The following is a 54,858-nucleotide window of genomic DNA, read 5'->3' as shown; positions in this document are numbered from 1 at the left end:
CCCAGCCACATCGCAATCAACGGCACGCACACTAGGATCAGCCCGCCTTCAAACATCAGCGCGTGCAGTACGCGGGTCCAGCTGTTGGTGGGCAGTTGCAGGCGCACCTTGAGGCGGTCGAACAGGCTGTTGAAAATGATGTTCCAGGTCAGCGCCAGCACACTGATACCCAGGGTCACCGCGCCCATTTCCAAGGCCGGCCGACCGGTGATCCAGACCAGCAGCGGCGTACAGATCAACAAGGCCAGGCCTTCAAAACCCAGGGCTTGGCAAACGCGTTCAGTCATCGATTTGGTGGGGTTCATGACCCGGCTCCGTGAGTGGCGACGGTTGCCATCATTACTCCCCTGCTCGATACTTCATAACTAATAACCATCGATCAAGGCGATAGTCATGGCCTCCAACGAAGTGCTGCAGGCGTTTGTACAGGCGGCCACCCAAGGCTCGTTTTCGGCGGCGGCGCGCAAGCTGGGCAAGAGCCAGTCCACCGTCAGCGCGGCGGTGGCGAGCCTGGAGATTGACCTGGATGTGGAGCTGTTCGACCGCAGCAGCCGCAAGCCGACGCTGACCCCGGCCGGCCATGTGCTGTTGCTGCGTGCCGAGCAGGTGCTGGAAGCCAGCAGCCGCCTGGAACTGGCTGCCAGCCAGTTGTCCCAGGGGTTGGAGCCGAAGCTGACGATTGCGATGTCCGACACCTACCAATCGGACCGTTTCGAGATTGCCCTCAAAGCCTTTGAACAGCGCTACCCGGACCTTGAGCTCGAATGCCTGATCGCCGAATGCGAAGACTTGATCGCCCTGGTGCAAAGCGGCCGGGCTCACGTTGCGTTTATTGAAAAGCAGGACGTCTACCCGCCCGACCTCACCGGTGCACCGGTCGAGGAACGTACAGAAATCGCGCTGTACGTGGCGCCCAAACACCCGCTGGCGAGCCTGGACAATATTTGCGCCGACACCCTGCAACAACACCGCGAATTGCGCCTGGCCAGCATCATCAACCCGACCGAGACCCGCCCCAGTGGTCGCGTATGGTCGGCACCCAGTTACTTGATGTTGATGGAAATGGCCCAGTTGGGGTTTGGCTGGGCGCCTTTGCCGCGCTGGCTGGTGGAGCGTTTTGATGGCGGCCAGTTGGTGGAGCTCAAGGCGCGCAGCTGGCCGCGCTCGGTGGCGGTGGATGCGCTGTGGTCACGGCATCATCCGCCTGGGCCGGCGGGTGGATGGTTGCTCGGCAAGATGCTCGAATAACAAACACTCGCCAATAAACAATGAAGATCAACCTGTGGGAGCGGGCTTGCCCGCGAAGGCGGTGTGTCAGTCGAATCGTCGAATCAAATGCTAGCTGACACGCCGCTTTCGCAGGCAAGCCAGCTCCCACATTTGAGCTGTGTTGGCCTTTAGAACGGGGTCAGGCGGCAGAGCGTTGTGGCGGACGGTTGTTCTGGAAGTATTCGTGCAAGGCGCGCAAGGCAGGCAATTCCAGCGCCTGCGCGGCAAAGCACAGGCCCACGCGGCGTGTCGGGGCCGGCAGGTGCCACTCACGAATCACCACCCCGGCGCGCTCGGCCGCCAGCGACTGCGGCAACATCGCCACGCCCACTCCCGCCGCCACCATGTGCAACGCCTGCGTCAACGACCCGGCATGCCCGGCCACCGCCTGCGACGAGCGGCCGTACAGCGCCATCAAGCGCTGGTGGGAGTCGTGCTGTGGGCAGGTGATCCAGTCTTCAATCGGCGCCCACGCCTGTTCTTTGCCCGCTTGCGCCATGGGGTGAGCCGCCGGCAGCGCCATCACGTAGGACTCTTCCCAGATCGGCAGGAACAATTCGTCCTCGCAGCACATTTCTTCCACGGCCAGACGCCCTTCTCCCTCACAGCCTTCCTGCAGCGTCAGCAACAAACCCGGCAACCCCTGGTGCGCCATGCGCAGGAAGGTTTCGATCTGGCTGTCGGCAATGTCGCCTTCCACGCCCAACTCCAGGGCGATGCGGTTTTCGCGCCCGCGAAACAGTCGGCTCAAGGCATCGGCTTCGGCCACCATGCGCCGCGCCTGCGGGTACAGCACCCGCGCTTCGGCGCTGACCTCCACGCCCCGTGGCTGGCGCACGAACAACGCCACGCCCAGCTCGTCTTCCAACTGCTTGATGGTCACCGACAGCGTCGGCTGGCTGATGAACAAACGTTGGGCAGCCGCGGTGATATTGCGTTCTTCGAACACCGCGAGAAAGGCCTTGAGGTGACGCACATCCATAGCTTTATCCGATGACAGACAGAGAAATAAGGCATTTTTCAGCCTCGCTGACGCTAAATATACTGCGCCCACGGTTCAGATATCGATTTTTCTTATTCCAGGAGTGCAATCATGAGCAAGCCATTGATCATCATCACCGGTGCCAGTTCCGGTATCGGCGAAGCCACTGCCCGCCTGCTGTCAGCCGCCGGTCACCCGCTGCTGCTGTTGGCGCGGCGCATCGACCGTCTGAATGACCTGGCCCTGCCTAACACCCTGGCGCGTGGCGTGGACATTACCGACCGCGCAGCCCTGGTAGCGGCCGTGAAGGAAGCCGAAGCGCAATTCGGCCCGGCTGACGCGCTGATCAACAATGCCGGTGTGATGCTGCTGGGCGCAGTCAGCGAACAGGACCCGGCGCAATGGGAGCAGATGCTCGACGTCAACGTGAAAGGCCTGCTCAATGGCATTCACGCCGTGGCCGGCAGCATGGTGGCGCGCAAGGGTGGCACCATCATCAACGTCAGTTCGGTGGCCGGGCGCAAGACCTTCCCGAACCATGTGGCTTACGTCGGCACCAAGTTCGCGGTGCACGGGATTTCGGAGAACCTGCGCGAAGAATTGTCGCCGAGCAATGTACGCGTGATCACCATCGCCCCGGGCGCGGTGGAAACCGAGCTGCTCAGCCACACCACTGACGAGGCGATCAAGACCGGCTACCAGGCCTGGAAACAGGACATGGGCGGCACCGTGCTCAGCGCCGATGACGTGGCCTCGGCGATTGCCTATGCCTACGGGCAACCGCAACACGTGTGCATTCGCGAGATCGTGTTGGCGGCCACGCGTCAGCAGCCGTAAGCCTATAGTCCCAAACAACGCAGACCCACTGTAGGAGCTGGCTTGCCAGCGATAGCGGCGTATCAGCCAACAGAGGTACAGGCTGACCCACCGCCATCGCCGGCAAGCCGGCTCCTACAGGTTTTGCAGGCGTTGCTGGAGGAAGTGTTTCTCTGGGGCTTGCTGGGTCAACGACAGGGCTTTTTCGTACGCCGTGCGCGCCTCTTCCACACGCCCCAGTTGTCGACAGAATTCCCCCCGCGCCGAATGCGCCAAGTGGTAATCCAGCAATTCACCACGCTGCAAAATCCCCTCCACCAACGCCAGACCCGCCAGCGGTCCCTGCCCCATCGCCACCGCCACGGCGCGGTTCAGTTCGATCACCGGCGAAGGCACTGCCCGCAGCAACACATCGTAGAGTCCGACGATCTGCAACCAGTCCGTGTCATCGGCACAACGCGCTTCGGCATGCACCGCCGCAATCGCAGCCTGCAGGCAATACGGGCCGAAACGCCGTGTGTGCAACGCCTGCTCCACCAGCGCGCAGCCTTCAGCAATCAGGGCGGTATCCCACACCCCTCGGTCCTGTTCATGCAACAACACCAACTCACCGCTTGCCGAGGTGCGCGCCGCTCGGCGGGATTCGTGCAGCAGCATCAGCGCCAGCAAGCCCATGACCTCCGGTTCGGGCAGTAACTCCATGAGTAAACGACCGAGCCGAATGGCTTCGCGGGTCAGGTCTTCACGGGTGAGATCAGCGCCCATGGACGCCGAATAGCCTTCGTTGAACACCAGGTAAATCACCCGCAACACACTGTCCAGCCGCTCAGGCAATTCGGCCAGGGACGGCACTTGATAGGGAATGCGAGCTTCACGGATCTTGCCCTTGGCACGCACGATACGCTGGGCGATGGTGGTGGGGGTGGCCAGGAACGCGCGGGCGATTTCCTCGGTGGTGAGGTCGCAGATCTCACGCAGGGTCAGCGCTGCCTGGGCGTCTGCCGCCAGCGCCGGGTGACAGCAGGTGAAGATCAAACGCAGGCGGTCGTCTTCCACGTCCTCGGCACTCCACTCAGCCGCTTCCAGTGCGTCGGCCTGCTCCTGCAAAAAGGGGGTAAACCGCGCCTGGCGGCGCAGGCGGTCGATGGCCTTGAAACGGCCGGTGGACACCAGCCAGGCGCGGGGGTTGTCCGGCACGCCGTCCTCGGGCCAGCGGTGCAAGGCGACAAAAAACGCCTCGTGCAAGGCCTCCTCGGCCAGGTCGAAATCACCCAGCAGGCGAATCAGCGTCGCGAGTACGCGGCGTGATTCGCTGCGGTAAATGGCCTCGACCTGCGCGGTCAATCGGGCATGCCCTGGGTCACCAGCGTCACCAGGCGGTCCAGGCTCTGGCCCCAGCCGTCGTGAAAGCCCATGGCTTCATGGGCCTGCTTGTCGGCCTCGCTCCAGTGCATGGCGCGGGCGGTGTAGAGGGTCTTGCCATTGACCTCTTCAAAGGTGACTTCGGCCGTCATGAACGGCTTGCCCGACGGGATCCAGCCCGGCGCATAGGCATCGGTGAACACCAGGCGGCTGGGCGCTTCGATCTCCAGGAACACGCCTTGAGTCGGGTATTCGGCGCCGTCCGGTGCGCGCATCAGGGTGCGAAACAGGCCACCGACCCACAGGTTCATTTCGCACTCGGGGGTGGTCATGCCGTGGGGCCCCCACCATTGTTGCAACAAAGCGGGTTCGGTCCAGGCGCGGAATACGCGGCTGCGTGGGGCGTCGATCAAGCGGCTGATGGACAGTTCAAATTCAGCGGGTTGGGTGGTCATGGGGCAAACCTCCTGAGTCTTGTGGTTGTTGTGTTCAGAGATTCAACTGGCGCACCGGGCGCACTTCCACACTGCCGACCCGCGCAGCCGGAATGCCGCCGGCCACCTGGATCGCTTCGTTCAAGTCCTTGGCCTCGATCAGGTAGAACCCGGCGAGTTGCTCCTTGGTTTCGGCAAACGGCCCGTCAGTAATCGACAACTTGCCATTGCGCATGCGCACCGTGGTGGCCGTGGTGACCGACTCCAGCGGCTCGGCGGCGAGCATCCGCCCGCTGGCCTGGATGGCCTGGGCGTAGGCAAGACACTCCGGGTCTGCGGGGCTGTCGGGCGAGGTGTGCAGCACCTGTTCGTTGCTGTAGATCAGGCAGAGGTATTTCATGGGTGCCTCCCTTTTCGGCTTATCCACTATAGTCCCCGGCGATCAGGGTTCCAGCTCGAACAGCGCGGTACCGCTTAGCATGTCGAAGGGCGCCGAGCAGTGTTCATGCACCACGCGCCACTGGCCGTTGATGCGCTGATAACCGGCCGTCACCCGCATCCAGCAGGCCTTCACCACGCCGTCCGGCCCGGCACCGCCGCAATGGGCCAGCCAGTGGGCAAAGGCGCTGTCCTGTGCCTCGACGATACGCAACTCATGAAACTCGAAAATACCCGGGCCGGGGCAATGCTTCATGCATTCCTCCCAATGGGCACGGTAGGCGGCCTTGCCCTTGAATTGCAGTGCGGTGACGGCGTCGAACGAGACGATATCGTCGGCGTAATAGCTGATAATTTTGTCGATATCCCGGGCAAGTACGGCTTGCTTCCATTGATCGATCAGGGTGGTGATGGCAGTGCTCATGGCGATACTCCTTCGGGTGGAAAATCACGGAAGACACCCTTAGTCGAACGGCCCCCGCTGCAATCGACAGTCCGCTGAAAAATAATTTCGCCCCAGGCAAACCCGCTAGAATCCACCCCTCTTTGCAGGATTTCGGATGCGCCCCCGATGGAAACCCGCCTCGTCCCCTATGAGACGCTGAGCCTCGTGCAAAAACAGCAGCTCGACGCCCTGCAAGTACACCCCGAGCAACTGGCGTACTCCGGGGACATCTACTGCGCGCTGAACAGCCTGCTGGTCAACCCAAACCCCGGCGCCATCAAAGGCTTTGCCCTGCTCGCCGACGAGTTGCCCGTTGCCTTCCTGCTGCTCAAACGCCCCCCGTGCCTGCCCCATTGGGCCGATGAACAGAGCGCCACGCTGCATGCACTGCAAGTGGACCGTGGGCAACAAGGGCGCGGGTTCGGCAAGGCGTGTTTGCAGGCACTGCCCGACGCCGCGCTGGCCGCGTGGCCCCAGGTGAAGAGCATCGAGCTGTCGGTGGACGCCGACAATGTGGCGGCGATGGGGTTGTACCTGAGCGCCGGGTGGGTGGACAGTGGCGAGGCGTATAAAGGGCGGATTGGCTATGAACGCAGGCTGGCATTAGTCTTTTGAACGATAAGGAGGTGGCGCAAATGCTGACAACGCTCGAACAACTCGAAACCCTCTACGGCCTCCCCCACGAGCGGGCGGTGCGCAAGGAGATCCCGTTTCTCAACGAGGATTACCAGGCCATGGTGCGCGCCTCGCCGCTGGTGGTGGTGAGTTCGTCCGGGCCGGACGGTGTGGACGGTTCGCCCCGTGGTGATGTGCCGGGGTTTGTGCGGATTGTGGATGAGCGCACCTTGGCGATACCTGATCGGCCCGGCAACAATCGCCTAGATACCTTGCGCAACCTGGTGCAGGACCCGCGCATTGCCTTGCTGTTCATCATCCCGGGGGTTGGCGAAACGTTGCGTGTGAATGGGCGTGCGCAGATTTCCATCGAACCTGGGTTGCTGGAGAGTTTTGCGGTGAATGGCAAGCCAGCGAAGTCGGTGATGCTGGTGCAGGTGGAAAGCGCGTATTTCCACTGTTCCAAGGCGTTTGTGCGTTCCGATTGCTGGAACCCTGAAAAACACCTGGACCGCTCGGCGCTGCCGTCGGCCGGCGCCTTTCACAAGCGGCTCAATGACGGGCAGTTTGATGCCGAGGCGTACGACCGCGAGATGCCGGAGCGGGTCAAGGCCACGTTGTACTGACACCTCATCTGTAGGAGCCCGGCTTGCCGGCGATGAGGCTCTTGGGCGCCATCGCCGGCAAGCCGGGCTCCTACAACGGGGTTGTGTCAGCCTCTTTCGCCGATCGGCAGCCAGATCTCCACGGTGCCGGTGCCTTTGCGCCCATCGAAATCGGCGCTGTAGCGCTCGAAATCCGCGCCCATCACCTTGTAGCCCGAGTGCGGCAGCCACTCGAACATGATGCGTTCGTAGGTTTGCTCAAGTGCCTGCACCGGCCCGTAATGCGGGAAGACGGCGTAGTTGAGCGGCGGAATTTCAATGGATTCGAAGTTGCCTGGCACGTCGCTCCGGGTCGGTACTTCAACGCCGGCCATGTAGTCGAATTCGCCATGCTTGGGGTTATGGCACACCCCATACGTCACGCCGCCCACGCGCTGTTTGATGTCTTTGACGCAGGTGTCGAACAATTCCCACAAGCGCGGAATGTCGCCGATGGTCGCCTTCGAATAACGCCCTTGCACCCCGGCAATCACCAGGGCTTTACCCGCTTCCATGCGTGGCTCCAACGGTTGTTTTGTCTGCTGATCCATACGAACAGTCTCCTTCTTATGAGGGTACAAACCCGTATCGAGTATAGGGGGATATCTGCGCAGCACTCCATGCAGAAAATTTTCCTACGCATCTGGACAACTGGCCATCATCGACCGTATTGTCTGCCCCGCAGGCCACCGCAGTGGCCAACGTCGCTCGGACGGTTCCGGGCGCTTACGTACTTCGAGGCAACAATGGCAGACCAAGGTTCGCCGCGCCGCTTTGCGCGCATCGATCGACTCCCCCCTTACGTATTCAATATCACTGCCGAGCTGAAGATGGCTGCGCGTCGGCGCGGCGAAGACATCATCGACTTGAGCATGGGTAACCCCGACGGCGCCACGCCGCCGCACATTGTCGAAAAACTCGTGCAGGTCGCCCAGCGCGAAGACACCCACGGCTACTCCACCTCCAAAGGCATTCCGCGTCTGCGCCGGGCGATTTCGCGTTGGTACAAAGACCGTTATGAAGTGGACATCGACCCTGAGTCCGAAGCCATCGTGACCATCGGTTCCAAGGAAGGCCTGGCGCACTTGATGCTGGCCACCCTGGACCAAGGCGACACCGTACTGGTGCCCAACCCGAGCTACCCGATTCACATCTACGGCGCGGTGATTGCCGGCGCCCAGGTACGCTCGGTGCCACTGGTGCCCGGCGTGGATTTCTTCGCCGAGCTGGAGCGCGCCATTCGTGGCTCGATCCCCAAGCCGAAGATGATGATCCTGGGCTTCCCGTCCAACCCCACCGCGCAGTGTGTGGAGTTGGATTTCTTTGAACGCGTGATCGCCCTGGCCAAGCAGTACGACGTGCTGGTGATCCATGACCTGGCCTACGCCGACATCGTCTACGACGGGTGGAAAGCCCCGTCGATCATGCAGGTGCCGGGCGCCAAGGACATTGCGGTGGAATTTTTCACCCTGTCCAAGAGCTACAACATGGCCGGCTGGCGCATCGGTTTCATGGTGGGCAACCCTGAACTGGTCAGCGCCCTGGCACGCATCAAGAGCTACCACGACTACGGCACCTTCACGCCGCTGCAAGTCGCCGCCATTGCTGCCTTGGAAGGTGACCAGCAGTGCGTGAAAGACATCGCCGAGCAGTACCGCCAACGCCGCAATGTGCTGGTCAAGGGCCTGCATGAGCTGGGTTGGATGGTGGAGAACCCGAAGGCGTCGATGTACGTCTGGGCGAAGATCCCCGAGCACTATGCCGCCATGGGTTCACTGGAATTTGCCAAGAAGCTGCTGCTGGAGGCGAAGGTGTGCGTGTCGCCGGGCATCGGGTTTGGTGAGTACGGGGATGATCACGTGCGCTTTGCGCTGATCGAGAACCAGGACCGGATTCGCCAGGCGGTGCGCGGGATTCGGACGATGTTCCGGGCCGATGGCCTGGGCCCTAAAGCCTGACGCGACCTATCTGTAAAAATGCGGTAACCCATGTGGGAGCGGGCTTGCTCGTGAATACGGTACATCAGTCAACACATTCGGTGACTGATACTGCGCATTCGCGAGCAAGCCCGCTCCCACATTTGGATTGGGTTTTCACCCCGCCCTCATGGTGTGGGGCTGCTAAACCACCAACGACAACAGCATGATGAAGATCAGCGCCACAATCGACAGGATGGTCTCCATCGCCGTCCACGTCTTGAACGTCTCGGCCACGGTCATATTGAAATACTGCTTCACCAGCCAGAACCCCGCATCGTTGACGTGAGACAGGATCAACGAACCCGCTCCCGTCGCCAGCACCAGCAGTTCCCGGTTAACCCCCGGAATCATCCCCACCACCGGCACCACGATGCCTGCGCCAGTAATGGTCGCCACGGTCGCCGAACCGGTCGCCACACGAATCACCGCCGCCACCAGCCATGCCAGCAAAATCGGGTTGATCTGCGCGTTCACTGCCATGTGGCCGATCACGTCGCCCACGCCGCTGGTGACCAGCATCTGCTTGAAGCCGCCACCGGCACCGATGATCAGGATGATCGCCGCCGTGGGCGCCAGGCTGGCGTCGAGCAGCTTGAGGATCTGTTTGGAACCGATGCCCTGGCGATGGCCAAAGGTGTACAGCGACAACAGCAACGCCAGCAGCAGCGCGGTGATCGGGTGGCCGATCATGTCCATCCAGTTGCGAATGGCGTGGCCGTCCGGCAGGGCGATGTCGGCGAAGGTCTTGAGCAGCATCAGGAACACCGGCAGCAACACGGTGATCAGGGTCACGCTGAAGCTCGGCAGGTTTTTGTTTTCTGGCTCACGGGCCAGTTGATCAACCAGTTCCTGGGACGGGTTGCCCGGGATGTACTTGGCGATGAACGTGCCGAAGATCGGGCCGGCGATGATAGCGGTCGGCAATGCGACGATCAGGCCGTAGAGGATGGTCTTGCCGATGTCCGCGCCAAACACGCCGATGGCCAGCAGTGGGCCCGGGTGCGGTGGCACCAGGCCGTGCACCGCCGACAGGCCGGCGAGCAACGGGATGCCGATTTTGATCAGCGACACACCGGTGCGGCGCGCCACGATAAACACCAGCGGAATCAGCAGCACAAAGCCGATCTCGAAGAACAGCGGGATGCCCACCAGGAACGCGGCGAACATCATCGCCCACTGCACCTTCTCTTTGCCGAAGGCGCGGATCAGGGTCTGGGCGATCTGATCGGCGCCGCCGGATTCAGCCATCATCTTGCCGAGCATCGTGCCCAGCGCAAGGATGATGCCGACAAAGCCGAGCACGCCGCCGAAACCGTCCTGGAACGCCTTGATGATCTTGTCCACGGGCATGCCCGAGGTCAGGCCCAGGAAGCCGGCCGCGATGATCAGTGCAATGAACGGGTGCACCTTGAATTTGGTGATCAGAACGATCAACCCGATGATAGTGACCACTGCATCAAGCAGTAGGTAAGACTCGTGGGACATACCAAACATGGGGGGTCTCTCCTGTTTGTTGTTGTTATTAAAGCGGGTGTTGAATCTTTCGCCGGGGATAGCGCTATCTTTTCCGGCAAAAAATTAATGAGTAGGTTCAAAGCCGTGTTGCAGCCACCAGGCATGGGTTTGCTCGGCCAGGTCCTCGACGCTGTCTTCGCTGGCGTTGAGGGCCAGGGTCAGCGGCTCGCCCACGGGCGATTCAAGGGTGGCGAACTGGCTGTCGATCAAGCTTGCCGGCATGAAATGGCCGGGGCGATGGGACACGCGGTCGGCGGCGACGGCGCGGGTCAGCTCCAGGAAGACGAACCCCAGGCCGGGTGCGGCTTCGCGCAGGTGGTCGCGGTATTTCTTTTTCAGGGCTGAACAGGTAAGCACCGGGTGCTCGCCCGCCTTGAGCGAACGGCGCAGTTCATCGCACAGGATGTCGAGCCAGCCGGCGCGGTCGTCGTCGTTGAGGGGGTGGCCCGCGCTCATCTTCTCGATGTTCGCGGCGGGGTGAAAGCTGTCGCCTTCGATGGCAGTGGCGCCGTTCAGGCGGCACAGGGCCTCGCTGACGCTGGACTTGCCACAGCCGGAAACACCCATGATGACCAGGGCGGTAACAGGTTGACTCATGAAACACCTCAGGACGCAGATAGCGCTACCTTTGCACGCTGTAAGGCTAGTGCAAAAACAGGCTTTTCCCGCGCCGTCTTGTCATTTTTATGGAGTGACGCGTGCATCCTCTCCAATCATTTGAACCGGATCAGGCAACCCTGCGTTCAAGAATTTGCAGCCATTTGGAGACAGCGCTACCTTAGTGCCTCGATTTTTGTTTGGCAAGCCGCCTGATGACCTCCAAGAACGATAAAAAATTGCGCACCACGGGTCGCCCGACCCTCAACGAAGTCGCCCGCCTGGCCGGCGTCAGCCCGATTACCGCGTCCCGCGCCTTGCGAGGCGTGAGCACCGTGGCCAAGGAGCTGGTGGAAAAAGTCCAGCAGGCCGCCAGCGAGCTGAACTACGTGGTCAACCCGGCCGCCCGTGCCCTGGCGTCGGCCCAGAGCCATTCGGTGGTGGTCATCGTGCCGTCGCTGTCCAACCTGCTGTTTATCGAAACCCTCGAAGCCATCCACCAGGTATTGCGGCCCAAGGGCTTTGAAGTGCTGATCGGCAACTCCCACTATTCCCGTGAAGAAGAAGAGAACCTGCTGCGCAACTACATGGCCTATCAGCCACGGGGCTTGCTGCTGACCGGCTTCGACCGCACCGAGAGCGCGCGACGGATGGTCGAGGCCAGCAATGTGCCCTGCATCTACATGATGGACCTGGACCCCAACGCCGGCGTGAACTGCGTGGGTTTCTCGCAACTGAGCGCGGGGGAAACGGCGGCGGCGCACCTGCTGTCCCGTGGGCGCAAGCGCCTGGCGTATATCGGTGCGCAGTTGGACCAGCGCACCTTGCTGAGGGGCGAGGGCTTTCGCCGCGCGTTGCAGCAGGCGGGCCTGTACGACCCGGCGCTGGAACTGCTGACCCCGCGCCCCTCCTCCGTTGGCCTGGGCGGCGAGCTGTTCTTGCAGATGCTGGCAGCCCATCCGGACGTGGACGCGATCTTCTTTGGCAACGACGACCTGGCCCAAGGCGCCCTGCTGGAAGCCCTGCGCCATGGTATCAAGGTGCCAGAGCGTGTGGCGGTGCTGGGTTTCAACGATTTGCCGGCGTCCTCCTTCATGGTGCCGCGCCTGAGCAGCATCAGCACCCCGCGAGAAGCCATCGGGCGACGTGCGGCGGAGCATTTGCTGACGGTCATGGCCGGCAACAAGATCGCCAAGCCGGTGGTCGACATGGGGTTTGAGTTGCAGGTGCGTGAAAGCACCTGAGCTGCGTGCCAAGCACATCCCTGGCGATGGCGGTGTGTCAGGCAATGCTGTGCCGGCTGATCTGCCGCTATCGCAGGCAAGCCAGCTCCCACATTTTTGACCGCGCCGGCTCCTACGGTGATGTGGGCGGGTCAGTCCGGATTGGCCAGCCGTTGTACCAGCGCCGAGGCGCCTTTGTGCAAGGGCTGGTGCTTCAACCACACCGCGTTCACCACCATCGCCAGCCCGTTCTCGATGTTCTTGAAGTCCAACCGCCGTAACCGGCCTGCCGCCAGCAGTGGCGCCACCGCCGATTGCGGGAAATTGCCCCAGCCCAGGCCCGCCTCGACCATGTCCAACGCCACGCCCAGGCTGTCGGTACGCCAATAGGATTGCCCCACGAGTGGGCGGCGATCGCTGAGAGGACTGTCCCGGCCCGCCACCAGAATCTGCCGTACCCGCACCAGGTCTTCCAGAAACGGCTCGCCCTGCGCCTGAGGATGGTGCGGGCTGATGCAGGCGATCAACTGCTCACTGGCGACAAACTGAAAACGCTCCAACACGTTCACGCTCAGCCCTGCAAACACCAGGCACACCTGCACGCGCCCGCTGTGCAGCAACTGCAACACGTCATCTTGTGGCGCTGTCAGCACTTCGATTTCCAACAGTGGAAATTGCTCGCTGATGTCGGCGATGGCCGCGAGCAAACGCCGAGTATTGATATCCACCCCCACACCTATCGACAACTTGCTTTCCAACCCCTGGGACAGCTGCAACGCGTGCACCTGCAACTGCTTGAGCTGTTCGGCCATCAACCGTGCATGGGGGATCAGCGCCAGCGCGAGGTCGGTGGGCACCGGCTCGCGGTGGCTGCGATCAAACAATAGGTAACCCAGTTCGGCCTCAAGGTTGGCGATGCCCATGCTCACCGCCGAAGGCACCTTGCCCAGCGCCCGCGCCGCCGCAGAAAAAGAGCCGCCCTCCACCACGGCCAGGAACACTTCAACGCTGTCGCTGGAAAAGCTCATTTCGCCACCTATCAATAAAACTGAAAGCTTCTGACTTTTTGTGTCAGCCATATTGACGCTATCTTCCGCGCCTTGTGACGTTCCTGTCACCCGAAAAAAGAGGAAGCGGTATGCAAGGCGTGAAACGCAAACTGGTGTATGTGTCGCTCTATGAGCTGATCGGCATGACCTTCTCGGCCCTCGGCCTGGCGCTGCTGTCCGGCACACACCCGTCCAGCACTGGGCCCCTGGCGGTGGTGATCACCACCGTTGCGGTCACCTGGAACTTCATCTACACCACCCTGTTCGAGCGTTGGGAAAGCCGCCAGCATGACCGCACGCGCACAGTCAAACGGCGCATCGCCCACGCCGTGGGGTTCCAGCTGACGCTGATCGTGTTCCTGATTCCGCTGATCGCCTGGTGGATGAACGTGAGCCTCGTGCAGGCGTTCCTGCTGGACCTGGCGCTGATCCTGTTCATCCCCTGCTACACCTTTGCCTTCAACTGGCTGTTCGACCGCACCTTCGGCCTGCCCGCATCGGCGCTACCCGCCACATCGACGTAGCTTCGAGCGTGCACCGCTGCTAGATTCCTTCAGGTCATTTTCAGCGACAGGGAAGCACCATGGGACACTCATTGAAAATCTTGGGCCGCACGTCCTCCATCAACGTGCGAAAAGTCCTGTGGACCTGCCAGGAACTGGGCATCGACTACCACCGTGAAGACTGGGGCATCGGCTACAGCCCTACCCAGTCCCCCGAGTTCCTCGCCCTGAACCCCAACGCCCAAGTGCCGGTGCTGATCGACGACCATGGCGTGCTGTGGGAATCGAACACCATCTGCCGTTACCTCGTAGGCCTCTACCAACGCCACGACCTGCTGCCTGCCAAACCCGCCCCACGGGCCCGGGTGGAGCAATGGATGGACTGGCAAGCCACCGAACTCAACCCATCATGGGGCTACGCGTTCCACGCCCTGGTGCGCCAGAACCCGGACTACCAGGACCCGCAACGCATCAGCGCGGGCGTGCAAGCCTGGAATGACAAGATGGGCCTGCTGGAGCAACAGTTGCTGAAAACGGGCGCCTATGTAGCCGGCGATGAGTTCAGCCTCGCCGACATCCTCGTCGGCCTGTCGGTACACCGCTGGCGCAATGCGCCACTGGAGCACCCGCCCTACCCGGCGGTCGAGGCGTATTACCAGCGGCTCAGCCAGCGCCCAGGTTTTCAGAAGTTCGCCCTGGACGGTCACAACTGAGCCCCGCGCCATAAAACCTGCAAACACAAGGCCTTGGCGCAATAAATCGGTGAATGTGAGGCCAAACACAGGCAACTTCACACACACCGATTTCCGTTAGCCGGCTAAGATTCCAGGCCACTGCTCCTGGAATCTCGCTCATGTCGACACTCACTGCCTCTGCCACTGACGGCATCGACCCGATCCGTGCCGCCCATATCAGCGCACGCATTGACCGCCTGCCCGCCGTCGCCACCGTCTGGCGCCTGGTGGCGCTGCTGTCGATAGGCGGCTTTTTCGAGCTGTATGACCTGTTCCAGACGGCCTATATCAGCCCTGGCCTGATCAGCGACGGGCTGTTCCACACCGGCAGCGAGGGTGTGTTCGGCTTCTCGGACCAGGCCGCGTTCGCCTCGGCGACCTTCCTCGGCCTGTTCCTTGGCGCCAGCCTGCTCAGCCCGATTGCCGACCGTTTCGGCCGCCGTGCAATCTTCACCTTCGCGCTGGTCTGGTACACCGTCGCCACAGTGTTGATGGGGATCCAGACCTCCGCCCTGGGCATTATTTGCATGCGTTTTTTGGTGGGCATTGGCCTGGGGATCGAGTTGGTGACCATCGATGCCTACTTGTCGGAACTGGTGCCCAAGCGCATGCGCAGCTCGGCGTTTGCCTTCGCGTTTTTCGTGCAATTCCTGTCGGTGCCGGCCGTGGCGCTGATGTCGTGGTGGCTGGTGCCCCAGGCACCGTTTGGCATTTCCGGCTGGCGCTGGGTGGTGTTGGCCAGTGCGGTGTTTGCGCTGTTTATCTGGTGGCTGCGCAAACGCCTGCCGGAATCACCGCGCTGGCTCGCACAGAAAGGCCGCTTCGAGGAAGCCAGTGCGATCCTCGACACTCTGGAAGCCCGCTGCCAGAAGGATCACGGCAAACCCCTGGATGCGCCGGAGCCCGAGCCCGTCAGCGTGCAAGGCAGCGGCCGCTTTGCCGATATCTGGCAACCGCCGTACCGCCGCCGCGCGTTGATGCTGATCGTGTTCCATGTGTTCCAGGCCATTGGTTTCTTCGGCTTCGGCAACTGGTTGCCGGCGCTGCTGTCGGGCCAGGGCGTCAGCGTGACCCACAGTTTGATGTACGCGTTCATCATCACCCTGGCCTACCCGCTGGGGCCGTTGCTGTTCGTGAAGGTGGCCAATCGCTTTGAGAACAAATGGCAGATCGTCGGCTCGGCCCTGGGCGCGATGATCTTCGGCAGCCTGTTCGCCCTGCAAACCACGGCGGTGGGCCTGGTGATCTGCGGGGTGATGATCACCTTCTGCAACGCCTGGCTCAGCTTCAGTTATCACTCGTACCAGAGCGAGCTGTTCCCCACCAACATCCGTGCGCGGGCGGTGGGGTTCTGCTATTCGTTCAGCCGCTTGTCCACGGTGTTCAGCAGCCTGTTGATCGGCCTGATCCTCGACCACCTGGGCACGCCCGGCGTGTTGGCGTTCATTGCCAGCAGCATGCTGATCGTGATGATCACCATCAGTTGGTTCGGCCCACGCACGCGCAACCTGGCGCTGGAGAACATCGCCCACTGACGGCAAGGATCGGCCGTCGACAGGACAATACTTGCCGCGACGGCCGCGCCAGCCCCAATAAATACGGGGCTATCGCCCCCGGCACGCTATTTGCTCCACCTGTGGCACCGAACACACCCCAGGTGAGCAATCATGCTGATCAACAACAACACCCAAGCCATTTCCACCGTGCAACAGCTCAAGCGTGCCGACATGGACCCGGCCAACGCCGCCGCCAGCACGCTGTACAGCGGCGCCCTGCAGGCTGCGCAGCAAAGCGTGACCGTACCGGCTGCGCAGAAGGACCTGGACAAGGCCAACGACCGTATCGACGAGGCCTTCGCCAAGACCCGCGTGCAGTTGCAAGCCACCACCGCAGCCCCTGCGGCGACCACTGATGTGCCCGCAGCCGGCTCCAGCACCAGCACCGCCCGCGCTGACTTCACCGACTACATGAACAAAACTCCGGCCGAGCGTATCCGTGAGCAACTGCTCAAGGAACAGGGTTTGACCGAGGAAGAAGTGCAGGCCATGCCGCAGGAAAAACAGGACGCGATCGCCAAGCAAGTGGCTGAGCGCGTGAAGGAGCAGCAGGATCAGCAAGTCGCAGCCAAAGCCACTGACCCGGCACAAGCCGTGAAAGAAACCCTGGCCGCGATCTGACACCACATTCTGTAGGAGCCCGGCTTGCCGGCGATGAGGCCCTTGAGTTCGATGTTGATCTCAGGGACGCTATCGCCGACAAGCCGGGCTCCTACAGGTTTGAGCTGCTTCAGTTATTGCAGTTGCAACGTCGAGTTGAACTGACTGATCGCATCCACCACATGCCGTGAGCCTTCCTGAATCTCCAGGATCACCTGCCCCGCCTCATTCGCCAGTTCCACCCCCAGCCCGGTGCGGCTCAAGCTCGACTGCATGCTCGACACCGCGCTCACCGACAGGTCGTGGTTTTTGCGTACCACATCCACAATCTCCACCGTCGCCTGGCTGGTCCGCGCCGCGAGGCTGCGCACTTCGTCGGCCACCACCGCAAACCCGCGCCCATGCTCACCGGCGCGTGCCGCTTCAATCGCCGCGTTGAGCGCCAGCATATTGGTTTGCTCGGCGATGCTGCGGATGGTCTGCACGATGGCACCGATGATGTCCGACTGCTTGCTCACAGCATCGATGCTTTGTGCAGCTTGGTTCAGGTCGTGGGAGATTTCTTCGATGATCTGCACCGTTTGCTGCACCACCTCCGAGCCCTTGCGTGCGCAGGCGTCGTTCTGCACCGAGGTGGCGTGGGCCGAATCCGCCGCGGTGCGCAGGGTGGTGACCTGGTCGGTGATGTCACTGGCGAACTTCACCACTTTGTACAAGCGGCCGTTGGTGTCGAAGATCGGGTTGTAGGACGCTTCCAGGAACAGCGTCTTGCCGTATTTGTTTTTGCGCTCGAAACGATGGGAGTGATATTCGCCGCGGTTGAGCGAGGCCCAGAACGCCTTGTACGAAGGCGACTCCACCTCGCTGCGATGGCAGAACATGCTGTGGTGCTGGCCGATGATTTCTTCGCGCGAGTACTGCACGGTGCGCAGGAAATTGTCGTTGGCGTTGATGATCTGGCCCTGGGGGGTGAACTCAATCACCGCCATCGAGCGACTGATGGCGTCGATCAGGCTCTGGTTTTCGTGTTCATGGTGGACCCGCGCGGAAATATCCGACGCCACCTTGATCACGCTCTGTACCTGGTTCTGGCTGTCGAGCACCGGCATGTAGCTGGCTTCCAGCCACACCTCCTGGCCGCGCTTGTTCAAGCGCATGAAGGTGCCGCTGAGGGCCTCGCCCCGCGCCAGGTCGCGCCACAACTTGGCGTAGGCCTCGGTGTGGGTGTAGGCCTCTTCGCAGAAGACCCGATGATGTTTGCCGCGAATCTCCTCCACGGTGTAGCCCATGGCTTTGCAGAAGTTATCGTTGGCATCGAGAATCACGCCATTGCGGTCAAACTCGATCATCGCCATGGAACGGCTGATGGCGGCGAGTTTGGCGTTGGCTTCGGTAAGGGCACAGGAGAAACGTTCGATTTCTTGCAGGTCGGATTTGTGATGGCGGTTGAACATGGTCAGATCACCCTTGATTCCCGGCGCCTGGAAGGCGCATTCCATTCATAAGTTGGATAGTGCTGGCAAACCTTTCATGGGGAACAAACCATCCGAATCGCTTTATATGGCAAGCGTCATCACGGTTCTGGGTGAGCATAGACAGGGCTTGGCGCTATGCAAGGTCACTAGTCAGCCAGCATTTTTAACAATGCGCTGACCGCCGCCGAAGCAGGCCGTGTTGGAGAACCCACCAAGGCAAATTCGCGGTGCATTGGTACCGTCAACGGCATGACACGCAGGCCATTTCGCTGGGCCGGCAAGGCCATTTCGGGCACCAGTGTCACGCCGACGCCTTCACGGACCAGGCTGAAGGCACTGTTGAACTCACGCACTTCCACACGGATATCACGCAGGCTCAGCCCGGCTGCGGCTCCCAGGCTACGGGCGTTGGCGGTGCAACCACCGGTGGCCAGCACGAACGGTTGCTCCAGCAACTCTTCCAGCGACACCGTCGCGTCTGCCGGGCGCAGCGCCAGCGGATGCTCGGCCGGCAGCACCGCCATCCAGAAATCACGCCCCAGTACCGTGGCCTTGCGCTCGGGCTTGGGGTTGAGCACCACGCCCAGGTCGATCAGGTCGGCCTCCAGCAGGGTGTGCACTTCGCTGTCGGTGACATCCAGGGTGGTGACCTCGATACCGGGGTTCAACTGACGGAAACGTTGCAGCAACGGTGTTAGAAACGTCGCCAGCACCATAGGGAAACTGGCAATACGAATGCTCCCACGCAGCAGCGGGCGCGCTTCATCGACGGTGGTCCGAATGGTCTGCAACGCTCCAAGCATCACCCGCGCCTGTTCGATCACACTCAAGCCTAGGGCGGTGGGCAAGGTCTTGCGCGGCTCACGGGTAAACAATTGCACCCCCAGGGTCGCCTCCATACCGGCCATGGCCTGGCTGGCAGCGGATTGGGTCATGCCCACGCGCTCGGCGGCGGCGGTGATGCTGCCGTGGTCGGCCACGGCCACCAGCAGGCGCCAGTGCATCAGGTTCATCATGGCAGTAGCTGTCCTTATGGCGGGGCTCTGAAGGTTTAATTTTACGCAAGGTGTCATGCCCGTGAGACTGGCGCAAACCCTAAGGAGTCGCCCTTGATGAAACTGTATTTCTTCCCCCACGCCTGCTCCCTCGCCCCGCATATCGTGCTGCGCGAACTGGCCCTGCCGTTCGAGCTGGTGCGGGTGGACAACCAGACCAAAACCACCGCCAACGGCGAGAACTTCCTGCAGATCAACCCCAAGGGCTACGTGGCGGCGCTGCAACTGGACAATGGCCAAGTGCTGACCGAAGCCAGCGCGATCCTGCAATACCTGGCCGACCAGAAAACCGAAGCAGGCCTGGCCCCGGCCAATGGCAGTTGGGAGCGCGTGCGCTTGCAGGAATGGCTGAACTTCATCGCCAGCGAAATCCACGGCGGCCTGGCGATCTTCTTCAATGGCGCGATCCAGGGCGACGTGCGCGCCATGTTCCTCGCCACGTTACACAAGCGTTTCGCGATTCTGGTGCAGACGCTTGAGCGCCAGGATTACCTGCTGGAGTCCGGGTATTCGGTGGCCGATGCCTACCTGTTCGTGGTGCTGCGCTGGGCGGCGTTTAACGACATCGACCTGCAGGAATGGCCGGCGCTGGCAGCGTTTCAACAGCGCATCAGTGAGCGGCCAGCGGTGATGACCGCACTGGCCATCGAAGCCGCCTGACCTCTCCCCGTAGGAGCCGGCTCCTACAGGGGGAAGGGGGTGGTTTGGAGGAAGGCACTCAGTGCCAGCACGTCCACTGAACCGGAGCGGTCCTGGTCCAGGTGCGCCACGTGGCGGCGCACCGCTTCATGGACCTGCCGCACGCCCTGCCCCTGCTGCAGCGGGCCACGCAGGTCCACGGCCTGCGCGGCGACGATCAGCTCGATACTCGCCAGCCACAGCACCCGTTCGGTCAAACGGCGGGTCTTGTCGACCACGGCCAGCGCTTGACCGGCGTAATCTTCCACGCGATCGGCCACTGGCACACTCACCGCCGGCAACGGGTTGGCCAAGTGCCCGATCTCGGCGACCAGTGCCGAGCTGGTACGTTGCAACGCCGCCATCCCGACATGCCCCGGCTGGGTAATCAAAAACCGTGGCAGCTCACTGGACGCAGGCGATAACAGTTTGGCGATGCGTTCGGCACTGCACGCCGCCACTCGGCTCAAGGCCAACCCCAGGCCTTCGGCCGCCAGTGCCAGGTGGGTACTGTCAAAATTCGCCGTGGCCAACACCCGCGCCTCTTCGCTGATCAACGCTGGGTTATCCGCACCGCTGCGCAGTTCCAACTCGATCAGTTCATGCAGCTGTTTCAACGCCTGCTGCGCAGCGCCCTGTACCACCGTGGCACAGCGAAAGCTCAACGGGTCCTGCAAGCGGCGCGGGCTATCGGCTAAGTCTCCGCCCGCCAACAACTGCAACAACGCCGCCGATTGTTCGGCCTGCCCCGGTGCCGCTCGCAAGCGCGACGCCCACGGCTGGAACGGGCTGAGGTTGGCCCGATAGCCCTCGCACGAAAGCGCCAGCGCCGCCAGCAACGCATCCAGAACCTGCTGCGCGTCGGCCACCAGCAAGGCGCCCAGGCCGACACTCGCGGCATTCGCCGAGACCAGCGCCAGGCCGTCCTTGCCGGTCAACGGCACCGACAACGCCAGGCTCAGATGGGCCAAGGGCGCCAGGTCACTCTCACCCAACGAGCCGAGCAACGGCACCTCGGGCTCGACCCCGGTATTGAGCAGCGCCAGCAACGCATCCGCCGCTTCTGGTGAAATGCCCGAACGGCCCTGAGCCAACCCCGCCAGCCGCGCCGCCATGATCGCGCGCACTTCCTGTCGGTTGGCGAGGCGCCCCACCCCCACCGCCCGGCCCAGGGGGATGTTTGCCTGCACAGGTGCCACAGGCGTATCCACCGCCGCGCCGAGGCCGGTGGTCACGCCATAAATCGGTGTGCCTTCGGCGGCCAGTTTCAGCAGCAATGCGTGACCGTCTTCGATGCGTTGACGGGCCAGAGGGGTAAAGTCGGCCGATGCATCCTGCCGGGCAATCGCCAATAAATCCGCGAGCGCCAGGCCTTGGGGATCCAGCTCAATCATGCCCAGCGCAACCGCTGGCCAATCCCCAGGCGCTTGGCTTTTTCCAGCAGGGCGTGGCCCAGGGCGATATCGCTGAGGCTCAGCCCGCGATGCCAGAACAGGATGGTTTCTTCAGGGTTTTCCCGGCCGCTTTTCAAGCCGGTAACGATCTGCCCCAGCTCGGCATGCAGGGTGTCGGCACTGAGTTTTCCGGCGTCGACATGGGCACGTAACGCGCCAAACAGACCGCCCTTGCACTGGCCCCAATCATCGACCACCAACTTGCTCATGATGTCGGTGAGCGACAGTTCCACCGCGCTCATGGTGCCGTAGGGCACGACAAACGCCCCGGGTTTGATCCAGTCGGTGCGCAGCAAGGGCTCGGGCTGATCCAGGCGCGAGGCCTCGACCACGATGTCGGCGCCACGCACGGTGCTTTCCCAATCCTCGGTGACGATCACCGGTTTGCCCAAGTCCTGGCGCAGGCGCTCGGCGAAGGCTTCGCGGCTTTCGCTGCGGCGCGAATGCACGCGGATTTCCTCGAAGTCAAACAGGTGGTCGAGCAAGCGCACATTCCAGTATGCGGTGCCACGGGCGCCGATATGCGCCAACACTTTGCTGTCGGGCCGGGCCAGGTATTTGGCGCCGATGGCAGTGACCGCGCCGGTGCGCATATCGGTGATGGCCGAGGCGTCGAGGATCGCCTTGGGAATGCCGGTGGCCGGGTCCAGCAGGTTGAGGATCGCCAGTTCCGAAGGCAGGCCCTTGCGGTAGTTGTCGACGAAATCGCCCACCACTTTCACGCCCGCGTAACCGATGTTGCCGCCGAGCACGCCGCGCAGTACGTTGAAGTGGCCGTTGATCTCGCCGCCGGGAATCAAGTGGGTGCGCGGCTCGATCACCGCCTCGCCCCGGCCCTGGATCGCCAGGCTGGCTTCGATGGCGGTGAGGATTTCGTCGTTGGAGAGGCCCAGTTCATCGATGTCGAGGCCGTTGAGAAAATCGATGTAGATCGGTTGCATGATTAAGGGGCCTTGAAGACGATTTGCTGCACATCGACCTTTTTAGGGATCAGGCCGTTGGCGAAGAACAGGTCGGCGGTGCGTTGCTGGTTGGCGACGTCGACGGCTTGCAGCGGGCGGATCGGCGCGGGCGAGCGGTGTTCGAAGTAGCTGCGCACCACCGCCGGTGGCAGGCCCAGGGTCTTGGCCATCAGGGCGATGCTGTCGTCGGGCTGGTCGAGGGACAGGCGCTGCGCCTTGGCCAGGGTCTGGATAATCGTGGCGACGGCCTGCGGGTGCTGTTGAGCGAACGGGTGGTTAACCACAAAGAAACTCCCGGCCGGATTGAGGCCCTGGCCATCGCCCAACACGCGGGCGGAACCGTCGACCACGGCGGCCGAGTAGTACGGGTCCCACACCACCCACGCGTCGACCTTGCCCTGCTCGAACGCGGCGCGCCCATCGGACGGCGACAGGTACACCACGTTCACGTCTTTCCATTGCAGACCGGCGCGCAGCAGGCTTTTCAAGAACAGGTTGTGCGCACTGGAGCCCTTGAGCAGCGCCACGCGCTTGCCCTTGAGTTCGGCCACGCTCTGGATCGTGCTGGCCTTGGGTACCAGCACCGCTTCGGTCTTGCCTTCATTGGGCTCGACAGCGAAGTACTGCAAATCAATGCCAGCCGCCTGGGCGAAGATCGGCGGGATGTCGCCGATATTGCCGATGTCCAGGCTGCCGCCGTTCAACGCCTCGATCAGCGGCGGACCGCCGAGAAACTCGATCCACTGCACCTGGGTGCCGGGCAGCGCGGCTTCAAAGAGCTTGTGCTCACGGGCCAGCACCATGCTCACCGAGCTTTTCTGGTAGCCGATGCGCAAGGTGGCCGGGTCGGCCGCCAGCACGTGACCGGCGACCAGCGATAAAACGGCTGCAACGAGAACCTTGAGCATTAGAGTGCCCCCTTGACCTTGGCCGCGACGTCCGCCGGCACCCACTGTTGCCAGACTTGTGGTTGTTCCTTGAGGAACGTCAACGCAACCTGACGCGGTTGCTCACGCTTCTCGCTCATCTGCGCGAGGGTGCCGTTGAGCAGGTCGATCGGCAGGTCGACTTTCTCGAAGAACGTCACCAGTTGCGGATACTGCGCCTTGAACGGCGCCGACACGCCAATCGCCAAATGCGCGGGCAACGAACGGGTGCCGATAGGGTGCGGGTTGTGGGCGTCGGCCAGGGTTTTCCAGGCCTCGGCGTTGAACGGCGGCTCTTCCAGCTTGATCAGCTTGAAACGGCCCAGTAGCGGCGTCGGCGACCAGTAGTAGAACAACACCGGCTTGCCACGACGGATCGAGGACGCCACCTCGGCGTCCAGCGCCGCACCGGAACCGGTGCGGAAGTTGACGAAGGTGTCGGTCAAGCCATAGGCCTTGAGCTTCTGGCTGTTGACGATCTCGGAGGTCCAGCCGGTGGGGCTGTTGAGGAAGCGCCCTTTGCTCGGGTCTTCGGGGTCGCGGAACACGTCTTTGTAGCGCGCCAGGTCGGCCACTGACTTGAGGTCCGGCGCCAGCGGCTTGATACCCCGTTCGGCATCGCCCTTGATCACGTACTCGGGCACCCACCAGCCTTCGGTGGCGCCTTTGACGGTGTCGCCCAGGCCGAACACCTTGCCTTCGCTTTCCGCCTTGACCCACGCCGGACTGCGCCCGGCCCACTCTTCGCCGATCACTTGGATGTCGTCCTTGGCCAGGGCGGCTTCGAGGCTCACGGTGCTGCCGGGCAAGGTGTCGGTGGGCAGGCCGTAGCCTTTCTCGACGATCACGCGCAGCACTTCGGTAATCAAGCTGCCGCTTTCCCAGGTGATGTCACCGAAGTGGATCGGCTTGACCGCGTCGGCGGCGGGCGCGTGTTGGGCCACCAGGGCCAGGGCCAGTAGCGAGCCACCGAGCAGGTGTTTGATCTTTTTCATGTGTAGCCTCTTGGTGATTCGATTTCGAGAACAACGCAAAACCAGTGTGGGAGCGGGCTTGTGTGGGAGCGGGCTTGCTCGCGAATGCGGTGTGCCAGTCAATGCATCCGGTGACTGATCCACCGTCTTCGCGAGCAAGCCCGCTCCCACATTTGATCTCTGCGGTACTCAAGATCGGTTAAAAGTCATAACTGAGCCGCGTGTAGTAAAACGCCCCCTCTGGCGCGGTCGGCGACAGGTAGCTGTATTGCTGACCGGGCGTCTGGCGCAGGCGGGTGTTGAAGTCGTCGGGTTTGCTGTCGAACAGGTTGTTCACCCCCACCGAGACGCGCAGTTGCTTGGTGAACGCGTAGTTCACGTCCAGGTCGGTGGTCCATTGCGCACTGAAGGTCTGGTCGTATTGGGCGTTGGCTTCGGCAGCCGCGTATTTGCGGTATTTGCCGTAGCGGGTTTCGTTGAGGGCAATGGTCCACTGGCTGATCTTGTGCACCGCGCCGAACACCAGCTTGTCCTCGGGGTAGCCATGCTCGATAAAGCCACGGGCTTCGCGGGTCAGCACTTCGAAGCCGTTGGGGTTTTCGTGGACCTTCTCGATGGTGGTGCGGGCCTTGGTGTAGCCGGCCGACAGGTTCAGGTCGCCGAACTGCGCAAGGTCAATGTTGTACTTGCCGACGATGTCGACGCCCCGGGTGCGGGTGTCGGCGGCGTTGGTCATGAACTGCGCCCAGGAGTACTGGCCGTAGCCGGCATTGGTGAGGATCTGCTCGGCCAACGGCCCGGAAATACCGCCGCTGAACAACAGCCGGTCGCGGATCGAGATCTGGTAGGCGTCGACGGTCAACGAGGCGTGCTCAGTCGGTCGCAGCACCAGGCCCAACGAGTAGTTGGTGGATTTTTCTGGCTTGAGCGCCTGGGCGCCGAGGGCGCGGGCCGCAGGGTTGTCGGCCGGCAGCATGCGGGTCAGCACCGGGTTGCCGTTGACGTCCAGGTTGGTGGTGGTGGTCCACGACGTGCCGATCTGCCCCAGGCTCGGCGCATGATACGCGTTGTTGACCGTCGCGCGCACGCCCACTTGCGGGGTGAAGTCATAGCGCGCCGACAGCTTGCCCGTGGTGGCCGAGCCGAAATCCGAGTAGTGCTCGGTGCGCCCGGCCACGCCCACTTGCAGCTTGTCGGTGACCTGGTTTTCCAGGCCGAAATACACCCCGCCCACGTCGCGCTTGAAGGTACCGGCGTCATCCGGGGTCAGGCCCGAAGCCTGCACCGCGCCCACTTGCACGTTGTCGATACCGCCATAGGAGTAGGAGTCGTAGTCACCCGCCTCCAGGCGATATTGCTCATGCCGGTAGGCCACGCCGGCCGAGACGGTCAGCGGGTGGCTGGACCAGTTCACGTCCAGGTCCTTGGCGTAGTCGAGGGTGATGTTGGTCTGGTCGTTGATCAGGGTGGCGACGTTGAATTTGGTCGGGCTGTTGGCGCCGTAGCTGGGGTTGACGGTGTTGAAGGCCAGTTCATCGTGCTCGTCGCGGCCGTAAGTGGCGCTCAGGTCGAAGCGGCCAATGCTGTCATCTTCATAACGGGTGCCCACGGTGATGGCGCCGTCTTCATAGCGATAGCGGTATTTGGGGATCGTGCCGTTGGGGTAGATCGACGCCACGTTGTTAGGGCTGCTGGCCAGCAGCGGCGGCGTGTTGTTCACCGACGTGTCCTGGCCAAAGGTGGCGAAGCTGTAGAGGCGCCATTGATCGTTCAGGCCGATCTCGGCGTTGGCCGCCAGGTTGTATTTGTCACGCCCGGCACCGCCCCAGCGCGGGTCTTGCACCTGGCCGTCGGCCACGTACTTGTCGCCGATGTCGTCGGGCTTGTTGTTCAGGGTGTTGAAGCTCAGGGTCAGGAAGCCATCGCCGGGCAGACCGATGCCGTACCAGCCGTCGGTGGTCTTGCTGAAGCCGTCGCCCTGGGCGTACTTGCCCAGTTGCGTGTTGATACCGCCGCCGCTGTCGCGCTCCTTGAGCACGATGTTGACCACGCCGGCCACCGCGTCGGAACCGTACTGCGCCGAGGCGCCATCACGCAGCACTTCGACGTGGTCGATGGCGCTGATGGGGATCATGTCTAGGTCCACCGGCTGGGCACCAATGAACGGCACGCCCCCGGAAATATTCACCACCGCCGAAGTGTGACGACGCTTGCCGTTGATCAGCACCAGGGTCTGGTCCGGTGACAGGCCGCGCAGTGACGCGCCCTTGGGGTCCTGGCCACGGGTGGCGCTGTTGTTCTGCGGAAAGTTGAACGAGGGCAGCAACTGGAACAGCGCCTGGTTGAGGCTGGTGGCGCCGGTCTGCTTGAGTTCTTCGGCGTTGATCACGTCCACCGGGGCGCTGCTGGTCAGGGCGGTGGCGTCACTGCGACGGGTGCCGATGGCGACCACGCGATCCAGGGTTGGCGCCTGCGCGGCGCTGGTCTGGGCCTTGACGCTGCTAGTGGCGTTTTTGCTCGCGCCTTCCTTGATGATGAAGGCGCCTTCCGGGCTGACCTGCACTTGCAGACCGGTGCCCTTGAGCGCGGCGTCGACGGCCTGATGGGCCGACAGCGAACCGTCCACGCTGGCCGAGGAATACTGGCCCAGTTGCGGGGTGAAGGAGATCACCTGGCCGCTCTGGCGGCTGATGTTCAGCAGCACTTCATCCAACGGGCCAGGGGCGATGTGATAGACCTGGCGCGCCTCTTCGGCACTGGCGGTAAACGCGAAAAACAGGCTGGCCAACGGCACCAGGGCAAAAGTTCGAAGCGGCACACGGTTGAACTGACTCACTTTGGCTCCCCCCAAGGAAACTCGAGAACGCTGCTCCCCGCAGCGCTTACGGGAGTGATGTGGGACAGCGAGGGGAAAACTTGCAGATCGTTTGGTTATGTCCTTAGAACCGGGTCCTGGCCTTAAACTGATCACCCATTCAATGTGGGAGCTGGCTTGCCTGCGATGCAGACAACTCGGTACCACAGGCACACTGCGGGGATGCCATCGCAGGCAAGCCAGCTCCCACAGGGGGTCAGGCCGCACTGACGGTCACCCACAAGCCGGTGCGGCGCGTGATGTGAATCGGCAAGGTGCGCGCCAGGGTGTCGAGGATCTGCTGGGGATTGTCGAGACGGTACAGGCCGCTGACGCGCAGGCCAGCGACGCCGGGGTCCAGGCGCAGCACGCCGTTGTGATACGGGCGTAACGCCTCGATCACCTCGGCCAGCGGACGGTCGCGTACCTGCAGGAAACCATCGACCCACGCGGTCGCGGCGGAAGAACTGGCTTCAACAGGGCCAAAGCCCGTGGGGCCGTAGTGCACTTCATGGCCGGCCGCCAGTTGCAGGCGCTCGCCGTCCTGGCGGTCGATCTGCACCGCACCGTTAAGCGCAACGACCTGGCCCTGCCCTTCCCGCTCACGCACCAGAAAGCGATTGCCATAGGCGTGCAGGCGCGCGTGGTCAGTCTGGATCTGAAACGGTCGATTGCGGTCGCTGGCAACCTTGGCGAGTAACTCACCTTCACGCAGGCGCACCAGGCGCCGTTGCGAATCAAACTGGATATCCGCCGCGCTTTGCGCGTTCAACAGTAATTCGCTGCCATCCGCCAGGGTGACGGTGCGGCGCTCGCCGGTGCCGGTGCGGATATCGGCGGTCAGATCCGACAAGCCCATGGGCTTGGCCAGCAGCGCTGCGCCGATTGCCACGCCAGCACCGGCCAACGCGACCTGCAACACCTGACGCCGACTGGAAGGCGCGTCCAGCGCCTGCTGCAACACTTTGCCGCTCACCCCCTGGGCCAGGGGAATCTGGAATACCCCCAAACGTGTCTCCAGTTGCTGACACAGTGCTTCGTGGCGCGGGTCACTGGCGCGCCACTGGTGATAACGCTGCCAATCCGCCGCCGTGGCCTGGCCTGAACGCAACAGTACATACCAGTGCGTGGCAGTGTCGATCAGCTCATCGTTCATTCCAGGCACAGCCGCAGGCAACGGTTGAGGGCGCGGGCCATGTAGTCGCTCACGGAACGCTGGGAAATGCCCAGCTCGGCCGCGATCTCCGGGTAGGTCAGGCCATTGAGTTGCGATAACAAAAAGGTCGCCTTGACCTTGGCCGGCAAGCCGTCAAGCAAGTGGTCGATGGCCTGCAGGGCTTCGAGCATTTGCGCCAGGTCTTCCGGCGAGGGTGCGGTAGAGGTTTCGTCGTTGTTGAGGGCATCGAGGTAGGCGCGTTCCAGGTCACGACGACGCCACAGCTGGTACATCAGGCGCTGGGCAATGGTGGTGAGCAAGGCGCGGGGTTGCCGGATCGGCACCACCTCCGGCGAACTCAAGAGTTGGACAAAGGTATCGGCGGCGATGTCTTCGGCGTGCGCACGGGAGTCGAGATGACGGTGCAAACGGCTGCACAGCCAGTCGTAATGACTGCGGAACAATCCGCCCACGTAATCGCTGTGAGAAGTGTCGGCGCCGGACATAGTGGCTCCATTTGAGTAGGTTGCGCGTTATGTCCGGTGTTCCGGTGGAGCGATCCTAGCAAGGCTGCTTATTCTTTAATAATATTTAAAAGGTATTTTTATATAACCTTATTGAAGCACCGAGTAACCAGCACTGGCGGCTTGCTGTTGATAGTCCAGCAGCACCTTATAGTCGTCTTCGCTGGCCGGGAGCACTGCCTGCACGCCCAGGGTTTCAACCACTTGCGGCAAATCCTGCAGCGCCTGGTTCATCGCCTGGCGAATCGTGGTGACCTGCTCATCGCTCAAGCTCAGCGGGCCGATGTAAGGCAAGGTCGGGCTGGGCGCGCTGCGGCTGACGAGGCGCAGCCCCGCCACTTCGTGCGGGGCGAAACGGGCCAGGTAGTCGTAGGTCACGCTGTCGATGGCGGCGAGGTCGGCGCGGTTTTCCCGTAGCCAGCGCAGGCTCTCGCGGTGCGCGCCGCTGACGCCGACGCTGGCGAAGAAGCGGCCATCGCGCTGCAACGGCGCGAGGCGTTCGCGCAGCAGGTTCATGCCGCTGTTGGAATCATGGCCATTGATCACGCCCCGGCTGTCGTAGAACTGCGCCAGGGTGGTGCGCGGGTTGTCGTCGCGGGTCAGCAGCAGGCTGCAATGTTCGCCGCCACTGCTGTGGGGCAGTTCGTAGCGCGGGCGGCCGATGATGCGGACCTGGCCGCGCAACTGGGTCATCAGCGGGTAGCCGCAGGTTTGCGTGACGAGCAGTTCGGGGGCGAGCCACAGGCCGTGCAGGTCGAGGTGGTCGGCGTTACGGCGACCGAGATCGAGCCGTTCAAGAATACGCGCCAGCCACTGCTGGTTGGCCTGGTTTATGTGATCCGGCGCAACGTACATCAGCAACTCGGCGTAGTGCTCACTCATGGTCTTGTCTCACGCAAAAGGGTGCCGGGGGCTGTCGATGGCCTTGAGGCCGTGACGGCTGATCAACTGGCCATAGCCCTGCACCAGGAACCCACCACTGCGCGCCACCCACTGTTCGCGGCGCGCACGGTACACGGTGGGTAGCAAATACCAGGGCAGTTTCGGCAAGTCGTGGTGCACCAGGTGCAGGTTGTTGTTGAGGAACAGCCAGGTCCACGGCCAGGACGCTTCGTTGAGCACGGTGCGCTGTTCCGGTTGCGGGTGCGGGCGGTGCTCATAGTAGGAACGGATCGACGCCAGGGACAAGGCCGGCACACTGACCAGCAGCAGGTAGTGCAGCACCGACAACGCGCTGTAGTGGGCGATAAAGCTGAGCATTAGTACGGTGACGGCGCCGTGGCACAGCCACATCGGCCATACCTGCGGCAGGCGCTGCCACTCATGGCGGGCCAGCCGGCCAATCGCCAACGGAGCGGCCAACAGGAAACGGCCTAGCACGGTCTTGGTCAGCCAGTGCACACCGCGTTCGAACAGCGAGCTGCTGTCCCACTGGGCTTGCCTGAGGTAACGGCTTTCCGGGTCGATGCCCGGCAGCGTGAGGTCTTCGTCGTTGTGGTGCAGCAGGTGGCTGTCGCGGTACAGGGTGTAGGGGTACCACACGGCAAACGGGGCGTAACCGAGCAGTTTGTTCACGAACAGCGAACGGGTGGGATGGCCATGGAGCAGTTCGTGTTGCACCGACAGCCACAGCGTCACCAGCGGGATCAGCAACAAAGTGCTCAGCCACAGGCCCAGCCAATAGCTGGCGAACATCACGCTGAACCAGCCGGCATAGACGCCGATGATCAGCAGCCAGGTCGGCCATTCGGTGCGTACGGTAAAGCGTTGCGCCAGGGCTTCGATTTCCCGGCGTTGGGTCAGATCAAGGTAGTTGGCCATCGGCAGCTCAGAGCAGGTGTTTCCTGCTCTGTGCAGCGAGGCCGGAAAATCTTGCAGATCATTTGGTTCTAAGCTTGGAACTCAATGGCCGAACAGGCCGGTTTCGGATTTCTTGGCTTTCTTGTCGGCGCGTTTTTCATCGGCGGTCTTGGCCGGTTTTTTCTTCGCGGCTTTTTTTGAATCCATACCTTTGGCCATGATACGTACTCCACGTGCAGGGGATGTAGCACTGGGTATACCACCTATTGGGCGGCAGAAGGCGCTTATAATCCCCGCCCCTTCATCACGCCACTTGAACACCATGCCTGAATTGACCCTGGAACTGCTGGCAGAGCCGCTGTGGCCGCTGCTGAACAAGTTTTATCGCAGCCACGACTCGTCGATGAAAGCCCTCAAGGGCGGACGTTTGTGGGTGGCACGAGACGGCGAGATTGTCGCCGGGCTGTGCCTGACCCCGGTGGTCGGCGGGCAGTGGCTGACCGGTGTGTTCGTGGCCCCGGCCTATCGCGGCCAGGGCCTGGCGGCGCGCTTGATCCGCCAGGCGGTGGCGTCGAGTGAAGGCACGGTGTGGCTGCTGTGCCATCCGGACCTTGAGGGGCTTTATCAGCGCATGGGGTTCAGCCAGGAAACGCTATTGCCTCAGTCCTTGAGCGAACGGCTGGTGCGCTACAAGCGCAACAAGCCGATGATCGCAATGGGCTTAGAACCGTTGGTGAGGTCGACCTTCGATAATGTGTGATCGGCTGGTGGAGGGCCCATGCTAGCCTCGACGGCACAGTGGCCCCATACAGGACGATCATGAACAAGACGCTTGCAGCCCTCTCCCTCACCGCCCTCCTCGCCCCAGCCATGAGCCACGCGGCCGATACGCCGATCAGCGCCCAGCAATACGCCAGCGTGCTCGCCGGTTCCTGGCGCGACCCGGCCAACAGCGCCCGTGACGGTTATCGCCACCCGCAGCAGACCCTGGAGTTCTTTGGCCTGGGCGCCAAGCAGACGGTGATCGAAATCACCCCGGGTGGCGGTTGGTACAGCGAAGTGCTGGCGCCGCTGCTCAAGGACCACGGGCATTACATCGCCGCCGTGCAGGCGGCGAGCGTCAGCACCTATGCGCGTACGTCCGAAGAGAACCTGAAGAAGAAATTCGCCGCCGCCCCGGCGCAGTACGCCAAGGCCCAAGTGGTGGAGTTCGATCCCAAGGCGCCGGTGTTCGGCAAGCCGGCGTCGGCCGATGCCGTGCTGACCTTTCGCAATGTGCATAACTGGGTAGAAGCCGGCACCGCGCCAGCCACCTTCAGTGCGTTCTATCAGGTGCTGAAGCCGGGTGGCGTGCTGGGTGTGGAAGACCATCGGGCCAAGGACGGGGCGGACCTGGAAGCCATCAAGGACAGCGGCTACCTGACCACCGCCCAGGTGGTGAAGCTGGCCACCGATGCCGGGTTCAAGCTGGCGGGGCAAAGCGAAGTGAATGCCAACCCGAAGGACACCAAGGACTATGCCGGTGGCGTGTGGACCTTGCCGCCGACGTTGCGGTTGGGTGAGCAGGACAAGGCCAAGTATGTGGCGATTGGCGAGTCGGACCGGATGACGTTGCGGTTTGTTAAACCCGCCAAATAATCAGACTGAACACAAAACCAATGTGGGAGCGGGCTTGCTCGCGAAGGCGGTGGTTCAGTTAGAACATCTTTGACTGACCCACCGCCTTCGCGAGCAAGCCCGCTCCCACATTTTGACCTCATTGGGTCTGAAAGCTAGTCGTCGGCAGTGGGGTCCATGTCGGGGAACATCACTTCGATAAAGCCGAACTTGCTGAAGTCGGTGATCCGCGACGGGTACAGCCGGCCGATCAGATGATCGCACTCATGCTGCACCACCCGCGCATGAAAACCGTCGGCCACGCGCACAATCGGCTCGCCCTTGGGGTCGAAGCCTTCGTAGCGAATCTGCTGATAGCGGTTCACGGCGCCGCGCAGCCCCGGCACGGACAGGCAACCTTCGTAACCCTCTTCCAGCACCGGGCTCAGCGGCGTGATCAATGGGTTGATCAGGATAGTCTGCGGCACCGGAGGCGCGTCCGGGTAACGCTCGCTGGCGTCGAAACCAAAGATCACCAGCTGCAAATCAACGCCGATCTGCGGTGCGGCCAGGCCGACGCCGCCCACGTGTTCCATGGTCTGGAACATGTCATCGATCAATTGCCACAGCTCGGGGCTGTCGAACATTTCCGGGGGGACCGGTGGCGCGATGCGCAGCAGGCGCTCGTCGCCCATTTTCAGGATTTCACGGATCATCGATCAGACTTCATCGGTAGTGGGCTTGGAGTGGTCACGGCCGAGGCCTGAGACGTGTTGTTTTTCATCCGTGGCGCTGTGCTCATCAAAATCCTTCTCGCCGGGGTCCTTGCCTTCGACCGACATGTGTTCGATCACGGCATTCATCTCCGCGCCGAGCAGCAGCACGGCGGCAGAAATATAGAAGTACAGGAGCAAGACGATGATCGCACCGATACTGCCATACATGGCGTTGTAGTCGGCGAAGGTTTTGACGTAGTAGCCAAAGCCCAGGGAAGCGATGATCCACACCACCACCGCCAGCACCGAGCCTGGGGTGATAAAGCGGAATTTCTGTTTTACGTCGGGCATCACGTAGTACATCAGGGCCACGGCGAACATCAGCAAGATCACGATCAACGGCCAGCGCAGGATGGTCCACAGGGTGACGACAAATTCCTGCATGCCGATCTGCCCGGCCAGCCATTCCATCACCTGCGGGCCCAGCACCATCAGCGCGGCGGCGGCCAGCAGCATGCCGGCGATGCCGACCGTGTAGAAGATCGACAGCGGGAAGCGCTTCCAGATCGGCCGGCCTTCGACCACATCGTAGGCGGCGTTCATCGCGCTCATCATCAGGCGCACGCCCGCCGAGGCGGTCCACAGGGCGATGACAATACCCACCGAGAGCAGGCCGCCCTTGGATTGCTGCAGTTGGTCGATCACCGGGTTGACCTGCTCCAGGGCCTGGGGCGGCAGCACCAGTTCCGACTGCATGCGCAGCCAGGTGAAGAAGTCCGGCAGGTGCAGGAAACCGATCAGGGCAATCAGGAACAGCAGGAAGGGAAACAGGGAGAACAGCATCTGGTAGGCCAGTGCCGAGGCATAGGTAGGCATCTCGTCATCGACGAACTCTTTGACGGTGCGCACCAGCACCTTGTGAAGCTTGAGGCCGTCTAATACCGGAAAAATCATAGCGTCTCCTTTCGCCGCAAAGAGGATGAGGTCGTGGGCGACTCAGGGGCCGTTTTCTACATCAAGGTAGCCTATTTGGCGACCTTGAAACAATTTCGAAACTTTAGCGGCAACAGATGACATAAAAACGGCCATCCGTGGATGGCCGTTCGGGCTGCTTGAAAGCGCACTTATTTGGTGGCTTTTTTTACAGCGTCCTTGGTGTCGCCAATCGCTTTTTCGACTTGGCCTTTCTTTTCCTGCACCACGCCTTCAGCGCGCAGTTTGTCGTTGCCGGTGACTTTGCCGACGCCTTGCTTGATGTTGCCGACGGCTTCGTCTTTCAAACCTTTTGCCTTATCCGCTGTGCTGCCCATGGTATTTCTCCAGAAGAACAATCAAGGGTTTTGGTCATTACCTAGAGATTGACCCGAGGCCGTTCGGCAGAGTTTCAATTATTTTCAGGGGGCATTTCATCGCCAGCCGCAGGTTTGGCTTTATGTTTTGCAGCCAACCCACGAGAATGCCCGGCACATTCAGGCTATAACGCTGAATAACAGATCCCGTAGGAAGGTTATGAAACTCAATAAAGCACAGGCCATCGCCCGCAGAAACACCGAACTGGGCGGTGCCGTACTCGGCGTCAACAACTGCCATTTCACCGACCTGGACCGCAAGCGCAACATCTGGTGGTTCGACCTGCCGGTGGGCCGCATTGCGATCGGCCAGTACGAGTGGATCCATCTGTTGATGCACAACGCCGAGACCGACCAGTTGCTGCACCTGAAGGTGCCGACGGTGTTCCTGCGCGAGAAGCTCGAAGGCCTTGTGGTGCGCAATGCGGGCAAGCGCAAACCGGAGATCACCCTGGAGCTGAGCGCGGACAAGGATTCGTTCCTGAAGGATGTGCGACCAGCAGGTGCGGGCATCAGCTTCGCGCAATTTTCCCTGTAAAAACTCAGTCAAAAAACGGTGGGAGCTGGCTTGCCTGCGATAGCGGTGTACCAGCCAGCCCAACAGTGACTGAAGAATCGCAATCGCAGGCAAGCCAGCTCCCACATGGGATTGCATTCCAATCCAATCATGGGAATCAGCAGGCCATAAAAAACCCCGCATCAGCGGGGTTTTTTAGGGGTTACTTTTTAAGGCCGAGCTTCTTCAGCTCTTCATCACGCAACTCACGGCGCAGGATCTTGCCCACATTGGTGGTCGGCAATGCATCGCGGAATTCCACGGCTTTCGGCACTTTGTAACCGGTGAGGTTGGCGCGCATGTGCTCCATCACCTGGTCCTTGGTGAGCGTCGCGCCCGGCTTGACCACGATGAAGATCTTGATGTGTTCCCCCGACTTCTCGTCCGGCACACCGATGGCCGCGCATTGCAGCACGCCCGGCAGGCCAGCCAGCACGTCTTCCAGTTCGTTGGGGTACACGTTGAAACCGGAGACCAGGATCATGTCCTTCTTACGGTCGACAATGCGCATGTAGCCGTCTTGCTGGATAAGCGCGATATCACCGGTCTTCAACCAGCCTTCGCTGTCGAGAATTTCGGCGGTGGCGTCTTCACGCTGCCAGTAGCCCTTCATCACCTGCGGGCCCTTGATGCACAGCTCGCCGATCTCGCCCAAAGGCAACTCGCTGCCGTCGTCGGCAATGACCTTGCACAGGGTCGACGGCACAGGAATGCCGATGGTGCCGATCTGGGTGTACTGGATCGGGTTGACGGTGGCCACCGGGCTGGTCTCGGTCATGCCGTAACCTTCGCAGATGCCGCAGCCGGTCACGTCTTTCCAGCGCTCGGCGGCTGCCAGTTGCAGGGCCATGCCGCCAGACAGGGTGACTTTCAATGCCGAGAAATCCAGCTTACGGAACGCTTCGTTGTTGCACAGCGCCACGAACAGGGTGTTCAGGCCGACAAAGCCGCTGAACTTCCACTTGGACAGTTCCTTGACCATCGCCGGCAGGTCGCGCGGGTTGCTGATCAGGATGTTGTGGTTGCCGATCAGCATCATCGCCATGCAATGAAAGGTGAACGCATAGATGTGGTACAGCGGCAGCGGCGTGATCAGAATCTCGCAGCCTTCGTTGAGGTTGGAGCCCATCAGCGCCTTGCACTGCAACATGTTGGCGACGAGGTTGCGATGGGTAAGCATCGCGCCCTTGGCCACGCCGGTGGTGCCACCGGTGTATTGCAACACGGCCACATCGCTGCTGGCCGGGCTGGCATCGCTGACCGGTTGGCCGTGCCCCTTGGCCAGCACGTCGTTGAACTTGATCGCCTTCGGCAGGTGGTAGGCCGGGACCATCTTCTTCACGTACTTGATGACGCTGTTGATCAGCAGGCGCTTGAGCGGCGGCAACAGGTCGGCGACTTCGGTGACGATCACGTGCTTGACGGAGGTCTTGGGCACGACCTTTTCCGCCAGGTGGGCCATGTTGGCCAGGCACACCAGGGCCTTGGCGCCGGAGTCGTTGAATTGGTGTTCCATTTCCCGCGCGGTGTACAGCGGGTTGGTGTTGACCACGATCAGACCGGCACGGATGGCACCGAACACAGCGACCGGGTATTGCAGGACGTTGGGCAGTTGCACGGCGATGCGATCACCGGGCTTCAAGTCGGTGTGCTGTTGCAGGTACGCGGCGAAGGCGCCGGACAATTCGTACAACTCACCGTAGGTGATGGTCTTGCCCAGGTTGCTGAAAGCCGGTTTGTTGGCGAAGCGCTGGCAGGACTGCTTCAGTACCGCCTGAATATTCGGATACTCGTCTGGATTGATGTCTGCAGCAATCCCGGCGGGGTACTTATCCTTCCAAAAGTCTTCGTTCATGGAAGCCCACTCCTCAGCGACGTCAGCGACGCGAATTCATCATCGCATTTGATGCGATTATTATTGGTGTATGTTTTTTTAGGTGAATCTGGCGCTTTCAAGCAGGCCTAGACGTCACAAAGCGCGCCGAGAGTAGCAGCTTTGCCAAGGGCCGCCTAGAGCCAAAGGAGGGCCCTACAGTCATAATCACGACTGTCCTACAATATTTGGTCACACTTTAAACCAGGGCAGAATCCCCCAGGAAAAGGCTCTGGAATGGGCTTTACAGATCAACAAATAACAATGTGGGAGCTGGCTTGCCTGCGATGGCGGTCTGTCAGTCAATACATCCTGTGACTGATACACCGCCATCGCAGGCAAGCCAGCTCCCACAATTTTTACCCTATTTCAAATCAAGCGATGTCGCGAAGCTCACGTCGCAGAATTTTCCCCACCGGCGTCATCGGCAACGACTCGCGCAACACGATGTGTTTAGGCACTTTGTACCCCGTGAAGTTGGCCTTGCAGTACGCCTTCAACTCTTCAAGGCTCACCCCTTGGGTGCGCGCTACCACAAACAGTTTGACCGCCTCGCCGGTGCGTTCATCCGGTACGCCGATCACTGCGCAGTTGGCCACGGCCGGATGCGCCATCACCACGTCTTCGATCTCGTTGGGGTACACGTTGAAGCCCGAGACGATGATCAGGTCTTTCTTGCGGTCGACGATGCTCACAAAGCCATCAGTGTCGATCACCGCGATGTCGCCGGTCTTGAGCCAACCCTCGGCGTCCAGGGTCTCGGCGGTGGCGACCGGTTGCTGCCAGTAACCTTTCATCACCTGCGGGCCCTTGATGCACAACTCGCCCCGCTCGCCCAACGGCAATTCGCGGCCTTCATCATCGATGACCTTCATCGCCGTGCCCGGCACCGGAATGCCCACGGTGCCCAGTCGCGACCTGCTGCCATACGGGTTGGTGCTCGCCACGGGCGAGGTCTCCGTGAGGCCGTAGCCTTCGCCGATGGAACAGCCGGTGAGTGCCTTCCAGCGCTCGGCCGTGGCCTTGACCAGCGCGGTGCCACCGGAGTTGGTGATCTTCAGGTGAGAGAAATCCAGGGTCTTGAAGTCCGGGTGGTCCATCAGCGCCACAAACAACGTGTTCAAGCCCAGCAGGCAGGAGAACCGCCACTTCTTCAGCTCCTTGATGAAGCCACCGATGTCCCGCGGGTTGGTGATCAGCACGTTGTGGTTGCCGGTCACCATCATGCACATGCAGTTCGCCGTGAATGCATAGATGTGGTACAGCGGCAGCGGCGCGATCATCACCTCCTGCCCTTCCCGCACCAGCGGCTGGCCGTCGTCAGAGACCTGGGACATGCACGCCCGCACCTGCTGCATGTTGGCCACCAGGTTGCCATGGGTGAGCATCGCGCCCTTGGCCAGGCCGGTGGTGCCCCCGGTGTATTGCAGCACGGCGATGTCATCCAGCGTCACCGGATGGCGAGTCACGCCCAGGCCCGCGCCCATGCGCAGCGCACGCTTGAACGACACGGCCCGTGGCAGGCTGTAGGCCGGCACCATCTTCTTCACCTTGTCGACCACGGTGTTGATCAGCCAGCCTTTGGCGGCAGGCATGAAGTCGCCCATCTTGGCTTCGATCAGGTAGTCGATCTCGGTGTCGGCGCAGACTTCCTGCACCCGCGAGCCGAACAGGTTGAGGTAGACCAGCGCACGCACGCCGGCATCCTTGAACTGATGGCGCATCTCCCGTGGGGTGTACAGCGGGTTGGTGTTGACCACGATCAGCCCGGCGCGCAAGGCACCGAACACGGCAATCGGGTAATGCAGCACGTTGGGCATCTGCACCGCGATGCGCTCGCCGGGCTTGAGGTCGGTGTGCTGCTGCAGGTAACCGGCGAACGCCGCACTCTGGCGCTCAAGCTCGGCGTAGGTCAGGGTGATGCCCATGTTGCTGAATGCCGGACGGTCGGCAAAGGCCTTGCAGGAACGCTCGAACACTTCGATCACTGACTTGTAGGACGTCAGGTCGATGTCATTGGGAACGCCCGCCGCGCGTTTGTCATTCCAGAAATCAGGTTGCATTATTCTTGTCCTCTTACCTGAGTGTGTCCGACCGCTGCCGCTGTAAAAACAGGCGGCTATAAAAAGCGGAGCTTTGGGGACGTTAGCAGCTATGGCCAAACAGGCAAATACGCCAAACCGTGTCATTGATTGTATGAATCTTGCCCCTGAGGCGTAGGCTGATACCCAAGTCCCTGGCAGATGAGCTATACACTGCATCGAACCTGAGCAAAGGAAGCGCCATGAACCACAGCACCTTCTGGCTGACCGCGAATGACCGCAGCCGCCTGTACGTCAATCAGTGGCTACCGGACGGCCCGGCCAAGGCGATGGTCATGCTGTCCCACGGCATGGCCGAGCACAGCGGCCGCTATGGGCGCCTGGCCGAGGCGCTGTGTGGCGCGGGCTACGGGCTGTACGCGCTGGACCAGCGCGGCCACGGCCGCACGGCGGACGAAGGCACGCTCGGGCTGTTCGCCGAGCACGACGGCTGGAACAAGGTGGTGGGCGACCTGGCCAGCCTGAACCAGCACATTGCGCACCAGCAGCCGGGGCTGCCGATCATCCTGCTGGGCCACAGCATGGGCAGCTATATCGCCCAGGCCTACCTGCTGCACCACAGCGCCAGCTTGAGTGGGGCGATTCTCAGCGGCTCGAATTTCCAACCGGTGGCGCTGTACCGTGCGGCGCGGGTGATTGCGCGCATCGAGCGCGCGCGCCAGGGTTTGCGCGGGCGCAGTGCGTTGATCGACTTCCTGTCGTTCGGCTCCTTCAACAAGGCATTCAAACCCAACCGCACGGCCTTCGACTGGCTCAGCCGCGACCCGGCCGAAGTCGACAAGTACATCCATGACCCGCTGTGTGGCTTTCGTTGTACCAACCAGCTGTGGATCGACCTGCTGGGCGGCTTGCAGCAGATCAGCAAGGCGTCCAACCTCGCTCAGATCGACCCGGGCCTGCCAATCCTGGTCACGGGCGGCGAATGTGATCCGGTGAGCGAGGGCAAGCGTCTCAAAGATCTGGCCCACGCCCTGCGCGAGGCCGGCTGCCAAAACCTGCAATTGACGATCTACCCGCAGGCGCGACATGAAGTGTTCAATGAAACCAACCGCGACGAAGTCACAGCGGATGTGCTGACGTGGCTCGACCAGGCCCTGACCCTGCACAGGCCGGCCCGCTGCGAATAACTTTCCTTTAAAATCAGCCGATAATCACCGATTAGCCACAGGATGTACCTTTAGATGACTCAGGTTACCAACACCCCGTACGAAGCCCTCGAAGTCGGCCAGACTGCCAGCTTCAGCAAGACCGTCGAGGAGCGCGATATCCAGCTGTTCGCCGCCATGTCCGGCGATCACAACCCGGTGCACCTGGATGCCGAGTACGCCAAGGCCACCATGTTCAAGGAGCGTATCGCCCACGGCATGTTCAGTGGCGCCCTGATCAGCGCCGCTGTGGCCTGCGAGTTGCCTGGACCGGGCACCATCTACATCGGCCAGCAGATGAGCTTCCAGAAGCCGGTGAAGATCGGCGACACCTTGACCGTGCGCCTGGAAATCCTCGAGAAGCTGCCCAAGTTCCGTGTGCGCATTGCCACCCGTGTGTTCAACCAGCGCGATGAGCTGGTGGTGGATGGCGAGGCCGAGATCCTGGCGCCGCGCAAACAGCAAGTGGTTGAGCTGACCGAGTTGCCGCCGATCAGCATTGGCTGATCTCGATCTGCAGAACGATGCAATACAAATGTGGGAGCGGGCTTGCCCGCGAAAGCGGTGGATCAGTCACCTATCAGTCGACTGACACTCCGCCTTCGCGAGCAAGCCCGCTCCCACATTTGCTACAGCGCAGGGCTTACGACTGAGCGCGAGCCTGATTACGCAGGGCTTTCACCTGGTCGTGATTACGTTGTGCACCGTGGAACTGGCGCTCTACCAGGTCACGAATCCCCAACAGGTTGTGCTTGTTGATCTTCTCGATCGCTTCTTTATAAGCCTTCAACGCATGGTCTTCACCGCGCTCGGCTTCGTTCAGCACCGCTTCTTCGTCTTTACCGGTGACCAACGACTTCACGTCGACCCAGCCACGGTGCAACGCGCCGGCCACACTGCCTGACTCTTCCGGATCACCACCCAAGGCGCGCACTGCAGTTTGCAGCTCGGCAGCCGCAGTTGCGCAATCAGCGGAGCGCTTGACGAACAACGCCTTGAGCTCTGGGTGCTTGATGTCTTCAGCACAGGTCGCGAAACCTTTCTGGCCGTCTTTGCTGGTCTCGATCAGGTCATTGAGTACGGAGATCGATTCTTTGTTGATGTCAGTCATTTTTCAATTCCTTGTGCGGGTTGAGAAGGTTGTCTTAATGATTGCAGCGCCCGTGCCAGGTTTCTGAAAACAACTTTTCTGTTATTTTTCAACAAGTTACGAATTATTGAACCATCTGTATGTACGTTATTTGCATGATCTGTCAATTGGCCTTCATGCAGAATGCCTGTATTTTCCAAGGCTTCGACTCACGCGCCTGAAGCCTTATGAATCCCGAAAAACTTGAACTGCTGATCACCCGCGAAATGCCCTTCGGCAAGTACAAGGGACGGATCATCGCCGACCTGCCCGGGCCTTACTTGAACTGGTTTGCCCGTGAAGGTTTCCCCCACGGCGAGCTGGGTGGTCTGCTGGCACTCATGCAGGAAATCGACAGCAACGGCCTGTCCGAACTGCTGGAGCCGCTGCGCGTAAAACACGGTAAACCCGCCCCTCGCCATTAAGAGCCTCGCCATGCCAAGGAATGCTGATAACGAACACCACTGGCAGACCATCGCCGGAAATTACGAACTGGAGCCTGGCCCGATCAACCTGGAAAACGGTTATTTCGGACGCATGAGCCGTGTGGTCCGGGCGCAGTACCTGGAGCACGTTGCGTTCATCAACCGCAGCAATTCGCTGTACGTGCGCCAGCGCTTCGAGCAGGGCGAAAATGTCGAGATCCGGCGCCAACTGGCCGAGCTGATCAGCGTTGATCCGGAGTCCGTTGCCTTTACCCGTAACGCCACCGAAGCCTTGCAGTCGCTGATCCGCAACTACAACCGCCTGCAACCGGGCGACCAAGTGTTGATCAGCGACCTGGAGTACGACACGGTCAAAGGCGCGATGCGCTGGTTGGCGGGTGTTCGTGGTGTGGAAGTGATCGAACTGTCCCACACACACCCGGCCAGTTTCGACAGCCTGGTGCAGACTTATCGTGAGGCGTTTGCTCAGCACCCACGCCTCAAGCTGATGGCCCTGACCCACGTCACCCATCGCACCGGGCTGGTAATGCCGGTCGAAGCCATTGCCAGGGCCGCCCGTGAACAGGGTATCGATGTGATCCTCGACGGCGCCCATGCCCTGGGCCAGATCGAGTTCAACCTGGCGGAGCTGGGCATCCAGTTCGCCGGCTTCAACCTGCACAAATGGATCGGCGCGCCGCTGACCCTGGGCTTTCTCTATATAGCCCCGGAGCGCCTGGCCGACATCGACCCGGACATGGGCGAGTTTCACTACCCGATGACGGATGTGCGCGCACGGACGTCCTACAGCACCCCCAACTTTCCCGCGCTGATGACCTTGCCGTTGGTGTTTGAAGAACATCGCGCGTTGGGTGGCTCGGCAGCCAAAGGTGCACGGGTGAATTACCTGCGGGATTTGTGGGTGAGCCAGGTGCGGCCGTTGGCGGGGATCGAGGTGCTGACGTCGGACGATCCTCGGCTGTATTGCGGGATCACGGCCTTCAAGTTTGTGGGACGGGACCAGCAGGCCATGGCCGACCGCTTGCTCAAGGACTACAACCTGTTCACCACCACCCGCGTGGGCGCGGCGTTTGGGACCTGTATTCGGGTGACGCCGGGGCTGGTCACCTCGGCGGCGGATATCAATGCCCTGGTCAACGCCATTACCGAGCTGACCCCCCACTAAACTTGTGGGAGCTGGCTTGCCTGCGATAACGGTACATCAGTCACACCGTACTTTCTGACCCACCGCTATCGCAGGCAAGCCAGCTCCCACCGTTGACCATCGGAGTTCTTGGGTTTTTCTGCGGGCAAAAAAAAGCGGTACACCGACCAAGTGCACCGCAAAAATGCCGTTAAGCACAGCAACAACGATTCGATAAATCAGATCAGTCCAGCAGCGCCAGCGCCTGGGCAGTGACTTCCTGGATGCGGGCCCAGTCGCCGTTCTTGACCCACTCCGGGTCCAGCATCCAGCTACCGCCCACGCACATCACGTTTTTCAACGCCATGTAGCTCTTGATATTGGCCGGGCCGACGCCGCCGGTTGGGCAGAATTTGACTTCGCCAAACGGGCCGCCGAGGGCCTTGATCGCAGCCACACCGCCGCTGACTTCAGCCGGGAACAGCTTGAAGCGGCGATAGCCCAGGCCATAACCTTCCATGATGCCCGAGGCATTGCTGATGCCCGGCAGCAGCGGGATCGGGCTGTGCACCGAAGCTTCCAGCAGGTCGCGGGTAATGCCGGGGGTGACGATGAACTGCGAACCCGCGACTTCTGCGGCTTCGAGCATGTGGCGATCCAGCACGGTGCCAGCACCGGTGCACAGCTCAGGGCGTTGCTCGCGCAGTACCTGAATGGCCTTGAGGCCGAACTCGGAACGCAGGGTCACTTCCAATGCGGTCAAGCCACCGGCTGCCAGGGCATCGGCCAGCGGCAGGATGTCTTGTTCGCGGGCGATGGTGATCACCGGCAGGATCCGCGCCTTGGCGCAGAGGCTGTCGATCAGGGCAACTTTGTCCGCCATGGACACGGTCGGTTGAGGGCTGTTCATAGCGGCTGATCCTTGGCTCATGGGCACCAGTAAATCTCTAATGTAGGTTGCAGAAACGCGCGAATCGGCATGGCAGCGACGTCGTCACTCGCCAGCGCGGCGCTCAAGGTGGTCAATTTCGAACTGCCGGAGATCGACAGCACGGTGTAGTTGGCCGTGGCCAGCAACGCGCGACTCATGGTCAGGCGCTGGTGCGGCACGGTCGGCGCCAGCATTGGCCAGCAACGGCGGGTACCGTTGGGCTGCAGGGCTTCGCTCAGGTTCGGGCTGTTGGGAAACAGCGATGCGGTGTGACCGTCATCGCCCATGCCCAGTACCAGCACATCAATGGCTGGCAACTCGCCCAGCAGGCGATCGGCCTGCAAGGCAGCGTCTTCAAGGTTGGCGGCGGCGCTGTAGAGGCTCAAGAACTTGGCCTTGGCTGCCGGGCCTTTCAACAGGTGCTGCTTCAACAAACCGGCATTGCTGTCGGCGTGCTCCACCGGCACCCAGCGCTCGTCGGCCAGGGTGATGGTGACCTTGGACCAGTCCAGGTCCTGCTTGGCCAGGTGCTGGAAAAACGCCACCGGGCTACGGCCGCCGGACACTACCAGGGTCGCTTCGCCACGGGCACTGAGGGCCGTGCGCAATTGCGCGGCCACATCATTGGCCAGGCCTTCGGCCAGCAGTACCGGCGTGCGGTACTCGTAAGGGGTTACGCCCTGGGGCAGTTTCAATTCAGATATCGCCATACCACGACCTCCCATCCCGCGTGATCAGTGCAATCGAGCTCATCGGCCCCCAGGAGCCCGCCGCGTACGGCTTGGGCGCATCACCGGATTTCTTCCAACCGGCGATCAACTGGTCACACCACTTCCACGCGGCTTCGATTTCATCTTTGCGCACAAACAGATTCTGGTTGCCGCGCATCACTTCCAGCAGCAACCGCTCGTAGGCATCGGGGATGCGTGCGCTGCGGTAGGTGTCGGAAAAATTCAGTTGCAGCGGGCCGCTGCGCAGTTGCATGCCCTTGTCCAGGCCCTGCTCCTTGGTCATCACGCGCAAGGAAATACCTTCGTCCGGTTGCAGGCGGATGATCAGTTTGTTGCTGATCTGCAAGCGCTGCTCAGGGGCGAAGATGTAGTGGGACGGTTCCTTGAAGTGGATGACGATCTGCGACAGCTTTTGCGACATGCGCTTGCCGGTCCGCAGGTAGAACGGCACCCCGGCCCAACGCCAGTTGCGGATATCGGCACGCAGGGCGACGAACGTCTCGGTGTCGCTCTGGGTGTTGGAATTCTCTTCTTCCAGGTAACCCGGCACGGCTTTGCCGGCGCTGTAGCCCGCGATGTACTGGCCGCGCACCACTTGGGTGGTCAGGCCTTCGGGGCTGATCGGCGCCAGGGCCTTGAGCACCTTGACCTTCTCGTCACGGATGCTGTCGGCAGACAGGTCGGCCGGCGGGTCCATGGCGATCAGGCAGAGCAGTTGCAGCAGGTGGTTCTGGATCATGTCGCGCAGCTGGCCGGCCTTGTCGAAGTAACCCCAACGGCCTTCGATACCGACCTGCTCGGCCACGGTGATTTCCACGTGGGAAATGTAATGCTGGTTCCACTGGGTTTCGAACAGGCTGTTGGCGAAACGCAGGGCGATCAGGTTCTGGACGGTCTCTTTGCCCAGGTAATGGTCGATGCGATAGGTGCGGTTCTCCGGGAAGAACTGCGCCACGGCGTCATTGACCTTGCGCGAGGACTCCAGGTCCGAGCCGATCGGCTTTTCCAGGACCACGCGGGTGTTTTCCGCCAGGCCAGCCTTGGCCAGGTTCTCGCAGATGCCGCCGTACACCGCAGCCGGCGTGGCAAAGTAGGCGATCAGGCGTTGTTCGCTGCCGACTTTTTCGGCAAGGGCAACGTAGTCGTCGGCCTTCATGAAATCGACGTGCACATACGCCAGCCGCGCCAGGAAGCGCTTGGCAACAGCTTCGTCCAGCTCCTTGCCGACGTATTTGCGCAGTTCTTTTTCAATGCGAGCCAGGTGCTGTTGCTCGGTACCGGCTTCACGGGCCAGGGCCAGGATGCGGGTGTCGTCGTGCAAGAGCCCGGCGCCATCGAGTTGATAGAGGGCAGGAAATAACTTGCGCAGCGCCAGATCACCCAAGGCGCCAAACAGGGCAAAGGTGCAGGGTTCTACGGTTATCGAAGGCATGATGTTTGTTCTTTTATCAAGTTAAGCTACAAATACCTTTTTTCAAGGCATCACTCAAGGAAAAATGTAGTAATAACCACAACATTTTCCCGAAATACGCATTCCGAGTGGTGGTGTTCAGCTACGCTCAGTAGGATAGGCCACCTCCAAGGGCCGCTCGTCGATTGGTTGCCGCCCTTAATTTGCATCGTCGCCCGAAGGAAAGACTGAATGGACCGCGTGCGAAATCTTCTGGAACAGATCCAGAACCGCCTCGAAGAATTGAACAAGGCCGAGCGCAAAGTCGCAGAAGTCATCCTGCTCAACCCGCAGCAGGCCACCCGCTTCTCGATCGCCGCCCTCGCCCAGGCCGCCTCGGTCAGTGAACCGACGGTCAACCGTTTCTGCCGTTCGTTCGGCGTGAGCGGTTACCCTGAACTGAAATTGCAGCTGGCGCAAAGCCTGGCCAGTGGCGCCGCGTACGTCAGCCGCGCCGTGGAAGCCGATGATAACCCTGAGGCATACACGCAAAAGATCTTTGGCAGCGCCATTGCGTCTCTGGACAGCGCGTGCCAGGCCCTGGACCCGGCCCTGATCAGCAAAGCCGTGGACCTGTTGATCCAGGCGCGGCAGATCCACTTCTTCGGCCTGGGCGCTTCGGCACCGGTGGCCATGGATGCCCTGCACAAGTTCTTCCGCTTCAACCTCGCCGTGACCGCCCATGCCGACGTGCTGATGCAGCGCATGATCGCCTCGGTGGCCCACACCGGCGAGCTGTTCGTGATCATTTCCTACACCGGGCGTACCCGTGAACTGGTGGAAGTGGCACGGATCGCCCGCAGCAACGGCGCCTCGGTACTCGGTGTGACCGCTGAGAACTCGCCGCTGGCCAAAGCCAGTACGGTGAGCCTGAACATTCCGTTGCCGGAGGACACCGACATTTACATGCCGATGACCTCGCGGATTATCCAGCTGACGGTGCTGGACGTGCTGGCGACCGGCATGACCTTGCGTCGCGGGGTGGATTTTCAGCCGCATCTGCGCAAGATCAAAGAGAGCTTGAATGACAGCCGGTATCCGGTGGGGGATGAGTTCAACTAACAGCAATCTCCACCAGCAGTACCGACTCTATCGCAGGCAAGCCAGCTCCCACACTTGGAATGCATTCCCCTGTGGGAGCTGGCTTGCCTGCGATAGCGCCAGAAGCTACACCGCTAAACGCCGGCCCTGGCCTGCAAACTCAAATGTGCCCTCTCCCCCGGCGCCAGACTCGCCGCGGCCATCGCCGACTCTACGCACACAAACCCCGACGCCTCGTTGAAGCTCACGCCCAACAACGGCCGGCTGCCCGGATGCCACACCACGGTGTCGGCGCTGTCACCGGTGTCGATGCACAGCTCACGCTGCCAGGCGTGGTCCTTGAGGTGCAGTTCGCCCTCGTGCTGGAACACCCGCTGGCACCCGCCCTCCACCCGCAATTCGCCTTCCTGCTGGCAGACCTGGCGATTGAGCTGGTCGTAACCTTGCGCCCCCTCGAGCCCAGACAGCGCTATCTCGTCAACGTGACCAATACGCCAATACGCGTGCAATGCATGGCTCAACTGGCACGGCAACTCGTCCTGATGCTCGGTGCTCAGGCGCAGTTCCAGGGTTTCGCCCAGGTGCGCGTGCAGGTCGACCTGCCAGTCGCACAGCTGCAATTGCCAGTGCAGGCGCACGCCGTCGTCGTCAGTGCTGCTGTCGAGCAGTTTCCAATCAATCAACCGCGCCCAACCATGGGACGGCCAGGCATTCTCGCTCGGATGGCGGCCGTACCACGGCCAGCACACCGGCACGCCACCACGAATAGCGCCGACTTGTGGCCACTTGGCTGCACACCAGAGCCAAGGCTTCTGGCCCCGAGGCTGAAAATGCAGCAGTTGCGCGCCCTGGCGGCTGAACACCGCCTGGCACAACGGGTGGTCGATCACCAACACGTCGCGCATCTGAAAGCGTTCCCAGGCGAACACCGGTCGCTCGCGCAGGGATTTGAAAAAGCGTTGCAGCGGATGCTCATGCATGTGCCACGGTCCTGAATGTCTTTGTGGGAGCTGGCTTGCCTGCGATGGCATCAACGCGGCCTGCCTGCTGTACCGAGTCGCCTGGATCGCAGCGGTGCGGCGATCCGACAAGCCAGCTCCCACAGGGAGATGTGCTCCCCTTCCTCAAAAAAAAGCGGGTAGCCATGGCTACCCGCAAAATGCGCACAGAGAGAAGGAGCTTATCGCAACAACGTTAGAACGTAGACTGAATTTTCAGGCCCGCTACCAACGCGTTGTCGACTTCTTTCACACCGCCTGGGTTGGCGACGTATTGCAGGTTGGGACGCACGGTCAGCCAGTTGGTGACGTGGAAGCCGTAGTTGATTTCGACGTTGTACTCGGTGTTACGCAGCGGTGCGAAACCCGATTGGTCGTAGTCGGTGAAGCCACCAGCCGCATTGAGCAGCTCGGCGTTTTTCTTCACGTCACTGTTGGCGTGGATACGGGAAACACCGATACCGACGTCATCCTTGGTGCGCGCGTCGAATGGACCTTTGTAGACCAGCATCAACGACTGGTAGTTGTCGACCAGGTTGGTGTCTTTGTCGTGGAAGGTCACGTTGGCCGCGATGTTCAGGCCGCGGGAAGCGTCGCCGTTGTGCGTGGTGAGTTGCTGTTGCAGCACACCCCAGTAGCCGGTCTTGCTGCTACGAACACGGAAGGCCGCGCCCGTGGTGCCAGCGTCGTTACCGTTGACGTCTTCACGTACGTCGTTGGCATCGGCGGTGCTCTTGTAGTAACCCACACGGTATTCGCCCGGCAGGCCATTGACCTTCGGCGACCAGACCAATTCCACCGGGATCACGGTGCCCTTGGTGCCACTGCCGCTGAGCTTGAAGCCGTTGCCGTGCTCCAGCTGCGATGGGTTCTGGTTGTACGCACCGATTTGCGCATACAGCTCTGGCGTGATGTTGTACTTCACGCGGATAGCCGCCTGGCTCACAGGCCAGTTGTACCAGGTGTTCACGTAGTTACCCACTTGCGAGCCGCAGAACGACAGGTTCTGGAAGTCGCATGGGAAGGTGTTGAAGTCTTCGCCTTCACCGAAGTAACCGAGTTTCACATCCAGCTTGTTGTCGAACATCTGGTGCTGGATCCAGAACTGGGTCAGACGCACCATGTGGCCACGGCCATCAACCTCTTGAGACGAACTCAAGGTGCCGGCACGCGGATCGCCAATACGGTCATTGGAGATGTTTGCGCCATTACGGTTGGTCAGTTGGATCTTGGCCTGGGTGTTGTCCCAGCCCCACAGCTTTTGCAGATCCAGTGCTACGCCCAGACCGAACTGGTCAGCGTAACGGGCAGTTTTGTCGTTGTTGTAGCCACCGTGCAGGTTGCCACCGACTTCCCCAACGTAGTCAGCCTTGATGTCGATACCTTGCTCGATCAGCTTGGTACGTTCACCACCCCAATCGCCGGTCATCCACTTGGAATCGGAGCTGAATGCATCGGCCGCCATCGCATTGGCGGACAATACCAGGGCTGCTGCTGCTGACAGTTGGCAGATCAGCCGAGTGTTGTTGTGTTGCTTTTTCATCCCTACATCCTCGTCTTTATTGTTATTAAACTGTTTTTATCTAACGCGGTTTACTTTTTTTAGCTAAAACAACAAGTTATCTACTTCAGCGGCCTTTGAATTGAGCCACATTGTCGGCATGCCCTTGTGTGGGCGATGAAGAAGCAGTGCCCAGGCGCTCACCGGTCTTGGCGTCAAACAGCAACACTTTGGCCGGGTCAAACTGTAGGGTCAGGGTCTCGCCCACTTGCGGCGCCACATCCGGCGCCAGGCGGCAGCAGACCTTGGTGTCATTGAGTTGCACGAACACCAGGGTGTCCGGGCCGGTCGGCTCGGTCACCTGGACTTCGGCGCGAATGCTCGACGAACCGTTGCCCTCGCCGTTCGCCAACAGGATCTGCTCAGGGCGCAGGCCAAGGATCACGTCGCGGTCTTCGAGGCCCGCATCGTTCATGTTCAACGGCAGCTCGCAACGGGCCTGGCCGCTGTCGAGCAGGGCCACCAGGCGGCCGTCCTTGCGCTGCAGGCGCAGGGGCACGAAGTTCATCGGCGGCGAACCGATGAAGCTCGCCACGAACTGGTTGGCCGGGTTGTTGTAGATCTCTTTGGGCGTGCCGAACTGCTGGATGATGCCGTCCTTCATGACCGCCACCTTGTCGCCCAGGGTCATCGCTTCGATCTGGTCGTGGGTCACGTAGACCGTGGTGGTCTTGAGGCGCTGGTGCATCAGCTTCATTTCGGTACGCATCTCGACGCGCAGCTTGGCGTCGAGGTTTGACAGCGGTTCGTCGAACAGGTAGATCTTCGGGCGCCGCGCCAGTGCACGGCCCATGGCCACACGCTGTTGCTGGCCACCGGACAGCTGGCCCGGCTTGCGATTGAGCAGGTGCTCGATCTGCAGCAGCTTGGCCACGCGCGCCACTTCGGCGTCGATATCGGCTTGGGGCATCTTGCGGATCTTGAGGCCGAACTCGATGTTCTCGCGCACGCTCATGGTCGGGTACAGCGCGTAGGACTGGAACACCATGGCGATGTCGCGATCCTTGGGGCTCATGCCGCTCACGTCCTGGTCGCCGATCATGATCGCGCCGCCGGTGATGGTCTCAAGGCCGGCGATGCAGTTCATCAGCGTGGACTTGCCGCAACCCGAAGGGCCGACCAGGATCAGGAATTCGCCTTCCTTGATCGACAGTTCGATGTTCTTCAAGGTGTCGGGCAGGCCGGCGCCATAGGTCTTGTTTACATTGCGAAGTTCAAGCGTAGCCATGATTACCCCTTGACCGCGCCGGCCGTGAGGCCGCGCACGAAATACTTGCCTGCGATCACATAGACCAGCAGGGTCGGCAACCCGGCGATCATCGCCGCTGCCATATCAACGTTATATTCCTTGGCTCCGGTGCTGGTGTTGACCAGGTTGTTCAGCGCCACCGTGATGGGCTGGGAGTCACCGCTGGAGAACACCACACCGAACAGGAAGTCGTTCCAGATCTGGGTGAACTGCCAGATCAGGCAGACCATGATGATCGGCGTGGACATCGGCAGAATGATCTGGCGGAAGATGGTGAAGAAACCCGCACCGTCCAGGCGCGCGGCCTTGATCAGCGCATCCGGGATGCTCACGTAGTAGTTACGGAAGAACAGCGTGGTGAACGCCAGGCCGTAGACCACGTGCACAAACACCAGGCCGGTGGTGGTGCTGGCCAGGCCCATCTTGCCAAGGGTGAACGACGCCGGCAGCAACACGGTCTGGAACGGCAGGAAGCAGCCGAACAACAGCAGGCCGAAGAACAGTTGCGAGCCTTTGAAGCGCCAGAACGACAGCACGTAGCCGTTCAATGCACCGATGGCGGTGGAGATCAGCACAGCGGGAACGGTGATCTTGATCGAGTTCCAGAAGTAGCCATCCACGGTGGCCCAGGCCTTGACCCAGCCGATGCCGGTGACCACGGTCGGCCAGCTCAACAGGTTGCCGGTGCTGATGTCTTCCGGGGTCTTGAAGCTGGTGAGCAACATCACCACCAGCGGCACCAGGTACAGCAGCACGGCGAGGATCAGCACCGCGTAGATCGCGATGCGACTCAGGCTGATGGAAGGTTTGGAGGCGAGACTAGTCATTACGCTTGGTCCTCAGCTCGGAGTAGAGGTAAGGCACGATGATCGCGAGGATCGCACCGAGCATCAGGATTGCACTGGCCGAACCCATGCCCATCTGGCCACGGCTGAAGGTGAACGAGTACATGAACATCGCAGGCAGGTCGGACGAGTAGCCCGGGCCGCCGGCGGTCATGGCGGCCACCAGGTCGAAGCTCTTGATCGCGATGTGCGCCAGGATCATCACCGCACTGAAAAACACCGGGCGCAGGCTTGGCAGCACCACGCTCCAGTAGATGCGCGGCAGGCTGGCGCCGTCGATCTGGGCGGCGCGGATGATCGATTGGTCCACACCCCGCAGGCCGGCGAGGAACATCGCCATGATGAAGCCGGAGGCTTGCCACACGGCCGCGATCACCAGGCAGTAGACCACGCGGTCGGGGTCGATCAGCCAGTCGAGACGGAAGCCTTCCCAGCCCCAGTCCCGCAGGAGTTTGTCCAGGCCCATGCCCGGGTTGAGCAGCCATTTCCAGGCGGTACCGGTGACGATCATCGAGAGCGCCATCGGGTACAGGTAAATGGTGCGGATAAAGCCTTCGCGGCGGATTTTCTGGTCGAGGAAGATCGCCAGTGTCACGCCGATGACCAGGGTGATGCCGATGAACATCCCGCCGAAAACCGCCAGGTTCTTGCTCGCTACCCACCAGCGGTCGTTGTCGAACAACCGGGCGTATTGCGCAAGGCCGGCCCATTTGTAGCTGGGCAGGAAGGTGGAATTGGTGAACGACAGCACGAACGTCCACAGGATGTAGCCGTAAAAGCCCACCAGAACGATGAACATGCTCGGCGCCAGCACCAGTTTGGGAAGCCAGCGCTGCAGTGCATCGAACGGCGAGGCCTTGCTGAACACAGCAACAGAACTCATGGGAAAATCCAGTACAGGGAAAAAGGGCTACGCACATCGCCTTGTAGGAGGCGGCTTATTGTGGCGAGGGAGCTTGCTCCCGCTCGGCTGCGCAGCAGACGCCGCCTTTTGGGGTGCTTCGCACCCCAGCGGGAGCAAGCTCCCTCGCCACAGAATCCGGCTCCTACACAAGCATCACTTGGCTGACTTGATCGCAGCGCCGAGTTTCTTGGCGGTGTCGGCCGGGTCGGCTTTCGGGTCGTTGATGTAGTTGGTCACGACATCAAAGAACGCCCCTTGCACAGCCAGGGTGGTGGCCATGTTGTGGGCCATGCTTGGCTGCAGGCCGCCGGTCTTGGCGTCTGCCAGGAAGTCTTTGGCAGCGGTCTGGGCGCAGGAGTCAAAGCCGTAGGAGGCCATTTTCTCCAGCATGTCGGTACGCACCGGGATCGAACCCTTGTTGATGCTGAAGACTTTCTGGAAGTTTTCACCCAGCACGACTTTGGCGATGTCCTGCTGACCCGCAGCGGTGCCTTTGTCTTTCTGCTTGAACACCGCCAGGGAGTCGATGTTGTAGGTGAAGGCTTTGTCGGTGCCCGGGAAGGCTACGCACTCGTAGTCCTTGCCGGCGACTTTCTTGGCAGCGGTCCATTCGGACTTCGCCCAGTCACCCATGATCTGCATGCCGGCCTTGCCGTTGATGACTTTGCCCGCTTCCAGGTTCCAGTCCTGGCCTTTGCCGTCGACGTCCATGTAGGTCGCGACTTTCTTCAGCTCAGTCAGGGCCTTGACCATTTCCGGGCCGGTCAGCGCGGCGTTGTCCAGGTCAACCAGGGCTTTCTTGTAGCCATCTGCACCCATCACCGACAGAACGACGGCTTCGAACACAGTGCTGTCCTGCCAAGGCTGGCCACCGTGGGCGAGCGGAATGAAGCCCGCTGCCTTGAGCTTGTCGCCGGCTGCGTAGAATTCTTCGAGGGTGGTTGGGTTCTTGGTAATCCCGGCTTTCTTGAAGACTTCCGGGTTGATCCACAGCCAGTTCACGCGGTGGATATTCACCGGTACGGCAACGTAGTTGCCTTCGTACTTGACGGTGTCGGAGACTTTTTTGTCGAGCAGCGAGTCCCACTTCTCTTCTTTGGCGACGTCCTTGAGCACGTCGGTGTCGAGCAGGCCAGTCGACGCCCATTCCTGAATGTCCGGGCCTTTGATCTGGGCAACGCCTGGCGGGTTGCCAGCGACTGCGCGGCTTTTCAGCACGGTCATGGCGGTAGCACCACCACCGCCGGCTACGGCGCCGTCTTTCCAGGTGAAACCGTCTTTCTCAACTTGGGCCTTCAGGACATCTACAGCCGCTTTTTCACCACCCGAGGTCCACCAATGCACAACTTCAACCGTCCCTTTCGAGTCGGCGGCAAATGCACTGAGGGGAAACAACGAGGCAATGGAAATAGCTACGGCGAGGCGATTAATCGCGTTCATCTGAGTACCTTTTCTTGTTGTTATGCATGCAAGTCTAGAGCTTGCGCTGCACGGAGTTTAAACAGGGATTTTCCAGGCGCAGGTAACAAAGGGACGCACAAATGTCACCAGCTCGTGACATAAGCGCCGCGCCCCAGAGCGCTGGCCATGCTGGGTGCCAAGGGTAAAGCAGGCAGCAACACCGCTTGCCAGGCATGGTACAGGTCGGGTTTGCCGCCCCAGATCTTGCTGCTGGGCTGGTTTTGCGGGCTCAATTCGTGATGCCAACTGCCGTGGTGACGGTCGATGAAATGGGTGTCGCAGAACTCCCAGAAGCGTCGATACCAGGTCTCGTAATGCAGCTCGCCGGTACGCTTTAGCAGCGCCTGCGCGGCGGCGCTGGCCTCGGCGTGGGTCCAGTGCAGACGCTCACGCACCACGGGGCGCTGGCTCCAGTCCAAGGTGTAGACGATGCCGGGCGCACCGTCCACGGCCCAGGCGTACTCGCAGGCGCTGGCGAACAGGCCTTTGGCGTCGGTCACCAGCCAGTCGGGCGTGACGAGCCCGGCCTGCAAGCGTGCGGCTTCCAAGTGCAGCACCAACCGCGCCCATTCAAAACCGTGGCCGGGGGTAATGCCATAGGGGCGAAAGCCGTCGGCGGGGTTGTCTTCGTTGTAACCGAGCAGGGGTTGCCAATGGGCGTCAAAGTGCTCGATGACCATGTGTTGGTTGCCGGCCGCATGGGTGTGGATAACACGCTCCACGATGCGCAGCGCGCGGTCCAGCCAGCGCGTGTCACCGGTGACATCGGCCAGGGCCAGGAAGGCCTCGGTGGCGTGCATGTTGCTGTTGGCGCCACGGTAGGCTTCGATGCCGCTCCAGTCCTGGGCAAAGGATTCGAGCATGACGCCCTCCTCCTCGCTCCAGAAGAACTGGTCGATGATATGGATGGCGTCGTTCAACAAATTCTGTGCACCCGGTGCGCCGGCCACCACCGCCGAGCTGGCGGCGAGCGCGACGAACGCATGCAGGTAGGCCGCTTTGCCACGGTTGCCATCCCGCGCGTGAGGCGTGG

55 protein-coding genes and 2 pseudogenes (2 of these 57 only partly in view) are annotated in these 54,858 nt (G+C 61.5%); 19 read left to right on the top strand and 38 right to left on the bottom strand.

Annotation, left to right across the window (positions count from 1 at the left end; translation table 11 throughout):
• Window positions 1-305, bottom strand: the 5' portion of a protein-coding gene (locus ACVWVP_RS26495) for a multidrug/biocide efflux PACE transporter (protein WP_178925379.1). Its footprint begins 133 nt before the window's first position; 305 of the gene's 438 nt are visible here — the first part of the coding sequence; it begins with the start codon at window positions 303-305; its stop codon lies beyond the left edge, outside the window.
• An 88-nt stretch (window positions 306-393) separates the two neighbouring features.
• On the opposite strand from ACVWVP_RS26495, the gene ACVWVP_RS26490 reads away from it, so the two are divergent.
• Window positions 394-1,248 carry a LysR family transcriptional regulator gene (locus tag ACVWVP_RS26490; protein WP_178925377.1) on the top strand — a complete coding sequence of 285 codons (855 nt, stop codon included), beginning with the start codon at window positions 394-396 and terminating at the stop codon, window positions 1,246-1,248.
• Window positions 1,249-1,408: 160 nt separating this feature from the next.
• On the opposite strand, the gene ACVWVP_RS26485 is transcribed toward ACVWVP_RS26490, so the two are convergent.
• Window positions 1,409-2,251 (bottom strand): LysR family transcriptional regulator, encoded by an 843-nt coding sequence (locus ACVWVP_RS26485; protein WP_457408899.1) that lies wholly within the window; start codon window positions 2,249-2,251, stop codon window positions 1,409-1,411.
• A gap of 111 nt (window positions 2,252-2,362) precedes the next feature.
• Here ACVWVP_RS26485 and ACVWVP_RS26480 point away from each other — a divergent pair, with 111 nt between their 5' ends.
• Complete coding sequence (locus ACVWVP_RS26480) at window positions 2,363-3,088, top strand: SDR family oxidoreductase (RefSeq protein ID WP_259173130.1); 726 nt, start codon at window positions 2,363-2,365, stop codon at window positions 3,086-3,088.
• Window positions 3,089-3,202: 114 nt separating this feature from the next.
• Here ACVWVP_RS26480 and ACVWVP_RS26475 read toward each other — a convergent pair whose 3' ends face one another.
• From ACVWVP_RS26475 to ACVWVP_RS26460, 4 genes are read right to left on the bottom strand one after another with little or no spacing between them, the layout of a single operon-like run.
• The gene (locus ACVWVP_RS26475; RefSeq protein WP_457408896.1) at window positions 3,203-4,411 is read right to left on the bottom strand and encodes an RNA polymerase sigma factor; all 1,209 of its coding nucleotides are present in this window, start codon (window positions 4,409-4,411) and stop codon (window positions 3,203-3,205) included.
• The gene (locus tag ACVWVP_RS26470; RefSeq protein ID WP_457408894.1) at window positions 4,408-4,884 is read right to left on the bottom strand and encodes an SRPBCC family protein; all 477 of its coding nucleotides are present in this window, start codon (window positions 4,882-4,884) and stop codon (window positions 4,408-4,410) included. Before ACVWVP_RS26470 ends, ACVWVP_RS26475 begins: the two co-directional genes overlap by 4 nt.
• A 34-nt stretch (window positions 4,885-4,918) precedes the next feature.
• Entirely contained in the window at window positions 4,919-5,263 is a 345-nt protein-coding gene (locus tag ACVWVP_RS26465) for a YciI family protein (protein ID WP_176998007.1), read from the bottom strand.
• A gap of 42 nt (window positions 5,264-5,305) precedes the next feature.
• A complete protein-coding gene (locus tag ACVWVP_RS26460; protein ID WP_457408891.1) occupies window positions 5,306-5,725 on the bottom strand; it encodes a YybH family protein in 420 nt (139 codons plus the stop codon).
• 147 nt (window positions 5,726-5,872) lie between these two features.
• Between ACVWVP_RS26460 and ACVWVP_RS26455 the strand changes: the two genes are divergently transcribed.
• Window positions 5,873-6,361, top strand: coding sequence for a GNAT family N-acetyltransferase (locus ACVWVP_RS26455; protein ID WP_457408888.1), 489 nt, complete (start codon window positions 5,873-5,875; stop codon window positions 6,359-6,361).
• A 20-nt stretch (window positions 6,362-6,381) separates the two neighbouring features.
• Window positions 6,382-6,987: a pyridoxamine 5'-phosphate oxidase family protein gene (locus ACVWVP_RS26450; protein ID WP_259173135.1), complete on the top strand. Its 606-nt coding sequence runs from the start codon at window positions 6,382-6,384 to the stop codon at window positions 6,985-6,987.
• Window positions 6,988-7,073: 86 nt separating this feature from the next.
• Here ACVWVP_RS26450 and ACVWVP_RS26445 read toward each other — a convergent pair whose 3' ends face one another.
• Window positions 7,074-7,556 (bottom strand): GyrI-like domain-containing protein, encoded by a 483-nt coding sequence (locus ACVWVP_RS26445; RefSeq protein WP_259173136.1) that lies wholly within the window; start codon window positions 7,554-7,556, stop codon window positions 7,074-7,076.
• Window positions 7,557-7,751: 195 nt separating this feature from the next.
• Here ACVWVP_RS26445 and alaC point away from each other — a divergent pair, with 195 nt between their 5' ends.
• Window positions 7,752-8,963 (top strand): alanine transaminase, encoded by a 1,212-nt coding sequence (gene alaC / locus ACVWVP_RS26440; protein ID WP_178925160.1) that lies wholly within the window; start codon window positions 7,752-7,754, stop codon window positions 8,961-8,963.
• Window positions 8,964-9,125: 162 nt separating this feature from the next.
• Here the strand turns inward: alaC and ACVWVP_RS26435 are convergent, their stop codons facing one another.
• Entirely contained in the window at window positions 9,126-10,478 is a 1,353-nt protein-coding gene (locus tag ACVWVP_RS26435) for a GntP family permease (RefSeq protein ID WP_176998013.1), read from the bottom strand.
• A gap of 84 nt (window positions 10,479-10,562) precedes the next feature.
• Window positions 10,563-11,096: a gluconokinase gene (locus ACVWVP_RS26430; RefSeq protein WP_065932241.1), complete on the bottom strand. Its 534-nt coding sequence runs from the start codon at window positions 11,094-11,096 to the stop codon at window positions 10,563-10,565.
• 212 nt (window positions 11,097-11,308) lie between these two features.
• Here ACVWVP_RS26430 and gntR point away from each other — a divergent pair, with 212 nt between their 5' ends.
• Window positions 11,309-12,340, top strand: a complete 1,032-nt coding sequence (gntR, locus tag ACVWVP_RS26425; RefSeq protein ID WP_176998023.1) for an HTH-type transcriptional regulator GntR — start codon at window positions 11,309-11,311, stop codon at window positions 12,338-12,340.
• A gap of 131 nt (window positions 12,341-12,471) precedes the next feature.
• Here the strand turns inward: gntR and ACVWVP_RS26420 are convergent, their stop codons facing one another.
• A complete protein-coding gene (locus tag ACVWVP_RS26420; protein WP_259173139.1) occupies window positions 12,472-13,347 on the bottom strand; it encodes a LysR family transcriptional regulator in 876 nt (291 codons plus the stop codon).
• Window positions 13,348-13,457: 110 nt separating this feature from the next.
• Between ACVWVP_RS26420 and ACVWVP_RS26415 the strand changes: the two genes are divergently transcribed.
• The 4 genes from ACVWVP_RS26415 to ACVWVP_RS26400 all read left to right on the top strand — a co-directional run bounded on the left by ACVWVP_RS26415 (window position 13,458) and on the right by ACVWVP_RS26400 (window position 16,782).
• A complete protein-coding gene (locus tag ACVWVP_RS26415) occupies window positions 13,458-13,892 on the top strand; it encodes a PACE efflux transporter (protein WP_178925149.1) in 435 nt (144 codons plus the stop codon).
• 59 nt (window positions 13,893-13,951) lie between these two features.
• Entirely contained in the window at window positions 13,952-14,584 is a 633-nt protein-coding gene (locus tag ACVWVP_RS26410; protein ID WP_457408883.1) for a glutathione S-transferase family protein, read from the top strand.
• 140 nt (window positions 14,585-14,724) lie between these two features.
• On the top strand, window positions 14,725-16,140 hold the full coding sequence (locus ACVWVP_RS26405; protein ID WP_457408880.1) for an MFS transporter: 1,416 nt from the start codon (window positions 14,725-14,727) through the stop codon (window positions 16,138-16,140).
• Window positions 16,141-16,272: 132 nt separating this feature from the next.
• Window positions 16,273-16,782, top strand: coding sequence for a hypothetical protein (locus tag ACVWVP_RS26400; protein WP_176994219.1), 510 nt, complete (start codon window positions 16,273-16,275; stop codon window positions 16,780-16,782).
• Window positions 16,783-16,895: 113 nt separating this feature from the next.
• Here the strand turns inward: ACVWVP_RS26400 and ACVWVP_RS26395 are convergent.
• The 3 genes and pseudogenes from ACVWVP_RS26395 to ACVWVP_RS26385 all read right to left on the bottom strand — a co-directional run.
• A pseudogene (locus tag ACVWVP_RS26395) lies at window positions 16,896-17,300 on the bottom strand (methyl-accepting chemotaxis protein); the annotation flags it as partial.
• Between the two features lie 138 nt (window positions 17,301-17,438).
• Window positions 17,439-18,215, bottom strand: a pseudogene (locus tag ACVWVP_RS26390) (PAS domain-containing protein); the annotation flags it as partial.
• A gap of 167 nt (window positions 18,216-18,382) precedes the next feature.
• Window positions 18,383-19,252, bottom strand: coding sequence for a LysR family transcriptional regulator (locus ACVWVP_RS26385; RefSeq protein ID WP_178925141.1), 870 nt, complete (start codon window positions 19,250-19,252; stop codon window positions 18,383-18,385).
• Window positions 19,253-19,348: 96 nt separating this feature from the next.
• Between ACVWVP_RS26385 and gstA the strand changes: the two genes are divergently transcribed.
• Window positions 19,349-19,951, top strand: a complete 603-nt coding sequence (gene gstA, locus ACVWVP_RS26380; protein ID WP_457408877.1) for a glutathione transferase GstA — start codon at window positions 19,349-19,351, stop codon at window positions 19,949-19,951.
• 23 nt (window positions 19,952-19,974) lie between these two features.
• Here the strand turns inward: gstA and ACVWVP_RS26375 are convergent, their stop codons facing one another.
• From ACVWVP_RS26375 to ACVWVP_RS26335, 9 genes are all read right to left on the bottom strand, one after another.
• Window positions 19,975-21,363 carry an aromatic amino acid lyase gene (locus tag ACVWVP_RS26375; RefSeq protein WP_457408875.1) on the bottom strand — a complete coding sequence of 463 codons (1,389 nt, stop codon included), beginning with the start codon at window positions 21,361-21,363 and terminating at the stop codon, window positions 19,975-19,977.
• Entirely contained in the window at window positions 21,360-22,364 is a 1,005-nt protein-coding gene (locus ACVWVP_RS26370) for an ornithine cyclodeaminase family protein (protein WP_457408873.1), read from the bottom strand. Before ACVWVP_RS26370 ends, ACVWVP_RS26375 begins: the two co-directional genes overlap by 4 nt.
• A 2-nt stretch (window positions 22,365-22,366) precedes the next feature.
• On the bottom strand, window positions 22,367-23,293 hold the full coding sequence (locus ACVWVP_RS26365) for an aliphatic sulfonate ABC transporter substrate-binding protein (protein WP_457408870.1): 927 nt from the start codon (window positions 23,291-23,293) through the stop codon (window positions 22,367-22,369).
• On the bottom strand, window positions 23,293-24,306 hold the full coding sequence (locus ACVWVP_RS26360; protein ID WP_178925132.1) for an ABC transporter substrate-binding protein: 1,014 nt from the start codon (window positions 24,304-24,306) through the stop codon (window positions 23,293-23,295). Before ACVWVP_RS26360 ends, ACVWVP_RS26365 begins: the two co-directional genes overlap by 1 nt.
• Before the next feature lie 178 nt (window positions 24,307-24,484).
• Window positions 24,485-27,121: a TonB-dependent receptor domain-containing protein gene (locus ACVWVP_RS26355; RefSeq protein ID WP_457408868.1), complete on the bottom strand. Its 2,637-nt coding sequence runs from the start codon at window positions 27,119-27,121 to the stop codon at window positions 24,485-24,487.
• 235 nt (window positions 27,122-27,356) lie between these two features.
• Complete coding sequence (locus tag ACVWVP_RS26350) at window positions 27,357-28,295, bottom strand: FecR domain-containing protein (RefSeq protein ID WP_457408865.1); 939 nt, start codon at window positions 28,293-28,295, stop codon at window positions 27,357-27,359.
• The gene (locus ACVWVP_RS26345; RefSeq protein WP_457408863.1) at window positions 28,292-28,801 is read right to left on the bottom strand and encodes a sigma-70 family RNA polymerase sigma factor; all 510 of its coding nucleotides are present in this window, start codon (window positions 28,799-28,801) and stop codon (window positions 28,292-28,294) included. The genes ACVWVP_RS26350 and ACVWVP_RS26345 overlap by 4 nt, the downstream gene beginning before the upstream one ends.
• 108 nt (window positions 28,802-28,909) lie before the next feature.
• The gene (locus ACVWVP_RS26340) at window positions 28,910-29,701 is read right to left on the bottom strand and encodes a phosphate/phosphite/phosphonate ABC transporter substrate-binding protein (protein WP_457408862.1); all 792 of its coding nucleotides are present in this window, start codon (window positions 29,699-29,701) and stop codon (window positions 28,910-28,912) included.
• Between the two features lie 9 nt (window positions 29,702-29,710).
• Entirely contained in the window at window positions 29,711-30,640 is a 930-nt protein-coding gene (locus ACVWVP_RS26335; protein ID WP_457408860.1) for a fatty acid desaturase, read from the bottom strand.
• 301 nt (window positions 30,641-30,941) lie between these two features.
• Between ACVWVP_RS26335 and ACVWVP_RS26330 the strand changes: the two genes are divergently transcribed.
• Both ACVWVP_RS26330 and ACVWVP_RS26325 read left to right on the top strand, forming a co-directional pair.
• On the top strand, window positions 30,942-31,379 hold the full coding sequence (locus tag ACVWVP_RS26330; RefSeq protein WP_178925120.1) for a GNAT family N-acetyltransferase: 438 nt from the start codon (window positions 30,942-30,944) through the stop codon (window positions 31,377-31,379).
• A 59-nt stretch (window positions 31,380-31,438) separates the two neighbouring features.
• A complete protein-coding gene (locus ACVWVP_RS26325) occupies window positions 31,439-32,257 on the top strand; it encodes a class I SAM-dependent methyltransferase (RefSeq protein WP_457408857.1) in 819 nt (272 codons plus the stop codon).
• 134 nt (window positions 32,258-32,391) lie between these two features.
• Here ACVWVP_RS26325 and def read toward each other — a convergent pair whose 3' ends face one another.
• The 3 genes from def to ACVWVP_RS26310 form a co-directional block, all read right to left on the bottom strand.
• Complete coding sequence (gene def / locus ACVWVP_RS26320) at window positions 32,392-32,931, bottom strand: peptide deformylase (RefSeq protein ID WP_178925116.1); 540 nt, start codon at window positions 32,929-32,931, stop codon at window positions 32,392-32,394.
• A 3-nt stretch (window positions 32,932-32,934) separates the two neighbouring features.
• Window positions 32,935-33,885: a YihY/virulence factor BrkB family protein gene (locus tag ACVWVP_RS26315; protein ID WP_178925114.1), complete on the bottom strand. Its 951-nt coding sequence runs from the start codon at window positions 33,883-33,885 to the stop codon at window positions 32,935-32,937.
• 170 nt (window positions 33,886-34,055) lie between these two features.
• Window positions 34,056-34,241, bottom strand: a complete 186-nt coding sequence (locus ACVWVP_RS26310) for a CsbD family protein (protein ID WP_176994235.1) — start codon at window positions 34,239-34,241, stop codon at window positions 34,056-34,058.
• A 199-nt stretch (window positions 34,242-34,440) separates the two neighbouring features.
• On the opposite strand from ACVWVP_RS26310, the gene ACVWVP_RS26305 reads away from it, so the two are divergent.
• Complete coding sequence (locus ACVWVP_RS26305) at window positions 34,441-34,818, top strand: hypothetical protein (protein WP_178925112.1); 378 nt, start codon at window positions 34,441-34,443, stop codon at window positions 34,816-34,818.
• 181 nt (window positions 34,819-34,999) lie between these two features.
• On the opposite strand, the gene fadD1 is transcribed toward ACVWVP_RS26305, so the two are convergent.
• Both fadD1 and fadD2 read right to left on the bottom strand, forming a co-directional pair.
• Window positions 35,000-36,691 carry a long-chain-fatty-acid--CoA ligase FadD1 gene (gene fadD1 / locus ACVWVP_RS26300; protein ID WP_178925110.1) on the bottom strand — a complete coding sequence of 564 codons (1,692 nt, stop codon included), beginning with the start codon at window positions 36,689-36,691 and terminating at the stop codon, window positions 35,000-35,002.
• 392 nt (window positions 36,692-37,083) lie between these two features.
• Entirely contained in the window at window positions 37,084-38,772 is a 1,689-nt protein-coding gene (gene fadD2 / locus ACVWVP_RS26295; protein ID WP_178925108.1) for a long-chain-fatty-acid--CoA ligase FadD2, read from the bottom strand.
• A 221-nt stretch (window positions 38,773-38,993) separates the two neighbouring features.
• On the opposite strand from fadD2, the gene ACVWVP_RS26290 reads away from it, so the two are divergent.
• The gene (locus tag ACVWVP_RS26290) at window positions 38,994-39,938 is read left to right on the top strand and encodes an alpha/beta hydrolase (RefSeq protein ID WP_178925106.1); all 945 of its coding nucleotides are present in this window, start codon (window positions 38,994-38,996) and stop codon (window positions 39,936-39,938) included.
• Between the two features lie 54 nt (window positions 39,939-39,992).
• Window positions 39,993-40,463: a MaoC family dehydratase gene (locus tag ACVWVP_RS26285; RefSeq protein ID WP_176994240.1), complete on the top strand. Its 471-nt coding sequence runs from the start codon at window positions 39,993-39,995 to the stop codon at window positions 40,461-40,463.
• Between the two features lie 136 nt (window positions 40,464-40,599).
• Here the strand turns inward: ACVWVP_RS26285 and ACVWVP_RS26280 are convergent, their stop codons facing one another.
• The gene (locus ACVWVP_RS26280; RefSeq protein WP_025858443.1) at window positions 40,600-41,067 is read right to left on the bottom strand and encodes a ferritin-like domain-containing protein; all 468 of its coding nucleotides are present in this window, start codon (window positions 41,065-41,067) and stop codon (window positions 40,600-40,602) included.
• A 206-nt stretch (window positions 41,068-41,273) separates the two neighbouring features.
• On the opposite strand from ACVWVP_RS26280, the gene ACVWVP_RS26275 reads away from it, so the two are divergent.
• Together ACVWVP_RS26275 and ACVWVP_RS26270 are read left to right on the top strand one after the other, a co-directional pair.
• Complete coding sequence (locus ACVWVP_RS26275) at window positions 41,274-41,510, top strand: DUF3820 family protein (RefSeq protein ID WP_176994242.1); 237 nt, start codon at window positions 41,274-41,276, stop codon at window positions 41,508-41,510.
• A 10-nt stretch (window positions 41,511-41,520) separates the two neighbouring features.
• A complete protein-coding gene (locus ACVWVP_RS26270) occupies window positions 41,521-42,696 on the top strand; it encodes an aminotransferase class V-fold PLP-dependent enzyme (RefSeq protein WP_457408852.1) in 1,176 nt (391 codons plus the stop codon).
• 202 nt (window positions 42,697-42,898) lie between these two features.
• Here ACVWVP_RS26270 and ACVWVP_RS26265 read toward each other — a convergent pair whose 3' ends face one another.
• Genes ACVWVP_RS26265 through zwf form a run of 3 tightly spaced genes read right to left on the bottom strand, consistent with a single transcriptional unit; the run spans window position 42,899 to window position 45,748 of the window.
• The gene (locus ACVWVP_RS26265; RefSeq protein WP_176994244.1) at window positions 42,899-43,564 is read right to left on the bottom strand and encodes a bifunctional 4-hydroxy-2-oxoglutarate aldolase/2-dehydro-3-deoxy-phosphogluconate aldolase; all 666 of its coding nucleotides are present in this window, start codon (window positions 43,562-43,564) and stop codon (window positions 42,899-42,901) included.
• A gap of 17 nt (window positions 43,565-43,581) precedes the next feature.
• A complete protein-coding gene (gene pgl / locus ACVWVP_RS26260; protein WP_457408849.1) occupies window positions 43,582-44,295 on the bottom strand; it encodes a 6-phosphogluconolactonase in 714 nt (237 codons plus the stop codon).
• On the bottom strand, window positions 44,282-45,748 hold the full coding sequence (gene zwf, locus ACVWVP_RS26255; RefSeq protein ID WP_176994246.1) for a glucose-6-phosphate dehydrogenase: 1,467 nt from the start codon (window positions 45,746-45,748) through the stop codon (window positions 44,282-44,284). Before zwf ends, pgl begins: the two co-directional genes overlap by 14 nt.
• A 219-nt stretch (window positions 45,749-45,967) precedes the next feature.
• Between zwf and ACVWVP_RS26250 the strand changes: the two genes are divergently transcribed.
• Window positions 45,968-46,828, top strand: a complete 861-nt coding sequence (locus ACVWVP_RS26250; protein WP_174554056.1) for a MurR/RpiR family transcriptional regulator — start codon at window positions 45,968-45,970, stop codon at window positions 46,826-46,828.
• A 113-nt stretch (window positions 46,829-46,941) separates the two neighbouring features.
• Here ACVWVP_RS26250 and ACVWVP_RS26245 read toward each other — a convergent pair whose 3' ends face one another.
• The 7 genes from ACVWVP_RS26245 to ACVWVP_RS26215 all read right to left on the bottom strand — a co-directional run.
• Window positions 46,942-47,787 (bottom strand): D-hexose-6-phosphate mutarotase, encoded by an 846-nt coding sequence (locus ACVWVP_RS26245; RefSeq protein ID WP_259173158.1) that lies wholly within the window; start codon window positions 47,785-47,787, stop codon window positions 46,942-46,944.
• Window positions 47,788-48,001: 214 nt separating this feature from the next.
• On the bottom strand, window positions 48,002-49,348 hold the full coding sequence (locus ACVWVP_RS26240) for a carbohydrate porin (RefSeq protein ID WP_178925096.1): 1,347 nt from the start codon (window positions 49,346-49,348) through the stop codon (window positions 48,002-48,004).
• Between the two features lie 85 nt (window positions 49,349-49,433).
• Window positions 49,434-50,594, bottom strand: a complete 1,161-nt coding sequence (locus tag ACVWVP_RS26235) for an ABC transporter ATP-binding protein (RefSeq protein ID WP_178925095.1) — start codon at window positions 50,592-50,594, stop codon at window positions 49,434-49,436.
• 2 nt (window positions 50,595-50,596) lie between these two features.
• Complete coding sequence (locus tag ACVWVP_RS26230; RefSeq protein ID WP_178925093.1) at window positions 50,597-51,442, bottom strand: carbohydrate ABC transporter permease; 846 nt, start codon at window positions 51,440-51,442, stop codon at window positions 50,597-50,599.
• The gene (locus tag ACVWVP_RS26225; RefSeq protein WP_017253695.1) at window positions 51,435-52,343 is read right to left on the bottom strand and encodes a carbohydrate ABC transporter permease; all 909 of its coding nucleotides are present in this window, start codon (window positions 52,341-52,343) and stop codon (window positions 51,435-51,437) included. The genes ACVWVP_RS26230 and ACVWVP_RS26225 overlap by 8 nt, the downstream gene beginning before the upstream one ends.
• Window positions 52,344-52,517: 174 nt before the next feature.
• Window positions 52,518-53,804, bottom strand: coding sequence for an ABC transporter substrate-binding protein (locus ACVWVP_RS26220; RefSeq protein WP_176994251.1), 1,287 nt, complete (start codon window positions 53,802-53,804; stop codon window positions 52,518-52,520).
• A 104-nt stretch (window positions 53,805-53,908) separates the two neighbouring features.
• Window positions 53,909-54,858: the 3' portion of a D-mannose isomerase gene (locus ACVWVP_RS26215; RefSeq protein WP_457408846.1), read on the bottom strand. Its footprint extends 310 nt past the window's final position; 950 of the gene's 1,260 nt are visible here — the last part of the coding sequence; its start codon lies off the right edge, out of view — the gene reads right to left on this strand; the stop codon is at window positions 53,909-53,911.

This window comes from Pseudomonas sp. TE24901 (genome assembly GCF_054058375.1).
Note: the sequence above shows the minus strand (reverse complement) of the source record. Positions and strands in the feature narration are given on the sequence as shown.

What these genes read in the sequence shown, in the direction of transcription:
- ACVWVP_RS26490 (WP_178925377.1), top strand. Translation starts at nt 394, where the DNA reads ATGGCCTCCAACGAAGTGCTGCAGGCGTTTGTACAGGCGGCCACCCAA.
- ACVWVP_RS26485 (WP_457408899.1), bottom strand. Translation starts at nt 2,251, where the DNA reads ATGGATGTGCGTCACCTCAAGGCCTTTCTCGCGGTGTTCGAAGAACGC.
- ACVWVP_RS26480 (WP_259173130.1), top strand. Translation starts at nt 2,363, where the DNA reads ATGAGCAAGCCATTGATCATCATCACCGGTGCCAGTTCCGGTATCGGC.
- ACVWVP_RS26470 (WP_457408894.1), bottom strand. Translation starts at nt 4,884, where the DNA reads ATGACCACCCAACCCGCTGAATTTGAACTGTCCATCAGCCGCTTGATC.
- ACVWVP_RS26465 (WP_176998007.1), bottom strand. Translation starts at nt 5,263, where the DNA reads ATGAAATACCTCTGCCTGATCTACAGCAACGAACAGGTGCTGCACACC.
- ACVWVP_RS26460 (WP_457408891.1), bottom strand. Translation starts at nt 5,725, where the DNA reads ATGAGCACTGCCATCACCACCCTGATCGATCAATGGAAGCAAGCCGTA.
- ACVWVP_RS26455 (WP_457408888.1), top strand. Translation starts at nt 5,873, where the DNA reads ATGGAAACCCGCCTCGTCCCCTATGAGACGCTGAGCCTCGTGCAAAAA.
- ACVWVP_RS26450 (WP_259173135.1), top strand. Translation starts at nt 6,382, where the DNA reads ATGCTGACAACGCTCGAACAACTCGAAACCCTCTACGGCCTCCCCCAC.
- ACVWVP_RS26445 (WP_259173136.1), bottom strand. Translation starts at nt 7,556, where the DNA reads ATGGATCAGCAGACAAAACAACCGTTGGAGCCACGCATGGAAGCGGGT.
- alaC (WP_178925160.1), top strand. Translation starts at nt 7,752, where the DNA reads ATGGCAGACCAAGGTTCGCCGCGCCGCTTTGCGCGCATCGATCGACTC.
- ACVWVP_RS26435 (WP_176998013.1), bottom strand. Translation starts at nt 10,478, where the DNA reads ATGTTTGGTATGTCCCACGAGTCTTACCTACTGCTTGATGCAGTGGTC.
- ACVWVP_RS26430 (WP_065932241.1), bottom strand. Translation starts at nt 11,096, where the DNA reads ATGAGTCAACCTGTTACCGCCCTGGTCATCATGGGTGTTTCCGGCTGT.
- ACVWVP_RS26420 (WP_259173139.1), bottom strand. Translation starts at nt 13,347, where the DNA reads ATGAGCTTTTCCAGCGACAGCGTTGAAGTGTTCCTGGCCGTGGTGGAG.
- ACVWVP_RS26415 (WP_178925149.1), top strand. Translation starts at nt 13,458, where the DNA reads ATGCAAGGCGTGAAACGCAAACTGGTGTATGTGTCGCTCTATGAGCTG.
- ACVWVP_RS26410 (WP_457408883.1), top strand. Translation starts at nt 13,952, where the DNA reads ATGGGACACTCATTGAAAATCTTGGGCCGCACGTCCTCCATCAACGTG.
- ACVWVP_RS26405 (WP_457408880.1), top strand. Translation starts at nt 14,725, where the DNA reads ATGTCGACACTCACTGCCTCTGCCACTGACGGCATCGACCCGATCCGT.
- ACVWVP_RS26400 (WP_176994219.1), top strand. Translation starts at nt 16,273, where the DNA reads ATGCTGATCAACAACAACACCCAAGCCATTTCCACCGTGCAACAGCTC.
- ACVWVP_RS26385 (WP_178925141.1), bottom strand. Translation starts at nt 19,252, where the DNA reads ATGATGAACCTGATGCACTGGCGCCTGCTGGTGGCCGTGGCCGACCAC.
- gstA (WP_457408877.1), top strand. Translation starts at nt 19,349, where the DNA reads ATGAAACTGTATTTCTTCCCCCACGCCTGCTCCCTCGCCCCGCATATC.
- ACVWVP_RS26375 (WP_457408875.1), bottom strand. Translation starts at nt 21,363, where the DNA reads ATGATTGAGCTGGATCCCCAAGGCCTGGCGCTCGCGGATTTATTGGCG.
- ACVWVP_RS26370 (WP_457408873.1), bottom strand. Translation starts at nt 22,364, where the DNA reads ATGCAACCGATCTACATCGATTTTCTCAACGGCCTCGACATCGATGAA.
- ACVWVP_RS26365 (WP_457408870.1), bottom strand. Translation starts at nt 23,293, where the DNA reads ATGCTCAAGGTTCTCGTTGCAGCCGTTTTATCGCTGGTCGCCGGTCAC.
- ACVWVP_RS26360 (WP_178925132.1), bottom strand. Translation starts at nt 24,306, where the DNA reads ATGAAAAAGATCAAACACCTGCTCGGTGGCTCGCTACTGGCCCTGGCC.
- ACVWVP_RS26350 (WP_457408865.1), bottom strand. Translation starts at nt 28,295, where the DNA reads ATGAACGATGAGCTGATCGACACTGCCACGCACTGGTATGTACTGTTG.
- ACVWVP_RS26345 (WP_457408863.1), bottom strand. Translation starts at nt 28,801, where the DNA reads ATGTCCGGCGCCGACACTTCTCACAGCGATTACGTGGGCGGATTGTTC.
- ACVWVP_RS26340 (WP_457408862.1), bottom strand. Translation starts at nt 29,701, where the DNA reads ATGAGTGAGCACTACGCCGAGTTGCTGATGTACGTTGCGCCGGATCAC.
- ACVWVP_RS26335 (WP_457408860.1), bottom strand. Translation starts at nt 30,640, where the DNA reads ATGGCCAACTACCTTGATCTGACCCAACGCCGGGAAATCGAAGCCCTG.
- ACVWVP_RS26330 (WP_178925120.1), top strand. Translation starts at nt 30,942, where the DNA reads ATGCCTGAATTGACCCTGGAACTGCTGGCAGAGCCGCTGTGGCCGCTG.
- ACVWVP_RS26325 (WP_457408857.1), top strand. Translation starts at nt 31,439, where the DNA reads ATGAACAAGACGCTTGCAGCCCTCTCCCTCACCGCCCTCCTCGCCCCA.
- def (WP_178925116.1), bottom strand. Translation starts at nt 32,931, where the DNA reads ATGATCCGTGAAATCCTGAAAATGGGCGACGAGCGCCTGCTGCGCATC.
- ACVWVP_RS26315 (WP_178925114.1), bottom strand. Translation starts at nt 33,885, where the DNA reads ATGATTTTTCCGGTATTAGACGGCCTCAAGCTTCACAAGGTGCTGGTG.
- ACVWVP_RS26310 (WP_176994235.1), bottom strand. Translation starts at nt 34,241, where the DNA reads ATGGGCAGCACAGCGGATAAGGCAAAAGGTTTGAAAGACGAAGCCGTC.
- ACVWVP_RS26305 (WP_178925112.1), top strand. Translation starts at nt 34,441, where the DNA reads ATGAAACTCAATAAAGCACAGGCCATCGCCCGCAGAAACACCGAACTG.
- fadD1 (WP_178925110.1), bottom strand. Translation starts at nt 36,691, where the DNA reads ATGAACGAAGACTTTTGGAAGGATAAGTACCCCGCCGGGATTGCTGCA.
- fadD2 (WP_178925108.1), bottom strand. Translation starts at nt 38,772, where the DNA reads ATGCAACCTGATTTCTGGAATGACAAACGCGCGGCGGGCGTTCCCAAT.
- ACVWVP_RS26290 (WP_178925106.1), top strand. Translation starts at nt 38,994, where the DNA reads ATGAACCACAGCACCTTCTGGCTGACCGCGAATGACCGCAGCCGCCTG.
- ACVWVP_RS26285 (WP_176994240.1), top strand. Translation starts at nt 39,993, where the DNA reads ATGACTCAGGTTACCAACACCCCGTACGAAGCCCTCGAAGTCGGCCAG.
- ACVWVP_RS26280 (WP_025858443.1), bottom strand. Translation starts at nt 41,067, where the DNA reads ATGACTGACATCAACAAAGAATCGATCTCCGTACTCAATGACCTGATC.
- ACVWVP_RS26275 (WP_176994242.1), top strand. Translation starts at nt 41,274, where the DNA reads ATGAATCCCGAAAAACTTGAACTGCTGATCACCCGCGAAATGCCCTTC.
- ACVWVP_RS26270 (WP_457408852.1), top strand. Translation starts at nt 41,521, where the DNA reads ATGCCAAGGAATGCTGATAACGAACACCACTGGCAGACCATCGCCGGA.
- ACVWVP_RS26265 (WP_176994244.1), bottom strand. Translation starts at nt 43,564, where the DNA reads ATGAACAGCCCTCAACCGACCGTGTCCATGGCGGACAAAGTTGCCCTG.
- pgl (WP_457408849.1), bottom strand. Translation starts at nt 44,295, where the DNA reads ATGGCGATATCTGAATTGAAACTGCCCCAGGGCGTAACCCCTTACGAG.
- zwf (WP_176994246.1), bottom strand. Translation starts at nt 45,748, where the DNA reads ATGCCTTCGATAACCGTAGAACCCTGCACCTTTGCCCTGTTTGGCGCC.
- ACVWVP_RS26245 (WP_259173158.1), bottom strand. Translation starts at nt 47,787, where the DNA reads ATGCATGAGCATCCGCTGCAACGCTTTTTCAAATCCCTGCGCGAGCGA.
- ACVWVP_RS26240 (WP_178925096.1), bottom strand. Translation starts at nt 49,348, where the DNA reads ATGAAAAAGCAACACAACAACACTCGGCTGATCTGCCAACTGTCAGCA.
- ACVWVP_RS26235 (WP_178925095.1), bottom strand. Translation starts at nt 50,594, where the DNA reads ATGGCTACGCTTGAACTTCGCAATGTAAACAAGACCTATGGCGCCGGC.
- ACVWVP_RS26230 (WP_178925093.1), bottom strand. Translation starts at nt 51,442, where the DNA reads ATGACTAGTCTCGCCTCCAAACCTTCCATCAGCCTGAGTCGCATCGCG.
- ACVWVP_RS26225 (WP_017253695.1), bottom strand. Translation starts at nt 52,343, where the DNA reads ATGAGTTCTGTTGCTGTGTTCAGCAAGGCCTCGCCGTTCGATGCACTG.
- ACVWVP_RS26220 (WP_176994251.1), bottom strand. Translation starts at nt 53,804, where the DNA reads ATGAACGCGATTAATCGCCTCGCCGTAGCTATTTCCATTGCCTCGTTG.